We start from the raw sequence: 57,671 nt of genomic DNA, 5'->3' as shown, positions 1-57,671 counted from the left end.
CCACCCCCCGCAAACCCGCCAACACATTCACCACACCACCCTGCGACACCACCACACCCTTCGGCCGCCCCGTCGACCCCGACGTATACACCACATACGCCGCCTCATCCCGACCAGAAACCACCCCCAAAGAACCCGAAGAAACCTCAGCAAGCCCGGACACCACCACCAAGTCATCCAACAAAACCAACGGCACCCTCACCCGACAACCCCAGCCCCGACACGAAATCACCGCCGCCGGCGCACAATCCCCCACCACAAAAGCAACCCGCTCCGCCGGATACGACAAATCCACCGGAACATAAACACCCCCCGCCTTCAACACACCCAAAAACGCCACCACCGCATCCACCGAACGCGGCAACGCCACCACCACACGCGACTCCCCACCCACCCCCAACAACCTCAAATACCACGCCAACCGATTCGCCCGACCATCCAACTCCCCATACGACACCACACCACCCTCGAACTCCACCGCCACAGCCCCCGGCGCCCGCACCACCTGCTCCTCGAACAACCCCGACAGTGAAACCTCCGGCAAGGCCACACCCGTCGCATTCCACCCCTCCAAAACCCGATGCCGCTCCTCAGGCACCAACACATCAATCCCACCCACCGGAACATCCGGCGAACCCACAACCACACCCAACAACCACACCAAACGCCCCACCAACAACTCAGCAGAACACCGATCAAACACATCCAAAGCAAACGTCAACCCACCCCGCAAACCATTCTCTGGATCCATCTGAGCGAATTCGAAGGTCAGGTCGAAGCGGGCTGCGTCATGCGTCGCACGGATTTCACTCACGTCGAGGTGCGGGGCATGCGATTCGGCCCCGGTGGACATCTGGTTGTTAAGAATGAGCATGACCTGGAAGAGGGGATGGCGGGACAGCGACCGCTCGGGGTTGAGGACCTCCACCAGCCGCTCGAACGGCAGATCCTGATGCGCGTACGCCTCCAGATCCGACTCCCGCACCCGCGCCACCAACTCACGGAACGTCGGATCACCCGACACATCCGTACGCAACACCAGACTGTTGATGAACAACCCCACCAAGTCATCCACCGCATCATCACCACGCCCGGCGACAGGGGTCCCGATCGGTATGTCCTCACCCGCACCCGACCGCGACAACAACACACCCAACGCCGCCTGCAACACCATGAACACACTCGCACCCGACTCCCGCGCGAACCCCGCCACCCGCTGCATCACATCCGCGGACACCACGAAATCCACCCGGTCACCCCGGTAACTCGCCACCGCCGGACGCGAACGATCCACCGGCAACTCAATCTCCGCCGGCAACCCCGCCAACCGCCCCCGCCAATACGCGACCTGCGCCGAAACCACACTGTCCGGGTCATCCTCCGAACCCAGCAACTCCCGCTGCCACACGGCGAAATCCGCATACTGCACCGGCAACGCCGGCCACTGCGGCCCACGTCCAGCGACGCGCGCCTCATATGCGCTCGTCAGGTCACGAACCATGGGCCTCAGCGACCAGCCATCAGTCGCAATGTGATGCACCAACAGCAGCAGGACATGGTCGTCGGGTGCGATCTCAAACAGGGCTGCGCTGACCGGGATCTCGGCGGAGAGATCGAAAACATGCAGGGCAGCAGTCGCCAACCGCTCCGGCAGCTCCCCCTCCGTCACCTGGGCGACGGTCCACGGAACCTCGACTCCCGCGTCAAGTACAACCTGGTACGCGCCCTGGGCATCCTCGGCGAACACCGTACGCAGACTCTCGTGCCGCGCCACGACATCCCCGAGCGCCAACCGCAGCGCCTCCTGGTCCAGCTCACCGGCCAGCCGGACCGCCGAAGGAACGTTGTAGGCCGCACCCGGACCCTCCAGCTGATGCAGGAACCACAACCGCTCCTGGCCGAACGACAAAGGCAACCGCCCCGGACGCACCTGTGCCCTGACCGCCGGCGCACGTCCCCGATCGGCCCCGTCCAACACCCCATCCAGCCCCGCGACCGTCGGAGCCTCGAACAACTGCCGCACCGACAACTCAGCGTCCAGAACAGCGCGCACCCGACCCACCAGACGCGTCGCCAACAACGAATGCCCACCCAGAGCAAAGAAATCATCATCAATACCGACCGCCGGCACACCCAGCACCTCGGCAAACAGACCACACAAGATGTCCTCGCGCGGCGACCGCGGCCCGCGCCCCCTGACCACTCGCGCCCCGTGCTCGGGCAGAGCACCGCGGTCCACCTTTCCGTGGGGAGTCAGCGGCAGCCCTTCCAGCACCACGACCGCGGACGGAACCATGTACTCCGGAAGGCTCCGGGCACACTGCGCGCGCAGCGCCGCCCCGTCCACCACCGCGCCCGGCTCCGCCGTCACGTAACCGACCAGTCGGCGGTCGGCCTCATCGTTCACTCGCACCGTCGCGACCGCGCGGGCCACACCTGCACAGCCCGCCAACGCCGCCTCGACCTCGCCCAGTTCGATGCGGAAGCCCCGCACCTTCACCTGGTCGTCGACCCGGCCCACGTACTCCAGAACCCCGATGTCACGCCACCGCACCACATCACCGGTGCGGTACATACGCTCTCCCGTGCCGCCGAAGGGGCACGCCACGAACCGCTCCGCCGTGACGTCGCTCCGGCCCCAGTAGCCGCGGGCGAGCGGCGCACCCGCCACGTACAGCTCGCCGGGCATCCCGACCGGCGCCGGCCGCAGGAACGAGTCCAGCACGAAGACCCGTGTGTTCGGGAACGGCGTGCCGATCGGTACTGCGCCCCGCGGCGTCGTCCCGCCCGGGTCCAGACGCCACTCCATGCAGTTCACCGTGGCCTCGGTGGGACCGTACGCGTTGTAGACGGTGACGTCGGGGTGTCGGCGGCGCCAGGCGTCCAGCACCTCGCCCGTCAGCGCCTCGCCGCCGACCACCAGGGTGCCGGCCGGAGCGACCATGTCCTCGTGGTCCGCCATCAGAGCCAAGTGGCTCGGGGTGACCTTCAGCAACGTCGCTCCGGCACCGTCCTCCAGGTCGCCCAGGCGCACCCTGCCACCGCACACCAGCGGCGTGAACAGAGCCGTCACCGTCAGGTCGAAGGAGAGCGACGTGTGGAGCACGGAGTTCCCGGTGGTCCCGGCGTACGTCTGCCGGTTCCGCAGCAGGTAGGCGCCGAGCGAACGGTGCTCCACCACGACGCCCTTCGGCCGTCCGGTCGAACCCGACGTGTACACCACGTACGCCGCCTGGTCCGGGCGCCGCTCCAGCGCGTCGGGCGGGGTCGAGGGGAGTCCGGCGAGTCGAGCCGCCAGTTCGGGGGCGTCGAGCAGGACCAGCGGTATGTCGTCGGGTCCGGCGGGGTCGGTTCCCTCGGTAGCTCCTGCGCCCGGGACCGGGCCGCCCGGGGCCACGCCGGTGTCCGAGAACGAGATCACCGCCGCCGGCTCGCAGTCCTCCAGCATGAAAGCGATCCGCTCCGCCGGGTACGACGGATCCACCGGAACGTACGCGGCCCCTGCCTTGGAGACGGCCAGCAGCGCCGCCACCGCGTCCACCGATCGCGGCAGTGCCACCACGACGCGCGACTCCGCTGCCACCCCCAACGAGCCCAGGTGGCGCGCCAGACGATTCGCCCGCGCGTCCAGCTCGCCGTACGACACGGCTTCCCCTTCGAACTCCACCGCCACGGCTTCGGGGGCACGTGCCACCTGCTCCTCGAACAGGGTGGGGAGGGAGGCCCACGGCACGTCGGCCGCCGTGTCGTTCCACTCTTCCAGCAGTAGCCGTTCGCCGGGCAGCGACACGTCCACACCGCCGACGAGGCGTTCCGGAGCGTGGGCCATGGTCCGCAGGACGCGCGTCAGGATCTCGGCGATCTTCTGGACGCGGTCGGACGCGAAGAGGTCGGGACGGTGCACGAGCCGGCCGCCGATCCGCTCGCCCGTGCCGGAGATCAGCGTGAGGGGGTAGTGCGTGGCGTTGCGGGACCGGACGTCCCGCACACGCAGGGCGGCCTCGTCCGCGTCGTCGGTGTGGCGGGGAAAGTTCTCGAACACCATGCCCGCGTCGAACAGTTCGTCCACGCCCGCGGCGCGCTGGATCTCCGTGAGGCCCAGGTGGTGGTGGTCGAGCATGCGGGCCTGCTCCTGCTGCACCCGGACGAGGAGACCGGAGAGGGACTCTTCGGGCCTCAGCCGGACACGGAGCGGAACGGTGTTGATGAACAGGCCGACCATGTGCTCGGCGCCGTCCAGCTCGGCGGGGCGACCGGAGACGGTCATGCCGAACACGATGTCGGCACGGCCGGTGAGGCCGCCGAGCACCAGCGCCCAGGCGCACTGGAGCGCGGTGTTGAGGGTGATGCCGCGGGCCCGGGCCACGTTCACCAGGGCCGCGCCGGTCTCCTCGTCCAGAGCGAAGTCGAGGCGTTCGGGCAGCCCGGTGGCGGGAGAGGCCCCGGGCGCCAGGAGGCAGGGGCCGGGGAGCTCAGCCAGGGCCTCGCCCCAGGCCCGCTCGGCGGCGGCCCGGTCGCGGGTGCGGAGCCATGCGAGGTGGTCGCGGTGGGGACGAACGGCGGGCAGCTCACCGGAGTCGGCGCCGTTGCGGTAGAGCACGAGCAGTTCGCGCAGCAGCACCGCCATGGACCAGCCGTCCACCACGACGTGGTGCGCGGTGAGCACGAAGCGGAAGCTCTCCTGCCCGAGGCACAGCAGGGTGAAGCGGATCAGAGGGGCGGCACCGAGGTCGAAGCGCCGCAGGCGGTCGGCCGACACCTCGGCCTCCAGGGCCTCCTGCCGCTCGGCTGCGGGGACCTGGCTCAGGTCGTGCTGGTGCCACGGCAGGCGCACCCGGCGGCGCAGGATCCGCACCCATTCACCCGTGCGACGCTGCCGGAAGGAGGAGCGCAGGTTGGCGTGGCGCCGCAGAAGTTCCGCCGCGGCGGCGCGGAGGGCCGCTTCGTCCAGGGCGCCGTCCAGGTCGAAGGCGACCTGAGCGACGTAGGAGTCCGGTGCGCTGTTGTCGTAGACATGGTGGAAGATCATGCCCTCTTGCAGCGCGGTCACCGGCAGGATGTCCTCGATCGACTGTGCGCGCGCGTTCACCACGGACGTCCCTTCACTCCACGACACGATGCGATGCGTCAAATGCGATGCGTCAAGAGAGGAGCGGGGCAGGGGCACGTGAACTGGCGGCTCCCCCGGTTCCTCGATGCTTTCCCGTACACGGGAAATTTGAAGCTAGTTGCCCTTTGAAGAGCGCGTCAAGACTTTCAGGAAGCGCCGAAATCAATGGTTTTACGGGAATGGATCGGGCCCGCCGGAGGCACGGCGGAGGAATCCCGGGGGGATATTCGGTGCGCTGCACTCAGCCGTTCGCCGCAGCTGCGCCGCCGATGATGTCCGCGGTCTCCTGCGGCCGGGTGCTGGTGAAGTAGTGGCCGCCTTCCGCAATTTCGTGGAGCTCGACCTGGTCGGCGACGGCCTTCCAGTCCCGGTAGCGATCCGGACCCCGCTCGGTGGACGGGTCGTCCGCCGCGAGGACCACGTGGACGGGGGTGTTGAGGCGGTGCGCCTGCGGGTCCTCGTGCAGGGCCAGCAGGTGGGCGTTGGTGGTGCACACGTCGTGGCGGTACGCCGTGCCGACGAGGTCGGCGCGTTCGGGCTTCAGCCCGTCCAGTTCCACGTAGGCGCTCTCCGCCAGCAGCCGCTGGGTGATCTCGGCCGCGCTGAGTGCGCTGACCTCGGCCGTCTCCGCCTCCAGGACAGCCACCGGGTCAAGGAGCATCGCCCCCAGGAACACCCGGGTCAGCTCGGCTCCGCTCGCCTCCAGCAGTCGTGCGGTCGCCAGTGCGGGGGCGCTACCGCCGCAATGCCCCCAGAGCATGACGGGTCCGGTGACGTCGCGTCTCACCTCGTCGTGGACGCGGTGCGCGATCTGCGCGACGTCCTGGGGAAGTTCGGTGGTTCCGGTGAAGTCGCGGGCAGGTGGTTCCACGCCGAGGACCGTGATACGACGCGCGGAGAGCCGCTTGGCCAGCAGCTGGAAGTTCACGGCGTTGCCGCCCGCGTACGGGAAGCAGATCAAAGTGGCCACCGCATTCGACACCGGGTCCGCCAGCCGCTGGAGCAGATCGTGTCCGGGTTCTTCCGCCGCCGCGCCGGAGTCGATGAGCCGGGCGAGGTCAGCCAGCACCGGCGTGGTGATGAGCTGCTTGAGCGAGATGGCCCGGTCCAGCTTGACGACGAGGCGTACGGCGGTGAGCGAGGTGGCGCCCAGAGTGAAGAAGTGGTCGCGGCGGCCGATCCGTTCGACCGGGATGCCGAGCGCCTCGGCCCATTCCGTGGCGAGCCACCGTTCGGTGGGGGTCTCGGGGGTGGCCTGCGAGCCCTGGGCGTGCCCCAGGGTCTGCGCGAGCGCCGCGAGCGCCTTCTTGTCCACCTTGCCGTTCTCGTTCAGCGGCAGTGCGTCCAGGCGGTGGATGGGCGAGGGGAGCATGTACGCGGGCAGCAGCGCCGTCAGATGGCGGTGCAGTGCCTCCTCCTCGACCTGCTCCCCGGCCGCGACGAACGCGACCAGGCTCTTCTCCGTGCCGGTCGTGTGCTCGACGAGGACGACGCTGTCCCGCACGCCCGTCGCGGCGCGCAGTTTGTTCTCGATCTCGCCGATCTCGATCCGGTAGCCGCGGATCTTGACCTGCTGGTCGCGGCGGCCGAGGAACTCGATGGTGCCCTCTGGCAGCCAGCGGCCGAAGTCTCCGGTCCGGTACATCCGTTCGCCCGGCACGTACGGGTCGGTGACGAACGCCTGCCGGGTGCGCTCCGCGTCGTTGATGTAGCCGCGTCCGACGGACACGCCGGCGAAGACGATCTCGCCGGGTGTGCCCAGGGGCGCCAGCCGTCCGTGCTCGTCGAGCACGTAGGTGCGGACGTTGCGCAGGGAGCGGCCGACCGAGACGAAGTCGCGGACCGGCGGCGCGGTGAGGACTTCGTGCATGGTGTCGTCACTGACTTCGGTGGCCCCGTAGGCGTTGACCAGCTGCACGTGCGGCTGGACCGCGAACCAGCGGCGGACCGGGTCCAGCTTGAGTGCCTCGCCGGTGATGGAGATCGAGCGCAGCACCCCAAGGTCGCGGGGCCGGCGTTCCAGCTCACCGAGCAGGATCTCGAAGTACGAGGGCACCAGCTGCGCGACGGATACCCGGCTCCGGTCCAGTTCGGCGAGGAAGTGCTCGGGGTCGAGCTGCGTCTCGGTGTCCACGATGCGCGCCGACGCGCCGACCAGGAGCGGTGCGACGAGCTGCCACAGGGAGATGTCGAAGCACTGGGAGGCGGTCTGCGACACCACGTCGCCCTCGTGCAGGTCGACGGAGTCGATCTTGGCATAGAGGTGGTTGACCATTCCGGCGTGTTCGCACTGCGCGCCCTTGGGTGCGCCGGTGGACCCGGAGGTGAAGTAGACGTAGGCCAGCTGGTCGGGGCGGATCTCGACGCCGGGGTCCTGGGCGTCGGCGCCGTCCTGGAGGAGGTCGTCCACGAGGAGGCAGGTCCTGGCACGGCCCGACACCTCGGCGGTGTCCGCGAGGAGCGTCCGCGCGGACCTCTGGCCGAGGACGAACCGGCACGCGCTGCGGTCGAGCTGGGTCGCGACGCGGCGCGCCGGGAAGTCGGGGCGTACGGGCAGATAGGCTCCGCCCGCCTTGAGGATGCCCAGGACGGCAGCCGCCCACGGCAGCGTGCGGTCCATCACCACGGCCACCACGTCCTCGGACCGCAGCCCCTGCGCCAGCAGTGCGGCGGCGATGCGGTTCGCCGCGGCGTTGAGCCTGGCGTAGTCCCATGTGGTCTCGCCGTGGGAGACGGCGGCTGCGCGCGGATGGGAGCGCACCCGGGCCTCGAAGAGCTGGGGGAACATGGCATCGGGCAGGGACAGCACGGGACCGGCCAGGCCGGTGAGGTGGTGCTCCCGCTCCTCGTCCGACAGCAGGTCCTGCAGGTGGTGCGCGGCGTCCGGGGCGGTGGTCAGCTGTCCGAGAGCCGTGCGGACGTAGGCGCCGAGCCGAGCCGCGTAGGTCGCGTCGATGACGTCCGTGCGGTACTGGAGGTGTAGTCGGGGCCGGGGGGCGTGCGCCGCCCACGTCACGCGGAGCGCGGTGTCCGGCGCGAGCGGGGCTGCCCCCTCCCGGTCCTCCGACGCGGCCTGGGGGCGCATGTCGAGCACGATGTCGTGCTGGGTTCCTCCGGGGTCCGCTCGGCGATCGTCGGGCACCTGCTCCCGCTCCGCGGCCACCGCCGCCACCACGTCGTGCCAGGGTCCGTCCGGTATCCGGACCGTCAGGGTGTCCGGCCTCGTCGCCCCACCCGGCGCGGCAGCGGGGAAGTACCCGACCGTGACGGTCTTCTCGGCGGTGACCGCGCTGAGCACCTTCGTCAAGACGGCGAGGCGCAGGGTCTCCGCTTCGGCCGTCGGCCCCGTGGCCGCGGCGGCGTCGGCCGGGGTCCGGCCGACGGGCAACCGCACCTCCAGCTCGCGCACCGCAGCCGGTGCTCCGCCACCGGGGGCGACCCACCGGGGAATCCGTGTCGGCGCAGGACAATGAACTCTGGACATGTCTCAACCCCCGTCTCCGGGCGGATGCGCCCGTGGCCGGACAGAACGTGCGGACGGTGACTCGCCATCTGGCGTCGTGCTGCTGCGGCCTTCAGCCGCCCATGGCCTCGATGAGGCTCTTGGGGCGCATGTCGGTCCAGGTTTCGTTGACGTAGTCGAGTGCCGACTGGCGGTCCGTCGACTCTAGGGCCACCGTCCAACCGGCGGGCACTTCGGCGAACGTCGGCCAAAGGGAGTGCTGCCCTTCGTCGTTCACCAGCACCAGGTAGGTGCCATCGGGGTCTTCGAACGGATTTACGCTCATGGTCCGGCTCCTTCATTCCTTCTCCACGCGTGGGTTCGCGCGGCGCACAGGACCGAAGTGTACGAATCCCGGTGTGCCGGACCACCGGCCGACGGGAATTCCGGCTGGGATTCAGGAACGGCTTAATGACGGCGGAGAAGGCGAGTCGGAGCGGTCGCCTCAGTCATTCACCACCGGTGAAAATCCGTGACAGTGGTGGGCGCCCTTGCCACAGTGAACCGACACCCCGGGAGAGCCCGGGCCCGCGGAAAGGCGGCGCGAACGTGGACACCGCGCACCCCACCACAGCGACGAGCGGTGATTTCCGTTCCTTCATGACGTGTTTCCCATCGGGGGTCGCCGTCCTCACCACAGCCCTGCCCGACGGAACGCCCCTGGGCATGACGTGCACGTCGCTGTGCAGCGTTTCCCTCTCACCACCGGTTCTGCTGGTGTGCATCAGGAACGCGAGCCCGACGTTGAAGGCCGTTCTGGAGCGGGGCGTCTTCGCGGCGAACCTGCTGCACCAGGACGCCCGGGAAGTCTCCGAGCTGTTCAGTTCCGGGGACCCCGACCGGTTCGACCGGGTGACCTGGGCATCCGGTCCGGGCAGTGGTGTCCCGCATCTGATCGACGCGGCCCACGCGATCGCAGACTGCACGGTGCGGCAGTACGACAGCATGGGCGACCACCAGGTGGTCTTCGCCGAAGTCACCGGGGTGCGGATCGCGTCCGGCTCGCCCCGGCCTCTGCTGTACGGCCTGCGCCAGTACGCGGGGTGGCCGTCCGACTGACGGCCGCCCCGCGGGGCGGGTCGCGCCGCTCAGGCGCGGGCGCCGGGCCCCGGCCCGCACGGGGAGCGCGCGGGCTCGGCCGTGCCGGTGTCGAGGGCGGGGCCGCCGACCATGGCGAGGGCCGAACCGAGCGCCGTGAGGGAGTGCAGCATCGTGTTCGACCGTCTTCGGCTGGTCACCAGGCCGGCCTCCCGCAGCACGGTCGCGTGCTGGCTGGCCGCAGCGGGCGAGATGCCGAGCCTGCGCCCCAGTTCGCTGGTGTTGCACGTCTCGGTCAGCGCCTGGAGCACCTTGGCCCTGGTGCGGCCGACGAGGGCGGCCAGTGCGCGGTCCCCGGCCCCCACGGTGCTCCACAGGCTGTCCGCCGTGTCGAGGTCCAGCGGTGCCGGGTAGACCAGCACAGGTGCACGGTCCGTTCCCTCGGGGTCCGCGAACACCATCGGCTGGGCGAGGAAGAGCGACGGCACGATGACGAGGCCGTTGCCCCGCAGCTCGATCTCCTGCGTCCGGCCCGACGCCACGGTGAGCACGGGCGGGGACCAGTCGATCCAGGCGTGCAAGGTGCTGAGCAGGTGCTCTATCCCGCCACTGACCAGGAGTTGGCAGCGCCGGTCCCGGTCGAGCTGGAGGTGGGTGCGGGCCTGTGCCCAGTACGGGGCGACGCCCAGGTGGTGGACCCGCTCTATCACGGGATCGGGGCATTCGACGTCGTCAGCCGGTCCTTCCGACGACACCAGGTCGAACAGCCAGCTGCCCCGGGCGCGCTGCTGCAACTCCTCGGATTCCGGAGCGGGTCGAGGCCGCGGCCCGCCCGGCCCCGTCAGTACGTCGGCTGACGAACGGGTCCGGCGCATCTTGAGACCGACCGCCTTGCGCCATTTGGTGAAGGGCGCTCCTCCCGCTCCTCGTCGCAGGAGATCGACCGCGAAGACCGACTCGGCAACGGGACCCACCGTCGGCACGATCTTCAGCTTCGCGAGGTCATCAATGGTTAAGTGCACGTTCTGCATGGATCGATCCCTCCGATGCGTGCGTCCGCCGCTGGGCCGGCGGACGCGCACGCGAACGTCTTGCGGACAGGATCGGCGCGATCCGCGAGGGACGCGCCGGGAGATGATGCTCGACACGTCAGCCGCATCCGATGCATGACGGCACGTCAGGTCGACTGCGTCCGCGGAACGGCTTGACGTCGACAAGCTGAGGTGCGGGGAATCCGTCGGTGGTCCGGCGGCCACGCCGCTCGAGCGGTCCCACATCGCCATGGAGCACTACGGGAGCGGGATGCGAGGAACTCAAACGACATCCACCCCCATGAAGAAGTGCTTCGACTGTCCACACTCTAAGGGCTCAATGCAGTAACGTCACCACTATTTTCAGGGCTGGTTACTTACTTCGTACGGCGTAGGGAGTGCAGTAGACGCCATGGAAGGACGGCCCGGAGCCGGGACCTGGCAGTGCGTCGGAATGCGGTCAGGCATCCCGTCGACGTAGTACGGCCAGGCCGATCAGGTGGGCCGCGACAGCCCAGGACAGGACGATCAGGAGGCCGACCAGCGAGGGGTACGGGTCACCGTCCCCCGCCATGAAGTGGCCGCCCGCGCTCTGCGGGAGAGCGTCGTTGATCTTCCGGAGCACCTCGCTGCCTGGTCCGAGCAGGACGAACGGCAGCCCGGCCAGCAGGAAGAAGAGGGAGGCCAGCGCGCCGACAGCGGACCTGCACACGAAGGCGACACCGACCGAGAGCACCGCGACCAACGCCAGGTAGACGCCGATCGCCAGTAGTTGACGCACCGCCTCCCCCGTCTCGAACGACGCGTGGCCGCGGAAGGGGACCCACGCCACGGCCATGCCCAGCGCGCCGAGCAACACTCCGCCGACGAACGAGACGGCTCCGGTGACGGCCGCCTTCGCCAGCTGAACCCGGTGCCTGACAGGAACCCACTGCAGCGAGGTGCGGATGCTGCCCGTGGCGTACTCGCTCGTCACGGTCGTCATGGCCAGGACGACGACGATGAACTGCAGCAGGATGACGGAGGCGATCGGCGCCTTGCCGACCGCCTGCACCGGCTCGTCGTTGATCCGCGCGATGGACCCGTAGTAGAAGGCGAACACCGCCGTCAGTCCCACGCCCGCCGCCATGCAGACGTACGGCGTACGGGTCGTCCACAGTTTGCCCCACTCAGCGGCGATGGCCCCGAGGAGCCCGCCGCCGGTGTGCTCCGTGCGGGACCGCTCGGGAGCGTCCACAGGCGTCGTACGTGTCGTGGTCGCCATGTCCCTCACGCCTCCGTCTTCCGCTGGGCGGCCGGTACGCCGAAGACCGTGCGCGCCGTGCCGTATTCCACGCTTTCCGCTGTCAGTTCCATGTACGCCTGTTCCAGTGATGCGGACACCGCGTTCAAGCCATGCAGCCGTACGCCGAGTCGGTGCGCCAGGTCGCCGACTTCCTCCACCGTCCAGCCGCTGACCACGACCTCGTCGTCGCCGGCCGGCTCCACCCGCGCGCCCTCGGAGGCGAGCAGCTGCTCGGTCAGCGCCCGCAGTCCGTCGGTGTGGGGGCTACGCACGCGCACGCCGGCCCGGGAGCTGCTCGCCAGCAGTTCCGCGATGGGGGCGTCGGCCAGCAGCTTCCCCCTTCCGATGACGACGAGCTGGTCCGCGGTCAGCTGCATCTCGCTCATCAGGTGGCTGGAGAGAAAGACGGTCCGGCCCTCGGCGGCCTGGGTCCGCACGAGTTCACGGACCCACCGCACGCCGTCGGGGTCCAGGCCGTTGACCGGCTCGTCGAAGATGAGGACCTGGGGGTCGCCGAGCAGGGCGCCCGCGACACCGAGCCGCTGGTACATGCCGAGCGAGAACGAACCGGCTCGCCTGCGCGCCACCTTCGTGAGGCCCACCGTCTCCAGCACCTCGTCCACGCGGCGCGCCGGGATGCCGTTGCTGCGCGCCATGGTGAGCAGGTGGTTGCGGGCCGAACGGGCGGGGTGCAGCGCCTTCGCCTCCAGTAGGGCGCCGACCTCGCGCACGGGGTGGCGCAGCGAGGAGTAGGGCTTGCCGTCGATGAGGGCCTCGCCCTCGGTGGGGTTGTCGAGGCCGAGGATCATGCGCATGGTCGTCGACTTGCCGGCACCGTTGGGGCCGAGGAAACCCGTAACCTGCCCTTCCTTGATGTCCAGCGTCAAGCCGTCGACGGCGAGTGTGTCGCCGTACCGCTTGGTCAGCCCTCGCAGGGTGATCACGTGTGTCCCTCGTTCGATGCTCGGAATCGTCGTTCTCGGATCAACCGTAGAAAGCCCGCGGCCTGGGCGCATCAGCCGTTCGACAGCAGTTGCCCTTACCAACGGCAGAGCCACCCATGACTTTCGTCAGGGGTTCACCGCTGGGCCGCGAGCAGGCTTCTTCTGACGAGTCCCCGGAGGAGGACTTCCGTATACTGCAGCGGTGATCCAGGTGCTACTGGCAGACGACGAGGCCATGATCCGCGCGGGTGTCCGGGCGATCCTTTCGAAGGACCCCGGCATCGAGGTCGTCGCCGAGGCGGCCGACGGGCACGAGGCTGTCCAGGGGGTGCGTCTGCACCGGCCCGACGTGGCGCTGCTCGACATCCAGATGCCGCGGCTCGACGGCATCGCGGCGGCCGCGCAGATCCACCGCGAACTGACGGGCACAGCCGTACTCATGCTGACCACCTTCGGCGAGGACGACTTCATAGCCCGTGCGCTGAAGGAGGGCGCGAGCGGCTTTCTGCTCAAGGCGGGGGATCCTCGCGAGCTGATCGCGGGGGTACATGCGGTCGCCGCGGGCGGCGCGTATCTGTCGCGGAAGGTGGCGGATCGGGTGGTCGCCGGGCTCCGTAGGGGGCATATGGCGAACGAGGCGTCCCGTTTCCCCGTCGGGCACCTCACGGAACGGGAGCATGAGGTCCTGGCGCTGCTGGGCACGGGCCTGTCCAACGCCGAGATCGGAGCGCGCCTGCATCTGGTGGAAGGCACCGTGAAGGCCCATGTCAGCGCGATTCTCGGCAAACTCCGGGTACGCAATCGAGTGGAAGCTGCGATCGCGGCCCACGAGGCGGGCCTGACCGGCCCCCGCCCCTGAAGGGTGACAACTCGCGGCGCTATTGAAGCGGCTGATGGGTGGCCGGCCTGCGAGTGCGGGCGGTACGGCCGCGGTGGTGGTCGCAGATGTGCTGGAAGTCTGCCAGGGTCTCAGTCCGCTCGTCGTTGCTGGTGTGGGGCCGCTGGTAGGCCCTCGGGGCCGAAGAACGCGACCCACTGGTCGACGCGCTCGATGGCGAAGGAAGCGGGAAAGCCCTCAGGTCGCGGACGAGACCCTCGAACGCCTCGCCTCATGTCTGAACATGATTGCTGACTCGGGAGACTAGGCCCTGTCGTCGAACTGCCGCCTGCCGGGCGGGCGATGGCGGGTGGTCGGCGTGAATCCGAAGTCCATGGCGAGGCCGGTGACGCTCGGAGGGGGGCCGAGGCAGCTACTGATCACCGCTGATTCGACGGCGCGCAGGGATTGGCGGGCCAGGTCGGCCGACATGACGTCGATGTCGGTGAGCAGGGTGATCCAGACGTCCGACTCGCCGCCGCGCACCCGCAAGGTCTGCTCGGTGCCGTGCGCCTGGAAGGGCTCGGAGCAGGTCACCTCCGACCGGAACGGCTCCAGGTCGGCCCGGGTAGGGGCCGTGTCGAGCACGGTGCCCGGCTGCTTGTCGAGGCAGTCGAAGAGCCGCTCCAGGCGCACCGGTCCGTGCTCGGCCGCAACCTCGGCGAACAGCCGCTCGACGCTTGTGATGTCGTACTTGGCGTGGTGGTAGGCCATCAGCAGATCATGCTGGCAGCGGCGGGCCGCCTCCATGACGGTCTCGGTGGGCGAGGTCCGCAGAACCGCCAGGCCGGGCTGGCACATGCACGCGACGCTGCTACCGGTGCCCGGTTCGAACCGGTTGGTGACCATCACCTTGAACGGGACCCTCTCCTGGCCGGTGTGCGCCGCGAACAGTGAGCAGAACGGCGCAAGGACCAGCGCCCCCAGGGAGACCCCCTCGGCGCTCCTGAGCCACCGCGACGCCGTGCGCAGGGCGGTGGAGTTCAGGTCGACGCGGACCATGGTCCGCAACCGCTTGCCCGTGATGCCCTCGGCGCCGTCCGGAAGGTGGGCGCTCACCGGTGCTTCGAGGTACTTGGCGCGCAGATACGTCAGAGTGCGCTGGTGTCTGCGCTGCCCCGAGGGGGAGTTCTCGGAGGCGGCGATGTCACACGGCTGGGCGCGGTGCTCGTCCTGCCGCCGCTCCCCTGGCGGTGTGGCGAGCAGCTGGTGGAACTCGCTCCTGAGCAGAGCGTGGGCGAACGCGTCGGAGGCGCAGTGGTTGACCACGCACAGGACCAGCCAGACGAGCCCGTCGCCGCCGAGCACCAGACCGAACCGCACGGGCAGATCCCCGCTCAGGTCGAAGGACGACCGGGAGACCTGCCTTACCAGGGGATGCTCCAGCATGTTCGTGTCGCGGTCCTCGACGGTGTCGACGGGAACGTCCAGCGGCCGCACCGCATGCACCCGTTGCACCAGCCCGCCCGCACCGTCCTCCACCAGCGTCGTCCGCAGGCCCTCGTGCCGACGCACCAGTTCGGCGAGGGCTGCCCGGACCGCCGCCTCCCCGGCCGGAACGTCCAGCTTCCACCACTGGCACAGGTTGAACAGGTAGCGCCGCTCCGGTGACGCCGCCGTCTGTTCGTACCACTGCCCCTGCTGCCCGAAAGTGGCGGGCCCCGTGCGCACCACTGGTGCCTCAGCCGCGGTCAACGGGGCGCCTCCGGGCCGTCACCTGCGCGGGCACAACCGTGCCGCGCCGTACCTCGGCGAGTGTGGCCGCGATCGTATCGAGGACGGCCGCTTGCTGTCTGGCGCCATAGACCTCCACCAGCTTCTCGCGGTTGACCCGCATGGACATCCAACGCATGCGCAGTATGGAGACCGCCCAGTCGCCCAAGTGCCGTACGGATACGTCGACGAAACCCGCCGCGTGCAGTTGTGCGCGGCGCTCATCGGCCGTTGCCCGGTGGAAGACGGTACCGGGATGTGCCGCGCGGAAGGCGTCGGAGAGCGCGGCGGGGTCGGGAACGAGGCTGACCTCTTCGGTGAAGGTCAGCAAGCCACCGGGCCGCAGCAGCCGGTGTGCCTCGTGCAGCACCGCGGCGACATCGGAGAAGTGGGACACCGATCCTGAGGCGAATACCGCGTCGAACGATCCGTCCGGTAGGCCGGTGTCCTCAGCTGCCGCGCAAACGGTGGTGACGGGGACCCCGAGGGGCGATGCCGCGCAGATCTCGTCGGTGAGCCTGGCGTGCTCTTCGACGACATCGATCCCTACCGCGCCGGTCACCTCGGTACGGCCCGCCAACGCCGTGAGGATGTGGCGCAGTGCGCCACCGATGCCGCAACCCAGTTCGGCGATGGCCAACGGCCCGGACGGGGCGTATTCCACGAGTGTATCGGCCACCAGATCACATCCGGAGCTGCCGAAGTGGCCGAGCTGGTCGAGTCCGCTGAGCCCGGACTCGGCGATGGCGTGCCGAGCGCGCGACCAGTCCCACAGCTCTCCGAACAGTTGCTGATGGTAGGCGTGCTGGGCACTCGCGGTGGTGCGGGAGCCGTCGCCGCTTGCGGTGTCGTCAAGGGAAGTGATGGCGGTCAGCCTTCCGTCGGGGCAGGTTGCGCGGTGGTGTCGGTCATGCCGTGGTGTAGGCGTCGGCCTGCAGCGCGTACATGTCCGCGTAGCGGCCTCCGCTCGCCATGAGTTCGGCGTGCGTGCCCTGTTCCACGATGCGGCCCTCGTGCAGGACGACGATGCGTTCGGCCCTGCGGACGTTGACCAGGCGGTGGGTGACCAGGATCGTGGTCCGTGATCCGCTGCCCTCGCCGTCCAGGGCGCTGGCCCGGCGCAGGCCCTCGAAGACGACGGCCTCCGCCTTGGCGTCCAGTGCGGCCGTTGGTTCGTCGGCGAGGAGGACGGCGGCGTCGCGGTAGACGCCGCGGGCGACTCCGATCCGCTGCCACTGGCCTCCCGAGAGGTCCCGGCCGCCGACGAATTCCTTGGACAGGATGGTGTCCTCGCCCTCGGGCAGGGACCGCACCACCTCGTCCGCGCCCGATGCGGACACCGCTCGGCGCCAGCGCTTCTTGGACGTGTCGTCGTGCTCCAGGCGCCCCATGCGGATGTTATTGCCCGCAGTCATCGGCCAGCGGGCCGGTTCCTGGGAGATCAGCGCCACCTGGTCCAGGACCGACCCCTCGGTCGTGGTGGCGATGTCCACCCCGTCCCACAGCACCGCGCCCGACGTGGGCCGGTACAGACCGGCGATGATCTTGCTGAGAGTGGTCTTGCCCGACCCGTTCTCGCCGACCAGTGCCACCACCTCGCCTCGCCTGATGGACAGGTTGATGTCGCGCAGGGCGTGCTGGGTGCTGCCGGGATAGCCGAAATCGACGTTCTCGATGCGGATCTCGGTGGGGTTGTGCGGGGCCAGGGCGGCGCACGGGGGGTGGTGGCGGCCCGCGGCGTCGCTCAGCAGGCCGTGGTAGAGGTCGATGTAGTGCGACAGTTCGTACACCCGGTTGAGCGAGCGCATCGTGGCCGCGAGCCCGGTGTTGGCGTTGCGCATCGCCAGCACGGCCGTGCCCGCCAGGGCGAGGGGCATCACTCCCTGGTGCAGCAGGAGGCCCAGCAGGACGTAGGCGAGTCCGGTGCTCAGGCCGCTGAGGGTGCGGCCCATGAGCTGGACGAACCCCTTCTTGGTCTCCAGCCGCACCGTCTCCTCGGTCAGCTGGGAGGCGACGCGGCGGTGCTCGGCCATGAGCTGGTCCTGGAGGCGGTAGGCACGCACTTCCGCCGCCAACTCGCGCTTGACGATGAGGTCCTGGACAACGCCGATGCGCAGCTGGCGGGTGGCGTTGCTCAGGAAGCTGAGAAAGTCCAGTTTCCCGACCTGGGTCGCCGACCACATCTCCGCCAGTGCGGCAAGCAGCATGACCGGCAGCAGCCACAGGCTCAGCACAGCGGTGGCGACGAGCGCGGACGCCATCGTGACCACCGATCTGAGCGCTTCGGCGAGGAGCCGGATGCTCTGGTCGATCGACGGCAGGCCCCGTCGTATGCCCTGCCGGATCAGCTCGCGGAAGCTGGGGTCGTCGAACGCCTTGAGTTCGACCGCGACGACCGCGCGGTTCATCGCGTCCTGGGCCTCTTCCATGATGCGGGGCCGCAGCCGGCCTTGCAGGACGGAGGCCGCGCTGTCCATCAGGGCGCGCGTGGCGTATGAGGCGACGACGGCGAGGACCGAGGGCAGGGATTCCACCACGCGGTCCGGTGTGGGCCCTTCGGACAACAGGACGGTCAGGACGTTCGCGGTGGCGAGCAGGCCGACCGCGGCCACGGCACCGGCGAGCAGCTGGGCCACGCCCACGACGACGGTGAGTGTGGGCGAGGCGCGCCAGGACAGCCGCACGATGGCCGTGACGGCGGCGGGGACGGCACGCAGGGTCGCGGCAACGCTGCGTCGGGCGGCCGTCTCGCCCGGGGTGGCCCAGGTGGGCTTCGCGAAATCCTCCGTGCCGATGAGGGAGGGCGTTTGCTGCACCGGTCCGTTGTCCACTGCTCTCCTCAGCCTCTCGGCGGGATCGGTGTGCGGGTGAGATCGGCAGCGATGCGGTCCAGTCCGGTGCGCAGCTCGGCCCGGTCGCGTACGAGCGCGATCCTGACCCAGCCGTGCCCGGCCTCCGGCGGCGCGAAGAAGGACGCGCCGGGGGCGACGAGGACCCCGGCGTCCTCGACCAGCCGCCGGGCCAGCTCCCCCGAGTCATCGGCCAGCGCGGCCGTGCCGGCCAGGACGAACCAGCCGCCCTGCGGGACCCGCACCGTGCAGCCGGTCCTGCGCAACTCCTCGCACACCAGGTCGCGGCGGTCCTGGAACATCGCGCAAGCGGCGGCGACCGACGCCTCGTCGGTGGGCCCGAGCGCCACCGCGCCGCGCTGCAGCGGGTGGGGCGCGCCGAGCGTGGTGCGCTCGTGCACCCGGCACATGGCCGCGGTGAGGTCGGGTGGTGCGAGGCAGTAGCCGAGCCGCCAGCCGCTCATCGCCCTGGTCTTTGAGAGGCTCCCGACGACGACCGAGCGGTGGCGCAGGGCCGGCAGGTCGCCCACGGGGGACAGGTGCCGGTGCCCGTCGTAGACGAACCGGTCGTAGACCTCATCGGTGATCAGCGTCAGATCGTGCCGTTCGCACACGTCGGTGAGCGCGTCGAACTCGACCCGGTCGAAGACGCGACCGGTCGGGTTGTGCGGGTTGTTGAGGAGCACCGCCCGGGTCCGGGGCGTGACGGCGGCTTCCAGTGCGTCCGCTTCGATGCGCCAGGCGCCTTCGGTCAGCGGCACGAAACGCGGCACCGCACCGGCCAGTTCCACGACTCCGGGGTGGTTCTCGAAGAACGGCTGCGGAACGAGCACCTCGTCGCCGGGGTCAGTGGCCGCGATGAGCGCGACCAGCACGCCTTCGGTGGCTCCGGCGCTGATCATGATCTCGTGCTCGGCGTCGACCGGCACGCCGCGCACAGCGGCGAGTTCCGCGGCCAGGGCACGCCTGAGCTCCGGCAGCCCGGCGGGGTCGGCGTACTGGTTGCCCCCGGAGCGCAGGGCCTCGACGGCCGCTTCGACGGCGGACTCGGCCGGTCTGCCCTGGGGGATGCCGAGGGCGAGGTCGATGGCCCCGCCCGCTCGCGCGGCGGGCAGCAGCGCGGCGAGCGCCATCGGGGTGACCCGCGCCGCGCGCCGGGACAGCCGCGTCATGCTGGGCCTCCGGCGGGGCGGTCCGCCGCGCTCACAGTTCGCAGTCCGCTCGGTCGACCGGGTCGCCCATCGCCACCAGGACCTCGCGCTCGCCCGTGAAGGGTTCGCGGCCGTGAGCGAGCCGGATGTTGTCGACGACCATGAGGTCCCCGCGCTGCCAGCGCTCCGCGGTCCTCACCATTTCGTGGGCGTCGTTGAGCAGTTCGATGGCGGCCCGGCTCACCGGTTCGCCGTTGCCGTGGAAGGTGCGGAAGGGCAGGTCGTCGCCGCACTCGTCGCGCAGCAGCTCGCGTACCTCGTCCTGGAGGCTCCACTCGCTCCAGAAGGCAACGTGATTGAACCAGGAGGTGGCACCGCTCTCCGGATGGCGAATGAGCGCGGACCGGTGCTGCGTGGTGGTGAGCCGGTCGCCGTGCCAGCTCGTGGTGAGCCCCTGCGCCGCCGCGTACTCCTCCACCTGGTCGCGGTCGTCGGTGGCGAACGCCTCCTGCCAGGTCAGCCCGAAGTGCCCCCAGTAGTTGCGCACCAACGTCCATCCCTCGTCGGCGAAGCGCCCAAGCAGGCCGTCGGGGAGGAGATCGGGAACGGCGCTCATATTCCCGAGGAAGGTCTCCCCGCCCGCTGTGGGCGGGGTCAGGCAGCCGAACACCAGGAGCCGGGGAAAGCTCAGCGCGTAGCTGTTCTCGTTGTGCAGCCTGATGCGCCGCCTGGCGGGTACGTCGGTCGCGGTGAACACTCCCTTTCCGTACGCGCTGCGGGGCGTCGCCTTCTCCACGTAGTCGGCCGGGCGCCCCACGATCCGGTCGCGCAGCACGGCGAACTCGTCCGCCGTGGTGAACGGCAGGCCACGCAGCAGCACTGCCCCGTGCTCCCGGCGCAGGGCGTGCAGCTCGTCGTGGTGCGCCGTGATCCAGTCGGCCGCGGCGCCCACCGTGCGGTGGCTCCGCGTACCGAGGACGAACGGGGCCCGCTGCGGGTCATGCATGGGTGCTCCTCCCGGGTCGGTGGGTCAGCGTCCGGAGCTGACGGGCAGGTTCAGCAGGCCGCGCAGCGCGGCCGTCGGCCGGCGCCGCAGCCGCCCGGCACGCCGCAGATCGGGGAGCCGCTCGGCGAGGACGCTCAGCGCCACATCGGACTCCATCCGGGCCAGCGGGGCGCCGACGCAGTAGTGGGCGCCGCTGAGGAACGCCAGGTGCTGGCCCGCGTCGGACCGGGTGATGTCGAAGCGGTGCGGGTCGGGGAAGACGTCGGGGTCGCGGTTGGCTGCGCCGAGGACGAGCATGAGCACGGCGCCCGACGGCAGCGGCACTCCGCCGAGGTCCATGGCGTCGCGTACGACGCGGATCGAATACTGGACCGGCGGGTCGTAGCGCAGCGACTCCTCGGCGACCGCCGGCGCCAGCTTCGGGTCGGCGACGAGGGCCTCCCACTGCTCGCGGTCGGACAGCAGGCGCAGGACGGCATTGGACACCAGGTTCGTCGTGGTCTCGAACCCGGCGGTGAGAAGGAGCTGGCAGGTACCGATGATCTCCTGTTCCGGCAGCCGCTCGTCGCCCTGCGGCCTCAGCAGGTCACTGACGAGGTCGTCGCCGGGTTCGTCGCGACGCCTGCGGACGAGGGCGGTGAAAATGGCGTCGAGCTCGCCGGCCGCCTCGCGGAACTCCGTGGCCTGCCGTACCGAGCGGACCCCGTCGATGGCCCGGCCCGTCACAAGGCCGTAGTGGGCGAAGCGGTCCACGTCGACGTCGGTGATGCCGAGCAGTTCGCTGATCACAGTGATCGGCAGGGGGGAAGCGAAGTCTGTCACGAGGTCGAAGTCGCCGCCCCTGTCCAGCGCGGCGTCGAGCAGGCGGTGGGCGACCTCCTCGGTGCGGTGCCGGTATTCGGCGATCTTGCGGGTGCGGAACGCGGGGGCGACGAGCCGCCGCCACTGCATGTGGTCAGCCACCTCACCGTCCAGGAAGGAGGCGTTGCCGCCCCCGGCCGGGGCGTCGGCTGCGGCCGGGGGGCCGTCCGCCGCGGGCTCCGCCGTGCCCGCGTCCTCGTTGCGGCGCCCGAACGCCGAGTCCCGCAGGACCTGGCCGCACAGCTCGTGCGCCGTCACGGCCCGGACTCCGGCCCTGCTCCGGTACACCGGCCCCTCGGCCCGGATGCCCTCGTACAGCGGATAGGGGTCGGCCAGGTGCTCGTGCAGCATCAGCCGACAGACGAGGTCGCCCCTCCTCGCGTGGCTCCAGAGCACGGCACGCTTGTACTGGAGCCTGGCAGCGCTGCGGAGCTTCTCCGCGTTCGGCATGTTGGTACCCCCGGGTCGGTGGATGCCGCTGACTCTTCCAGGGCGACGGCGGTCGGACCAGATCGTTTAGATGGGGTGAAAAGACCCTCTCCCGGCACCTCACCCGGCCCGCTCGTCGAAGCCGTCCGGTTCATCGAGGTCGTCGAGCTCCAGGGCGAACTCGTCGATCTCGTCCTGGCTCATGCGCTCCACGGCCACGTCGGCGGGGGTGAGCCCGCCGTGAGCGCCGGAGTTGCGGGCGAGCACCTCGAGCGCGGCGGTCCACAGATCAGCCAGCTCGTCGATCCGCTCGCGGGACAGCGCGGTCGACGGCCAGGTCCATGTGGCCGACAGCTCGGGCCCCTCCTCGCCGTCCGCGACCAGGGCGGTCAGCTCAAGGAGTTGGGGCAGGGGCGCGGCCGGGTCCTGGTCGCCACCCGTGTCGTGGCCGGCCACGGGAGCGAAGGCGTCCGTGCCCGCGGCAAGGCTCCGGGTGATCCGGCCCAGATAGTTGAAGGCCAGCTCGGGCGCGGGCAGCTCCGCCAGGAGCGGGTGCGCGTGGGCACCGGTGTGGCGCAACAGCCCGTACCCCGCAGTGCGTTGGGGTAGTTCGGCCAACTGCTCGCGGACACCGCTGAGGAGTCGGCCCGCCGCGCCCGGGTCGGACCAGGCCCGTGCGCGGTCCGCGGCGGGCAGTTCGAGGCGCGTGGGATGGGTGGTGGTGAACCAGCCGACCGTGCGGGACAGATCGGTGCCGGGCAGCAGGTCCTCGTCGCGGCCGTGCCCCTCGACCTCCACGACGACGGCCGCGGCGCCGTCGGCGTCCCGCCAGTCGGCCACCGCCCAGGCGAGGGCAGCGAGGAGGATGTCCTTGGTCTCGCACCTGTGGGCGGCGGGAGCGTCGGTCAGCAGGAGCACTGTCGTCTCCGGCGACAGCCGTACGGTGTGCCGTCGCGCCGTGGTGACCAGGTCCACGGTGGAGTCCAGCGGGCGGTCGGCCAGTGCGACTCTCGGCCGGCGCAGCGTACGGGCCCAGCGGGTCTCGTCCGCGGCCAGTGCGGGGTCCTGCGCCAGTTCGGTGAGGCGCCGCGCCCAGGTGCGCAGCGACGTGCCCACCGGCTGGAGGGCGGGGCGCCGTCCGTCCCGCGCCGCCCGGCACGCCTCGGCGAGGTCGGGCAGCAGAATCCGCCAGGAGACGGCGTCCACCGCGAGGTGGTGGACGACCAGCAGCAGCATCCCGTCCCGGTCGGGTCCCCGGTCGAACAGGACCGCCTGCAGGACGGCTCCGCGCGTCGGGTCGAGCCGGGCGCGTGCCGCCTCTCCTTCCCGGGCCAGTACGCGCCGCAGCTCGGCGTCGTCCGCGGCGCGGACGTCCACGTACCGCAGGCGGTCCGCGGCGCCGGTCGGGCCCGCCTCGCGCACGTGCAGCTCCCAAGGGCCGTCCTCCTCGGCGGCAAGGGTCAGCCGGAGGGCGTCGTGGTGGTCGGCCAGCGCGGCAAGCGCGGTCGCCGTATGGTCGGCGGTCAGACCGGGCGGGGTGCGGACGAGCGTGGACTGGCAGAAGCGGGCGACGGGCGTCCCGCTGTCGCGCAGCCACGAGATGATAGGGGTGAGCGGCACCTGGCCCACCCCGCTGCCCACCGGTTCCCCGACCGTCAGGGCGGCGTCGGTCGCGACGGACGCGAGCCCGGCCGGGGTGGCGTGTTCGAAGACCTGGCGCGGCGTCAGTACGAGGCCGGCCCGGCGCGCCCGACCGACCAGGTCGATGGCGAGGATGCTGTCACCGCCGAGGTCGAAGAAGCCGTCGTCGACACCGACCCCCGGCACGCCCAGGACGTCCACGAACAGGCCGATCAGTGTCTCCTCGCGCGCCCCCCCGGCCGCGCGGGACCCGGCCCCCGGGGTGAAGTCGGGTGCGGGCAGCGCGGCGCGGTCGACCTTGCCGTGGACGGTCACCGGAAGGGACGGGAGCACGAGGACCGCGGCGGGCACCAGTTGGCGCGGCAGCACGCGGACGGCGTGCGCGCGGACCGCGGCGGGGTCGGGGGACGCGCCCGGCTCGGGCGCGACGTGGGCGACCAGCCGCGGCACGCCTCCAGCCGTGTGCAGCGTGACGACCGCGGCGGCCACTCCGTCGGCGGCGGCCACCGCGGCCTCCACCTCGCCCGTTTCGACGCGGACACCTCGCAGTTGGACCTGGTCGTCGCCGCGTCCCAGGAAGTCCAGGCGGCCGTCCCGGCGGCGACGGACGATGTCACCGGTGCGGTAGGCGCGCTCACCCGGCGTCCCGTACGGGAGTGCCACGAAGCGCTCGGCCGTGAGCCCGGGGCGCCCGAGGTAGCCGCGGGCCACCCCGTCGCCACAGACGTAGAGCTCGCCGGGGACCCCGACCGGAACCGGTCGCAGAGCGGCGTCGAGTACGTACACGCGGGTGTGGCGGACCGGTCGGCCGATCGGCACACCGTCGTCGCCGTCGAGCGGGTCGGACGCGCAGACCATCACGGTGGACTCGGTGGGCCCGTAGGCGTTGACCACGCGGCGGCCGGGGGCCCAGGCCCTGACGAGTTCGGGCCCGCACGCCTCGCCGCCCACCACAAGCGTCGCGAGGGAGGTCAGCCGGTGCCGGGGCACGGTCGCGAGCGCGGCGGGCGGCACCAGGGCGTGCGTGACCCGGTGGGCGTCAACGGTGTCGGCCAGCAGGTCGCCCGCCAGTGGCCCCGGCTCCGGTACGACGAGGGTGGCACCAGCGGTGAACGTCATGGTCAGTTCGAGCACCAGCGCGTCGAAGCCCGGCGCGGACAGTTGCAGCACCCTGCTGTCGGGCCGCACCGCGAACCGCTCCCGCTCCTCGGCGGCCAGGGCGGCCAGGCCGGTGTGCGGAACGACGACCCCCTTGGGGGTGCCGGTGGAACCCGACGTGTGCAGCACGTACGCGGCGTTGTGGTGGCGCAGCGGCCGCACCCGTTCGCGGTCCGTGGGCGCGTGCCGGGGCCCGGCACTCGGGTCGAGGTCCCGCACGGCGACCGCGGGCACGTCCCCGGCACGTGTGGCGCCGGACCGGTCGGTGAGGACCAGGGCTGCGGCACAGTTGGCGAGCAGGGCCGTGACGCGGGCGTCGGGCAGGGAGGGGTCGACGGGGGTCCAGGCCGCGCCCGCCTTGCCGACCGCCAGAACGCACTCGATCAGAGCCGCCGACTTCGGCAGGAGGAGGGCGACGATGTCCTCGGGGCCGATGCCGCGGGCGATCAGCTCGTGGGCGAGTCCGTTGGCCCGGGCGTCGAGTTCGGCGTAGCTCAGCTCGCACGCGCCCGCGACGAGCGCCGGCGCGTCCGGGGTGCGCCGCACCTGGCTCTCGAACAGCTCGGGGAGGGTGGCGCTCCCGGTGGAGTCGGCGGTGTCGTTCCACTCGGTCAGCATCAGGTGGCGTTCGCCGGACGGCAGCAGTTCGAGGCCGCCGATGCTCCGGTCGGGTTCGGCCACTGCGGAGGCCAGGAGCCGTACCAGGCGGGCCACGATCAGCTCGGCGCTCTCCCGGTCGAACAGTTCGGCGCTGTACTGGAGTGACCCCGTGCACCCGCCCTCGGGGCGCTCACCGAGGCCGAAGGACAGGTCGAACTTGACGGATCCGGTGCCCACGGGGATGGATTCCGCCGTCAGCCCGGGGACGCTCGGCACCGGGGGCGCGCTGTCCGCGTCGCCCGGTTCCACGGTGAGCGACACCTGGAACAGCGGGTGGCGGGCCGCGGAGCGCTCCGGGTTGACGGCCTCGACCAGCCGCTCGAAGGGCAGGTCCTGGTGGGCGAACGCACGCAGGTCCGCGCGCCGCACACGGTCCACCAGTTCGCGGAAGGTGGGGTCGCCCGACACGTCGGTGCGCAGCACCAGCGTGTTCACGAAGAACCCGACCAAACCCTCAAGCGCCGCGTCACCGCGACCCGCGACGGGCGCACCGACCGGTATGTCGTCCCCCGCGCCGAGCCGCGACAGCAGCAGGGCCAGCGCGGACTGCACCACCATGAACACCGTCGCACCGGACTCGCGGGCCAGTCGCACCGCACCCGCGTGCACGTCCGCGGGCACCGTGAACTCCACCCGGTCCCCGTGCTGGACGGCCACGGCCGGCCTCGGCCGGTCCACCGGCAGGTCCAGCTCCACCGGCAGGTCCACCAGCTCCGTACGCCAGAAGTCGAGCTGACGCGCAAGGGTGCTCTGCGCGTCGTCTTCGCTGCCCAGCGCCGCTCGCTGCCACAGGGCGTAGTCCGCGTACTGCACCGCGAGCGTGGGCAGGTCGGCCGCCGTGCCCGCGCACCGGGCCGCGAACGCCGCCGCGAAGTCCCGGGCGAGCGGGCCGACGGACCAGCCGTCGCCCGCGATGTGGTGCATCACGACCAGCAGCACGCAGGTGTCGGGGGCCGTGCGGTACAGGAAGGCCCGCAGGGGGATTTCCCCGGACAGGTCGAAGGGGCTGCCCGCGGCCCGCTCCAAGCGCTCGGCCAGCTTCTCGTCCGGCACGTCCTCGATGTGCCAGGGGACGTCCGTGCCCGCGGCGAGTACCCTCTGGTACGGTCCTTCGGCGTCCTCCGCGAAGACGGTGCGCAGGCTCTCGTGCCGCGCCACGACGTCACGCAGGGCGGCCCGCAGAGCCTCCCGGTCCAGACGTCCGCGCAGCCGCAGCGCCATGGGGACGTTGTACGCCGCCCCCGGGCCGTCCAGCCGGTGCAGGAGCCACAGCCGGCGCTGGGCGTACGACAGCGGCAGCCGCTGCGGGCGCGGGCCCGCGCGCAGCACGGCTGCGCCGGCACCCGCCGGACGGTCGCCGCCGAGCAGTGCGGCCGTGCCCGCCGGGGTCGGGTGCTCGAAGAAGCCGGCGATGGTGAGGTCGGCGCCGAACGTGGCGCGGACCTGGTTGACCAGCCGGATCGCGGCCAGGGAGTGCCCGCCGTGGTCGAAGAACGAGTCGTGGGGACCCACCGCTGCCACGTCCAGGAAGTCGGCGAAGAGGCCGCACAGGATCTCCTCCTGCGGGGTCCGCGGCGCCGTCGGGCGCGACGGGTCAGCCGCGCCCGCGCCCCGCCGAGCGGTTCCGCTCCCGCCGCCGGCGCCTCCCGCGTCGCGTCCGTCGGGCTCGCCGTGGCGCAGGAGTTCGCCGTCGGCGGCCCAACGGCCCCGCTCCCCCGTCGCCCTGAGCCACCGGCCGCGCGGGCCGAACGGGTCGGCGAGCAACCCGTCACCGGGCTCGTCGGTCAGCTCGTGGATGTCGCCGGTCAGGCCCATGGGGAGCGGACGCAGTCGCCCGTCCAGGACGTACGTACCGGCCTGCTGTCCGTGGCTCAACACCTGTTCCCGCTCGGCGGCGTCCATCAGCGGAAGGTCGGCCGCCTTCGCGTCGGGGTCGGCCGCGGCAGCCGCGACGAGGTGCAGCAGCCGGTCGACGAGGGCGCGCGCGGTGTCCTGCTCGAACCGGTCGACGCTGTAGGCGAGGGTGCCGGTCATGCCCGCCGGGGTGCCGTCGGCGAGGATCTCCCCGAACTCGAAGTCCAGGTCGAACTTGGCTGCGCCGGTGTCGACGGGGACGGGCTCGGTGCTCAGACCCGGCAGGTCGCCCGCGGCGTCGAGCGCGGCGATGTCGTCGGCGGTGTGGCAGGTCAGCACGGTCTGGACGAGGGGGTGGCGGGCGGTGGAGCGTTCGGGGTTGAGGATCTCCACCAGTCGTTCGAAGGGCAGGTCCTGATGCGCGTACGCTTCCAGGTCCCGCTCCCGCACCCGCGTCACCAGTTCGCGGAAGGTGGGGTCGCCCGACACGTCGGTGCGCAGCACCAGCGTGTTCACGAAGAACCCGACCAAACCCTCAAGCGCCGCGTCACCGCGGCCCGCGACGGGCGCACCGATGGGCACGTCCTCGCCCGCACCCGAGCGCGAGAGCAGCACGCCGAGCGCGGCCTGCATCACCATGAACACCGTCGCACCCGACGCGCGGGCCAGGCGCACCACGCCGCCGTGGACGTCCGAGGGCACGGTGAACTCCACACGCTCGCCTCGCCCGGATGCGGTGGCGGGGCGGGGGCGGTCCGCGGGCAGATCGATCTCGGCGGGAAGGTCGGCGAGCCGCTCCCGCCAGTACGCGATCTGCGCCGCGAGCACGCTGTCCGGGTCGTCCTCCGAGCAGAGCGCCGCCCGCTGTCGGACGGCGAAGTCCGCGTACTGCACGGGCAGCTCGCGCCACTGCGGTTCACTCCCTCCCAGCCGCGCGTCGAAAGCGGCCTTCAGGTCGCCCGCCAGAGGACGGACGGACCAGCCGTCGCTCGCGATGTGGTGCACCAGCACGAGCAGTACGTGCTCGTCCGCGCCCAGTTCGAACAGCACCGCCCGCAGCGGCAGTTCCCCCCTGAGGTCGAAGGCGTGCCGTGCGGCTGCGGCCAGTTCCGCCGCCAGCTCCGTCTCCGGGCACCGGACGACCGCCAGCTCGGGTTCGGCGTCGGCCACGTCCCGTACGACCTGGTACGGGCCCTGGGCGTCCTCGGCGAACACGGTCCGCAGGCTCTCGTGCCGCGCCACCACGTCGCCGAGCGCCAACCGCAGCGCCTCCCGGTCCAGCGCACCGCTCAGCCGCAGGGCCAACGGCACGTTGTACGCCGCGCCCGCGCCCTCCAACTGATGCAGGAACCACAGCCGCCGCTGCCCGAACGACAGCGGCAACCTCTCGGGGCGCTCCCCCGCCCGCAGCGCCGGACCTGCTGTCCCGGCCTGCGCCACCCGGACGGCGAGCCGGGCGGCCGAGGGCGCCTGGAAGACGTCGCGCACCGAAAGCTCGGCGCCCAGTGCGTCGCGGATGCGGGCGACCAGGCGGGCCGCGGTGAGCGAGTGGCCGCCCCGGTCGAAGAAGCTCTCCTCGACGCCGACCACGTCGAGGCCGAGCACGTCGGCGAACAGGCCGCACAGGATTTCCTCGTGCGGGGTGCGCGGAGCGCGTGCGGGGTGCGCGGCCCCGGCACGGGGGACGGTCAGCGCTGCGCGGTCGAGTTTGCCGTTGCGGTTCAGCGGCAGGTCGTCCACGAGCAGTATGGAGGAGGGGACGAGGTGGGCGGGCAGCCGCCGGGCGAGCGCGGCCCGCAGCGCCGCCGGGTCCTGGTCGGTGGCCGGTTCGGCGACGACCAGGGCGACGAGGCTCTCGCCGTCCGCCATAATGGCGCAGCGGGCGCCCCCGGCCTCCTGGCTCAGGCATTCCTCGACCTCGGCCGGTTCGACGCGGAATCCGCGCACCTTCACCTGGTCGTCGGAGCGGCCCACGAAGTCGAGGGTGCCGTCGGCCCGTCGGCGCACGAGGTCGCCGGTCCGGTACATGCGACTGCCGCCGGGGGCGGCGACGAACCGCTGGGCGGTGAGAGCGGGGTTGTTCAGGTAGCCCCGGGCGAGAGCGGGTCCTGCGAGGTACAGCTCGCCGGTGACGCCCGGCGGCACGGGCCGCAGCGCGAAGTCCAGGACGTGGACCGCGGCTCCGCCGATGGGGCGGCCGATCGGCGGCGCCCCCGCTTCGGGCGCCAGCGGCTCGGTCATCGTGGCGCAGACGGTGAACTCGGTGGGGCCGTAGGCGTTCACCAGGCGGCGGCCCGGTGCCCAGCGGCGTACGACGTCGGCGGTGCAGGCGTCACCGGCCACGGTGACGGTGACGCCCGGAGGGACGGCGCCGTCGGGCAGGACTGCGAGCACCGCCGGGGGCAGGGTGACGTGGGTGATCCGCGCCTCCGTGAGGAGGGCGGTCAGGCCGGGGCCCGGCAGCAGCCGGTCGGCGGACGCGAACACTGCCGTGCCGCCGGACAGAAGGCCGAGCAGGAGTTCGGAGACGGAGGCGTCGAAGGTGCTGGACGCGAATTGCAGGACGCGGCTGTCCGCGTGCACCGCGAACCGTGCGATCTGCCCCGCGGCGAGCGCGGCCAGACCCTGATGCGTGACGACCACAGCCTTGGGCCTGCCTGTGGAGCCGGAGGTGTGCACGGCGTAGGCGGCGTGGATCGGATGGAGGGGCCGGCCGAGTTCCCCCTCCCGTATGTCGTCCGCGGGCAGCGCCTCGAGGTCGCGTCGGGTGTCGGGCGCGTCGAGCACCACCGTGGGCACGGCGTGAGCGGCGAGGTCGACCTCGCCGGTGGTGACTAGGAGTACGGGCGCGGTGTCGTCGAGCACCAGCCTGGTGCGCTCGTCGGGGTGCGCGGGGTCGACGGGCACCTGGGCGGCGCCCGCCTTGGCGACGGCGAGGAGGGTGACGGCGAGTTCGGCCGAGCGGGGCACGGCCACGGCGACGAAGCGCTCGGGTCCGGCGCCGCGGGCGATCAGCAGCCGCGCGAGCCGGTTGGCCCGCTCGTTGAGCTCGGCCGCGGTGAGCGAGGTCCGCTCGTCCGCCACCGCGGTGCTCCCGGGGCTGCGGGCGGCGCGCTGCTCGACCAGCCGGTGCCAGAACGTGTGCGGCGGCGCACCGGGGCCCCGGCTCCAGGCTGCGTCCAGGTGGGCGGACTCGCCGGGGGTGAGCAGCTCGGTGCCCACCACCCGCCGGTCCGGGGTGTGGCAGATCTGGCGAAGCACGTGGGTGAAGCGGTCCGCCACCAAGGCCAGTTCGCGGTCGTCGAAGAGGTCGGGGGCGCAGTCGAGGCGCAGCCGCAGCACGTCGTCGGGTTGTACGGCGAGGGCGAGGGGGAAGTGCGTGGCGTCGTAGCCGTCGACGGCGGTGACCGTGAGGCCGGGGACGACTTCGGCGGCCTCGGCTCCCGCGGGGTAGTTCTCCACCACGAGCGCGGTGTCGAAGAGTTCGCCGTGCCCGGCCACCCGCTGGATCTCGGCAAGCCCCAGATGCTCGTGCGCCAACAACCGCGCACGCTCACCCTGCACCCGCACCACCAGATCCCCCAGACACTCCGAAGGATCCAACCGCACCCGCAACGGCACCGTATTGATGAACAACCCCACCATCGACGCCGCACCGTCCAACTCCGCCGAACGCCCCGACACCGTCACACCGAACACCACATCCCCACACCCCACCAGACCACCCAGCAACACACCCCACGCCGCCTGCACCACCGCACCCACCGTCACCCCACGCCCCCGCGCAAACCCCACCACCGCAGCGGAGGTGGTCGCGTCGACGGCGGTCTCCAGGCGGCGGGGTCGCTCGGCCGTGCCCTTGGGTGCGGGGGCGAGCAGCGTGGGCGCGTCGATGCCGGTGAGCGCGTCGCGCCAGGCACGCACCGCCGCCTCCCGGTCCTGCCCCGCCAACCACGCCAGATGATCACGGAACGGACGCACATCCGGAAGCCCGCACAACTCCCCCGCCCGGTAGAACTCCAACAGATCACGGAAGAGGATCGGCTGCGACCAGCCGTCCCACAGGACGTGGTGGTTGGTGATGACGAGCCGGTGCCTGTCGTCGGCGAGGCGCAGCAACAGGCAGCGCAGCAGCGGCCCGTTCGCCGGGTCGAACCGCTGGTTGCGCGCGTCGTCCGCGAGGCGCGCGGCTTCTGCCGCGGGGTCCTGCCGCCCCCGCAGGTCCGCCTCTGCCCAGGGCACGTGGGCTTCCCGAGGGACGACCTGGACGGGCGTACGCACACCGTCGAACCGGAAGTTGACCTTCAGGTTCGGGTGGCGGGCCAGCAGCAGGTCCAGGGCGGTGCGCAGGCGGGCCGGGTCGAGCGCGCCCGTCAGGTCGGCGCTCGCCTGGGCGTTGTAGACGTCCGGCGCGTCCGCCCCGAGGGCGTGGTGGAACAGCAGCCCTTCCTGCAGCGGGGTCAGCGGCAGCACGGCCTCCAGCCGGGGGCCCGTGGCCACGAGACGATCGTGCTCGGCCGGTGTGAGCGGTGACAGGTCCACGTCGGCGGGGGCGAGGCGCGCGGGTCCGGACCCTGGCGCCGACGGGCCGCCGGAACCGGGTCCGCCGCCACCGCCGCCGGTGTCACCGTCGTCGGGGCCGTCGCCCGGGTCGCGTGTCAAGGTGCGCAGGGCCTCGGTCCACAGCGCCTCCAGATCCGCGACGTCGTCCTCGCCGAGCAGTTCGCCGGCCCATGACCAGGTGGCGGTCAGGCGGGGGCCCGACCCGTCGTCCACTGAGACCGCGTCGAGGCCGAGCACGTGGCCGGGCGCCGTTCCTGTGTCGTCCGCGGCGTCGAACCCCTCCGCCAGCACGGACCATCCGCTCTCCTGCGGCGCGGCCACCCGGCCCAGGTAGTTGAACATGATCTGCGGGGCCTGCATGCGCGCCAGCACGGGCGCGGTACGGGGGTTGAGGTGGCGCAGCATGCCGAATCCGACGCCGCCGTCCGGAACGGCAGCCAGGCTTGCGGCGGTCTCGCGCAGCGCGTTGTGCGCCGCGTCGTCCGTGTCCGGTCCGCCGGTCGCGATCCGCAGCGGGTGGACGCTGGTGAACCAGCCCACCGTGCGCGACAGGTCGGCCCCCGCCACCAGGTGCTCGGCGCGGCCGTGTCCCTCGATGTCCACGAGCAGGCCGGGGTCGTGCCGGTGGCCCCGTGCGACGCGCCAGCCGCGCACGGCCGTGGCGAGCGCGGCGAGCAGCAGATGGTCGGTGCGGGAGCCGTCGGCGAGCACCGCCCGGCCGAGCGCGTCGGGGAGGGTGACCGTCTTGCGGCGCAGGGTGCCCGGTCCGTCGAACTCGGGATCCAGGGGACGTGCGCCGATGAGCGGGTCGGGAGCCTCCAGGATGCCCTTCCACAGCCCAAGCTCGGTGCGCCGGGACGCGGACTGCTCGGTGAGCTGATCAGCCCAGGTTCGCAACGACGTTGTCACCAGCGGCAGTTGCGCCCGCTGTCCGGCCGCCCGGGCGCGCACGGCCTCGGCGAGGTCGGAGAGCAGAATCCGCCAGGACACCCCGTCCACGGCCAGATGGTGCACGGCGAGCACGAGCAGGTCGGGCCCGTAGCCTCCGACGGCGTGCACCGCCTGCACGACGGAGCCGGTGCCGGGCGCCAGTCGTGCCGTGGCCCGCGCGGTCAGGCCGCGCACGTCGTGACCGGCGTCCACCGCTTCGGCTGCGGTCAGGCGCTCGACGCAGGACGCCGCGTCGACCGCGCCGCGCGGCCGTACCCGGAGCATCCAGCCCGCGTCGTCGGACTCCAGGACCAGGCGGAGCGCGTCGTGGTGGTCGACCAGATCCTGGAGGGCTTCAATGAGGTGCTGGTGGGCGATCCCCGCGGGCAGCCGGACAGCGGCGGTCTGGGCGTAGTCGTCGACGCGGGCGCCGGACTCGGCGAAGCGGACCATGACGGGGGTGAGCTGTACCTCGCCCACCCCGTCGTCCGCGAGGGCGGCGCGCTCCGTGTCCGGCTCACGGACCGAGGCGGCGGCGAGCCGGGCGGCGGTCCGGTGTTCGAACACATCCCGTGTCGAGAAGGCCAACCCGGCCTTGCGGGCGCGGCTGACCAGCTGCATGGACAGGATACTGTCACCGCCGAGGCCGAAGAAGTCGTCGTCGATCCCGGCCCCTTCGAGGCCGAGTACCTCGGCGAACAGCTGCCGCAGCACGGCCTCCGGCTCGGACGCCGGAGCGCGGCCGGGGGCTACAGTGGCCGGTTCGGGCGCGGGCAGCGCCCGCCGGTCCAGCTTGCCGTGGGCGGTCAGCGGCAGCTCGGACAGCACGTGGACGGCGGCCGGAACCATGTGGTCGGGCAGTTTCGACGCCGCGAAGGCCCGCAGGTCCGGAAGATCGCCCCCGGTGCGCGTGGCGGACGGCACCACGTAGGCGATCAGCCGCCGGTCGCCGGGCCGGTCCTCGCGGACCGTCACGGCGGCGGCAGCCACCCTGGGGTGGCTCTCCAGAGTGGCCGCCACTTCGCCGGGCTCGATCCGGAAGCCGCGCAGCTTCACCTGGTCGTCAGCGCGCCCCGCGAACTCCAGGGCGCCGTCCGGCCGCCAACGGGCCAGGTCGCCGGTTCGGTAGAGCCGATCCCCCGGGGCGCCGAACGGGTCGGCGACGAACCGCTCCGCCGTCAGGTCGGGCCGCCCCAGGTAGCCGCGGGCCAGGCCTTCGCCCGCGACGTGGAGTTCGCCGACGACTCCGGGGGCCACCGGGCGCAGGGCGTCATCGAGCACGTGGACCCGGGCGTTGGGCAGAGGGCTGCCGATGTGCGGGGTGTCCCTCGCGCCCACGGTCGCGGCCGTGACGTCGACGGCGCACTCGGTGGGGCCGTACAGGTTCCAGGCCGTCGTGGGCGCGTCGGCCAGCCGGTCCCAGGCGGCGGGGCCGACCTCCTCCCCGCCCAGGGCGAGGACGGCGGGGACGCGCTCGCCGCGCAGCAGGCCCGCGTCCACGAGCCGGTCGAAGTACGTGGGTGTGGCCTGCAGGAAGTCCAGGTGCCGGGTGCGGATGCGGGCGACCACCGCGTCCGGGTCGAGCCGGGTCGCCTCGTCGAGGATGTGCAGCTCGTGTCCGTCGACCATCCACAGCAGCGGGTTCCACGCCGCGTCGAAAGAGGCGGGACTCAGGTGAGCCACCCTCAGGGTCCTGGCCCGGCCGGGCCGGAACATCCGGGCGCGGTGGCCGGCGTACAGGTTGGCGAGTGCCCTGTGCGGGACGACGACGCCCTTCGGCTCGCCGGTCGAGCCCGAGGTATGCACGACATAGGCCGGGTGCTCGGGCAGCACGCCCCGTTCGCCCGGGTCGTCGTCGCGGTGGCGTGCCAGTGTCTGTTCGGTCTCGACGCCATCGAGCACGAACAGCTCAGCCTTCACCGCCGAGCAGGCGGAGGCGTGCCCGGCGGTGGTGACGACGGCGACGGGGCCCGTGGCGTCCAGCAGTCGTCCGACGCGTTCGGCGGGCTGCTCAGGGTCGAGCGGCACGTAGGCGGCACCCGCCTTGAGTACCGCGAGGAGCGCGACGGTCCACTGAGTGGTGCGGGGCAGCAGGACGACCACGTACGTCTCGGGTCCCGCCCCTGCCCCGATGAGCGCGTGTGCCAGGCGGTTGGCCCTGGCGTCCAGCTCGGCGAAGGTCAGGGAGGCGTCGTCCGCGACCACGGCGACGGCGTCGGGCCTGCGGGCGACGGTGGCTCGGAAGTGCTCGGCGACGGTGCCCCGAGGCACCTCGCCCGTCGTGCCGTTCCACTGCTCCACGGTCGTTCGCCTCTCGTTCTGCCCGGGGATCTCGGCCAATGCCACCGGTGTGCGGGGCTCGACGGCCGTCAGCCGTACGAGCCTGGCAAGCCGCTGGACGGACGCCCGTGCGGTGGCCTCGTCGAAGGCGCCGCCGGGGTAGCGCAGTTGGAAGCGCAGCCGCGCTCCCGGAACGACGGTCACGGTGACGGGGTAGTGCCCGGCGTTGCTGATGTCCGCCGTACCGAGGCGCAGTCCGGCCGCCGCGGCGGTCCGCTCCAGCGCCTGCCCGTCCACCGGGTAGTTCTCGAAGACCGTGGTGGTGTCGAAGAGTTCGCCGTGCCCGGCCACCCGCTGGATCTCGGCAAGCCCCAGATGCTCGTGCGCCAACAACCGCGCACGCTCACCCTGCACCCGCACCACCAGATCCCCCAGACACTCCGAAGGATCCAACCGCACCCGCAACGGCACCGTATTGATGAACAACCCCACCATCGACGCCGCACCGTCCAACTCCGCCGAACGCCCCGACACCGTCACACCGAACACCACATCCCCACACCCCACCAGACCACCCAGCAACACACCCCACGCCGCCTGCACCACCGCACCCACCGTCACCCCACGCCCCCGCGCAAACCCCACCACCGCAGCGGTGTCGTCGACGGAGAGCTCGGCAACTGTCTGGGCGGGGTCGGCGGAGGTCCAGCCGGGCACCAGTCGCGTGGGCGCGTCGATGCCGGCGAGCGCGTCGCGCCAGGCACGCACGGCCGCCTCCCGGTCCTGCCCCGCCAACCACGCCAGATGATCACGGAACGGACGCACATCCGGAAGCCCGCACGACTCCCCCGCCCGGTAGAACTCCAACAGATCACGGAAGAGGACCGGCAGCGACCAGCCGTCGAGCAGGATGTGGTGGAGCGTGATGAGCAGGCGGTGCTCCTCGCGCGCGGTCCGCTCCACGGTGAACCGGAGCAGGGGCGGCCGGGTCAGGTCGAAGCCCGCCGCGCGCTCGGCGCGAGCGGTGGCGTCGAGCGTGGTGCGCAGCTCGTCGGGGGACAGACCGGTCAGGTCGGCGTACCGCCAGGGCACCGGGGCCGGTTCGGAGACGACCTGCACGGGCCGGTCGAGTCCTTCGTGGCGGAAGGCGGCGCGCAGGTTGGCGTGCCGTCGCAGCAAGTGGTCGGCCGCCCTGCGCAGCCGCTCGGGGTCGAGGGACCCGCCGAGGTCCACCGCGCACTGCACCACGTAGTCGTCGGGCGCGCCCTCCGCCGTGCCGTGGTGCACATGGTGGAAGAGCAGCCCCTGCTGCAGGGGCGACAGCGGCAGCACGTCGTCGATGCGGGGGTGCAGCTCGGCGAGCGCGGCGAGCTCGGCCGCCGCGAGACCGGGCGCTGTGACGTCAGGGGGCGTCAGCGCTGCTTCCTGGCCGGCGAGTTCGCCCAGTGCGGTGAACCAGAGGTCGGCCAGGCGCCGCGCCCGCTCGTCGGAGACCAGCCCGCGCGCCCAGGTCCACGACGCGGTCAGCGTCGGCCCGGCCGGGCCGTCGACGGTGACGACGTCGAGGGCGACAGGGTGCAGGAGGGGGGTGGCCGGGTCCTGCTCGTCGAGGTCGGCGCCGTCGTCGGCCGCCGTCCAGGGCTGCGCGCCGTCGGCCTGGACGCGGCCGAGGTAGTTGAAGCCGAAGTCGGGGCTCGGCGCGGCGGCGAGCCGTGGGCCGGTGGCGGGGTTGAAGTGGCGGAGCAGGCCGTGGGTGATGCCGTCGTCGGGCACCGCGCGCAGGCGTTCCTTGACGTCGGTGAGGGCAGCGACGGGTCCCGTGCCCGGTCGCAGCAGCAGCGGGTGGAGCGAGGTGAACCAGCCGACGGTCCTCGCCAGGTCCGCTCCCGGCACGGCACGCTCCGTGCGGCCGTGTCCCTCCACCTCGACCAGTACGTCGGTGCGCCGCGGGTCCCAGCGGGTCACGGCGAGCGCCAGTCCCGCGAGGAGCAGTTCCCGTGCGTCGCAGCGCAGGGCCGCGGTGGAGTCCAGGACGCGCGCGGTGGCCTCGGGCGGCAGCGCCAGGGTCACCCGGCCCGCCGTCGCGGCCACGTCCTCGGCGGGGTCGAGCGGCCGTCCGCCGACGGGGAGCGACCGGCGGGCGTGCCGCTCCAGCCACGCGTCCAGTTCCGCTTCCCGCGCCGGGTGCACGGCCAGGGCCCGGAGTTCCCGCGCCCAAGCCCGCAGGGGCGTGCCCACCGGCTGGAGGCCGACCGGCAGGCCGTCACGGCGGGCCTGCCACGCCTCGGCGATGTCGGGCAGCAGGATGCGCCAGGACACGCCGTCGACGGCCACGTGGTGGGCCACGAGCAGCAGCCGGCCGGGTTCGTCGCCGCGGTCGAACCAGACGGCGTCGAGCACCTCGCCGCGCTCAGGGGCGAGACGCGCGCGTGCGGTCGCGGCCTCGTCCCGCAGCAGTCGCGGCAGCGCTACGCCGTGGGCCGCCACGCGGCGCACGTGGCCCCGCACGTCGACCGCGCCTGGCGGCAGCACCCGCAGCCGCCAGGCAGGTCCGGTCGTCAAGGCCAGGCGCAGCGCGTCGTGGTGGTCGACCACGGCCGCGATGGCTTCGGTCAGTTCGCCCAGACCGATGCGCGGCGGCACGGACACGACCACCGACTGGTGGAACGAGCGCACCGGGCCGCCCAGTTCGCGCAGCCGGTGGACGACGGGAGTCAGCGGCACGTCGCCGGTGTCGGAGCCCGGTTCGCCGACGGCCGCCGCCGGGGCGAGCGCGGCGAGACCGGCAGGCGTGGGGTGCTCGAACAGGTCCCGCGTGCCGACGGCGAACCCGGCGGCGCGTGCCCGGTTCACCAGCTGGATGGAGAGGATGCTGTCGCCGCCGAGGTCGAAGAACCCGTCGTCGGGGCGGACCGTGTCGACCGACAGGGCGTGGGCGAAGAGCTGGCACAGGAGGCGCTCGCGCGCGTCGCGGGGCTCCCGCCCCCGAGGTCGGGTGGTGTCGGGCCTGGGCAGTGCGCGCCGGTCGATCTTGTCGTTGACGGTCAGGGGCAGCGCGTCGAGCAGGACGTACGCCGAGGGCAGCAGGTAGGCGGGGAGCCGCAGGCCGAGCCACTCGCGCAGCTCGGCGATGTCGGGGCGGCGGCCGGGGACGGGCACCGCGTACGCCGTCAGGCGCCGGTCGCCCGGCGTGTCCTCGCGGACGACGGCGACGCTCTGGGCGACCAGGGGGTGCGCGGTCAGTGCCGCCTCGACCTCGCCGGGCTCGACACGGAAGCCGCGCAGCTTCACCTGGTCGTCGACCCGGCCGAGGAACTCCACCGCACCCGCCCGGTTCCATCGCACGCGGTCCCCGGTGCGGTACATGCGTTCGCCCGGCCCGCCGTGGGGGCAGGCGACGAAGCGTTCGGCGGTGAGCGGGGCGCGCCGGTGGTAGCCGCGGGCCAGGCCGCCCGCGATGTACAGCTCTCCGGCGACGCCGGGGGGCACGGGGAGCAGCCGCTCGTCCAGGACGTACAGACGCTTGCCGTCGAACGGGGTGCCGATCGGGACCGCCCCGGTGGCCGGGGCGGCCCTGTCGGCCCGTAGGGTCCCGTCGGTCCGCAGGGGTGCGCAGTCCCAGATCGCGGCTCCGACGGTCGCCTCCGTGGGGCCGTAGCCGTTGAGTATCCTGCGGCCGGGCAGCCAGCGGCGCACCAGGTCGGGTGGGCACACGTCCCCGTTGAGGGTGAGGGTGACGCCTTCGGGGAGGCTGCCTTCGGGCAGGTTGGCGACGACTGCGGGCTGCACCGCGAGGTGGGTCACGCCGGCCTCGCGCACGAAGTCGGCCAGGTCCTGGCCGAGCGGCGTGTCCTGGGGTGCGAGAACGAGCGTCGCGCCGGAGAGCAGGGCGCAGAAGGAGTCCCACAGCGAGGTGTCGAAACTGGTGGAGACCAGTTGCAGGACGCGGCTGCCCGCGCCGAGCCCGAGCAGCCCGGTCTGGAGCGAGGAGAGCGCGGCGATCCCGGTGTGCGGGGTGACCACTCCCTTCGGCACGCCCGTGGAACCCGAGGTGTAGATGACGTACGCGGCGTGCTCGTGACGCAGGGCCGCCGTCCGGTCCGTGTCTTCGAGGTCACCCGCGGGTCTGCGGCGCAGCGACGCGGCGACCTCGGGGCCGTCGAACAGCAGGCAGTGGGCGCCCGCCGTACGCAGCCCGCCGTGGAGGGCCCGGGTCGTCAGGACCGTCCGGGGCGCGGCGTCCCGGAGCATGAGGCGGATGCGCTCGGGCGGATAGCCGGGGTCGACGGGCAGGAAGGCGGCGCCCGCCTTGGCGACGGCGATCCAGGCCACCACCCAGTCGACCGAGCGCGGCAGGGCGACGCCCACGAACGTGTCCGGCCCTACGCCGAGTTCCACCAGGTGCCGGGCCAACCGGTTCGCCCGCTCGTTCAGTTCGCGATAGGTGAGCGCCTCTCCCGCGACGCCCTCCCGTACGGCGACGGCGTCCGGCGTCCTGGCCGCCTGGGTCTCGAACAGAGCGGGCAGCGTACGTGGTTCGGCCCCGGGGGCGCCGCCGGCCCACTCCGTGAGCAGGGTGTCCCGCTCGCGCTCCCCGAGGACGTCGAGGTCCCCGACGGGCGCGTCGGGGTCGGTGACGAGGGCGGTGAGCAGGCGCACGAGCCGTGCGGCGATCGACCGCCCGGTCTCCTCGTCGAACAGGTCGGACCGGTACTCCAGCTCGCCCAGGAGTCCGCCTTCCTGGCCGTCGTTCGCGGTGAAGGTGACGCCGATGTCGAACTTGACCAGTCCGGTGTGGATGTCCCCGACACTCACGTCGAGGCCGGGGAACCTGGCTCCGGGCGCGTCGACGACCGCCTGGGCCGGAGCGTCGTCGAAGGTCAGCATGACCTGGAACAGCGGGTGGCGCGCGAGCGAGCGGGCCGTGCCCAGTTCTTCGACGATCCGCTCGAAGGGCACGTCCTGGTGCGCCTGCGCCCGCAGGTTCGTCTCACGCCCGGCGGCCAGCAGGTCGCGGAAGGTCGGCGTTCCCGAGAGATCGCAGCGGAGCACCACGGTGTTGACGAACGCGCCGACCGCCTCGTGGAAAGCCGCGTCCGTACGGCCGGACACGGGGCAGCCCACGGGGATGTCCCGCCCCCCGCCGAGCCGCGAGAGCAGCACGGACAGCGCGGCATGGAGGCCGACGAACGGGGTGGTGCGGGCCGCACCGGCCAGACCGAGCAGCGCACGGTACACGGCGTCCGGCACCCGGAACGGCACCCGTCCGCCCTGGTCGGACAGCGCGGCGGCGCGCGGCCGATCCAGCGGGAGCGGGATCTCCTCCGGCAGCCCGGCCAACGCCTCGCGCCAGTAGTCCAGTTGGCGGGAGCCGAGGCTGTCCGGGTCATCGGGCGAGCCGAGCCGGGCGGCCAGGCTCAGGGTGTGGTCGGCGTACTGCGCGGCAGGCTCGGGCCAGTCGGCCGCCGCGCCCTCGCGCCGTGCCGCGTAGGCGTACGCCAGGTCGCGCACGAGTGGAGCGACGGACCAGCCGTCGCCCGCGATGTGGTGGGCGACGAGCAACAGGACGTGCTCGTCGGCGCCGGGCCGGAAGAGTGTCGCCCGGAACGGCGGGGCCTGCGTCAGGTCGAACGGCCGCAGCGCTTCCCGCCGCAGCAGCTCGTCCGGTTCGTCGGCGGCCGTCGCCACGGGGGTGAGCGGGTACGGCACGGCGGGCGGCGGCTGCACGAGCTGGTGCGGCCCCTCGGCGTCCTGGGCGAAGAGCGTGCGCAGGATCTCGTGGCGGGTGATGACGTCGGCGAGGGCGGCGGCGAGCGCGTCGGCGTCCAGAGCGCCCGTCAACCGCAGCGCCATGGGCATGTTGTACGTGGTGCGGGAGGATTCGAGCTGGTGCAGGAACCACAGGCGGCGCTGCGCGGGGGACATCGGGACGCGCGCGGGCCGTGACGCCGCCCGTCCGGCGGCTCCTTCGGAAGCCGCCGGCGCCGCCGACCGGTCCAGCACGACGGCCAGTTCGGCGGGCGTGGGCGCGTCGAAGACCTGCCGCACCGACACCTGCGTCCCCAGCGCGGCGCGGATGCGGCCGGTCAGCCGCGTGGCCATCAGGGAGTGGCCGCCCAGGTCGAAGAAGTTGTCCTCGGGCCCGACCTCCGCCACCCCGAAGACACCGGCGAACAGCTCGCACAGCGTCTCCTCCCGGTGGCCGCGCGGGGGCCGCCCGACCGACCGGTCCGCCACCGGGTCGGGCAGCGCCGACAGGTCGAGCTTGCCGTTGGGGGACAGCGGCAGTTCGGGCACGACGCGGAAGGACTGCGGCACCGCGTGTCTCGGCAGTTGCCGACGCGCGTGCTCGCGGAGCTCGGCCGGCGTCACGGCGGCGCCATCGCGCAGCACCACGTACGCCGCGAGACGCTCGTCGCGCACTACCACCCCTGCCCGTACGACGCAGGGGTGGCCGCCCAGGACGGCCTCGACCTCGCCGGGCTCCACCCGGAAGCCGCGTATGTTGACCTGGTCGTCGGCACGGCCGAGGTACTCCACCTGGCCGTCCGCGAGTCGGCGCACGAGGTCGGCGGTGCGGTAGGCCCGGGTGCCGGGTGGGCCGTAAGGGCAGGCCACGAACCGCTCCGCGCTCAGGTCGGGCCGCCTCAGGTACCCCCGGGCGAGTCCGGGCCCGGCCAGGTACAGCTCCCCGGGCACGCCCACCGGCACCGGACGCAGCGCACTGTCCAGAATCAGGGCGCTGGTGCCGCGCACCGGCCTGCCGATCACCGGAACGGACGCGTCGGCCAGGTCGGCGGCCAAGGCGTCGACAGTGAACTCGGTGGGCCCGTAGAGGTTGTGGGCGACGACGCCCGGTGCCGAGCGCAGGCGGTTCCACAGCCGCTCCCCCGCCGCCTCACCGCCGAGCAGCACGACCGACGGGCGTTCGGCGCCGTCGAGCAGGCCCTCCTCCAGCAGGATCTCGGCGTACGACGGCGTGACGTCGAGGATGTCCGCGCGAGTACGCCGGAGGTGGTCGACGACGGCGGCGGCGTCGCGCCGCGTGGCGTCCCCGAGCAGGTGCAGCTCGTGGCCGCCCAGCATCCAGATCAGCGCCTCCCACGACGTGTCGAAGGACAGCGAGGCGGTGAGCGCGAACCGCAGGCGGCGGCCCTCGGCCCGCCGGGTCTCTGGGCCGACCAGGGCCTCGTGGTGGTGCCTGATGAGGTTGACCACCCCTCGCTGTTCGATGATCACGCCCTTGGGGAGGCCGGTCGAGCCCGAGGTGTACATCACATACGCGGCGTCGGCCGCGGAGAGCGGCCGGGTGCGCTCGCCGTCGTCGACGGGTCCGGCCGTGCGCCGGGCCACGGCCGCCTTGGTGGCCGCGTCGGTCAGGTCCACCCGTCGGGCGTCACCGACGGGGCGCCGCACACCCGCCGTGACGACGAGGGCGGGGCGGGCGCTCCGCAGGAGGCGTTCGATCCGCAGCTCCGGCAGGTCGTCCTCGATGGGCATATAGGCGGAGCCCGACTTGAGGACGGCGAGCAGGGCCACGACGAGGTCGGCTGAGCGTGGCAGGAGCAGTGCGACGACGGTGCCGGGGCCGGCGCCCAGACCGATCAGGTGCCGTGCAAAGCGGTTCGCGCGGGCTTCCAGCTCCGCGAAGGTCAGGGGTGCCTCACCCTCACACACCAGCGCGGTGGCGGCGGCCGGGGCGGCCAGCATCTGTCGGTGCACGAGGTCGGGGACCGTCAGGGGCGACGGCTCCCGGTCGGCGGGAGCCGTGTCCGCATCCGCGTCGGCCAGGATCTGACGGCGTTCCGCGGGCGCCAGCAGGTCGAGCCTGCCGAGCGGCAGCCGCGGCTGCGCCACGAGGGCTTCGAGCACCCGCGCCACGCGGTCGGCGACGGCCGCCGCGCTGTCCGGTGCGCCGGGCGCCGGGCGGCGTTCCACCTGGAGGACCAGTTCGTCGCCGAGCGTCGCCGTCAGGGCCAGCGGGTAGTGCGTGGTGTCGTGGAAGCCGGTGCTGGTGATCCGGAGCCCGGCCGCGTCGGCCGCCGACGCCAGTTCGGCGCGGCCGGGTGGCTGGTTCTGCACGGACAACAGGGTGTCGAAAAGCTGCTCCACTCCTGCGGCCCGCTGTACGTCGGCGAGCCCGAGATGCTGGTGCGGCAGCAGTGCCGTCTGTTCGCCCTGAAGACGGACGAGCATATCGAGCAGCGGCTCGCCCGGACGCCAGGCCACCCGCACGGGCACGGTGTTGACGAACAGACCCACCATCTCGGCATGCCCGTCGAGTTCAGCGGGCCGGCCGGCGACGGTGTTGCCGAAGACAACGTCGGTGCGGCCCGTCAACACGCCCAGCACTTGGGCCCACGCGCCCTGGAGGACCGTCGCGAGCGTAAGTCCCGCTGCCCGTGCCCGGCGTTCCAGCAGCAGGGTGGCGCGGCGCGGGATCCGCACCAGGGCCACATCCGACGCCTCGGATTCGACGGGGCCATCCGGTGCCACGAGGGTCGGCTCGACAGGTCCCGCGAGTGCCGTGCGCCACGCCTCGCTCGCCGCCTGCAGGTCGCGGGCGGCGAGCAGCCGCAGGTGCTCGGTGAACGGCACCGGCACGGGGAGATCGGGTGCGCCGTCGGCCCCGGCCGCGTACAGGTGCAACAGCTCGCGCAGCAGCACCGGCAGCGACCAGCCGTCGAGCAACAGGTGGTGGTAGGTGAGCACCAGGCGGTGCCGGTCGTCGCCGAGGGAGATCAGCCGTGCCCTGAGCAGCGGGGCGCGGGACAGGTCGAACCTCGCCCCGCGGTCGGCGTCGGCCGCCCGCCGCGCGGCCTGCTCCCGGTCGGCCTCCGGAAGCGGGGACACGTCGGTGCGCTCCCACGGGGTGGGCGCCTGCGCCGGGCAGAACACCACTGGCGTGCTCAACGCCTCGTGCAGGAAGGCGGACCGGAGAGTGGCGTGGCGGTCGATGAGACGTCCGACGGCGTCCCGCATCCGTGCCGGGTCCACCGTGCCCGTCAGGTCCAGCTCGCACTGCACCACGTAGCGGTCGGGCCGGTCGGGGTCGTCCAGCAGCCCGAGGAAGAGCAGGCCCTCCTGCAGCGGGGTGACCGGAAGGACCTCACCCAGTCCATGTGCGGCAGCGACGGCCGCAAGTTCGTCGGGCGGCAGCGGCGCGGGGAGCGGTCCTGCCGGGGCCCGTTCGGGGCCCACGGGTTCCGCCAGGGCCGCGAGGGCCGCCGGAGTGCGGTGTTCCAGCACATCGCGGGCGGTCAGGACGAGCCCGGCCCGCCGGGCCCTGCCCACCAGCGCCAGCGCCTTGATGCTGTCGCCGCCCAGGTCGGTGAAGCCGTCGTCGGCCGACACCCCGCCGACGTCGAGCAGTTCCTCGAAGAGGATGCACAGCGCGGTCTCCCGCCGTCCCGACGGGCGGCGCCCGGTGCCCGCGGCGGTGTCGGGCACGGGCAGCGCGCGCCGGTCGACCTTGCCGTTCGGGGTCAGCGGGAGGGCGGGGAGTACGACGACGTGGGAGGGCGCCGCGGGCCCGGGCAGCACGGCGGCCAGGTGGCGGCGGACCCCGGCGGCGACGTCGGTGTCCGAGACCCCGGCCCCGGCGGCCGAGCTGTCGGCGGCGCGGGTCACGTATCCGGTCAGGCGGCGGTCGGCGGGGCGCTCGCCGTGCACGGCCGCGGCGGCGCCGCCGACCCCGGGCGCGCCGAGCAGGGCCGCCTCGACCTCGGCGAGCTCGACCCGGTGGCCACGCAGCTTGACCTGAGCGTCGGTGCGGCCGACGAACTCCACGCCGCCGCTCCCGCGCACCCGTACGCGGTCGCCGGTCCGGTACATCCGTTCGCGCGGGGAGCCGAAAGGGTTGGCGACGAACCGCTCGGCCGTCAGATCCGGGCTGCCCAGGTAGCCCCGGGCAAGACCCGCGCCCGACAGGTACAGTTCGCCCGTCTCCCCGGCCCGTACCGGCCGCAGCTGGTCGTCGAGCACATGGGCCGTGGTATTCCAGATCGGTGTGCCGAGGGCGACGTCAGGCCCTTCGCAGGTGGCGAACAGGCTGTCGCCGGTGGCCTCCGACGAGCCGTACAGGTTCAGGAGCGTGGCGTCCGGCAGGGCCCGTGCGAAGCGCTCGGCGTCCTGCCCCGTCAGGGCTTCTCCGCTGCTGACCCACAGACGGCATGCGCCCAGCCGGTGGGCGTCGGGGCCGTCGAGCAGCGCGCCGAGCAGACTGGGGACGACGGTGACCCGGCCGATGCCGTGCCGTTCGACCAGGTCGGTGAGATCGTTCGCCGCCGCCACCGCTCCGGCCGGGGCGAGGACCAGTGGCAGGCCGTTCAGCAGGGCGCCGAAGAACTCGGTCGTGCCGTCGATGAAGCTCAGGGACGTCTTGCCGAGCACAGCCTCCCCCTCGCGGTGGGGAAAGGCCCCGCCGAACCAGCGCACGCGGTTCAGCACCCCCGCGTGCACGCCGACGACGCCCTTGGGCCGCCCGGTCGAACCGGAGGTGTGGATGATGTAGGCGGCCGATTCCGGGCATGCGGCGGGCCGTTCGACGCAGGTCAGGTCGTCCTGTGCCACAGCTGCCAGCTCGCGCAGCACGTCCGCGTCGTCCAGCGCGACGACCTGCGCCGAGGTCTGCGGCAGCGCGGAGGCGAGCGCGGTCGTGGTGACCACGACGGCCGGGGCGGTGTCGGACAGGACGAACTCGATGCGACCGGCCGGGTAGTCGGGGTCGAGCGGCACGTAGGCACCGCCCGCCTTGGTCACGGCGAGCACCGCGGTCACCTGGGCGAGGGAGCGGGGCAGGTGCAGGCCCACCGGTGACTCGGGCCCCACTCCCCGGGTGAGCAGCAGTCGGGCCAGCCGGTTGGCACCGGCGTTCAGTTCGCCCGCCGTCATGCGTGTGGTCCCTTCGACGACGGCCGGCGCGGTCGGCTCGTGGGCCACGCGCCGCTCGAAGGCCGCGGCGAGGTTCGGGCCGAAGGGGGCCCGCGGGACGTCGGCGCCCCGGAGCGACTCGTCAGGCGCGGCGTCGCGGTGAGCCGTGCGCGGGAGCATCGCGCCCACCGGGCGTCCGGGGTCGGCGGACGCCCGCAGCAGGTGGCCGATGAGGTCGTCGCGGATCGCGGCCAGCTCGGCCTCGGAGTGCTCGTCGGCGTGGGCGTGCAGGTCGAGCGCGAGGCCGCCGCTGCCGTCGGGCGCGCCGTGGACGTTGAGGGTGAGCCCGTGCACGGGCCCGGTGGACAGCTGGTCGGTGACGGCCTCGACGGAACCGAAGCGCAGCGTACGGTCGAAGGCCATCACGTTGAGCATCAGGGCGCCGAACCCGGCGCCGGTCCAGCCCAGTTCGCGCCGCAGCTCCTCGCCGCGGTAGCGCTGGTGGCGCAGCGCGGGGCCGAGCACCCCGCGCACGCGGCCCACGACGTCGGCGACGGTGTCCCAGCGGGCGACCGTGAGGCGCAGCGGCAGTTCGTTGGCGAGCATGCCGGGGGTGGTCAGCGCGGCGCGGCCGACCCGAGTGGTCAGCGGCAGTCCGAACAGCACCTCGTCCTGGTCGCCGGCCGCCCTGCGGTGGGCGGCGACTAGCGCGATCACAAGGACCGTCCAGGGCACTCCGGCCGCGCGGGCCGCCTCGACGATGGGTCTGGTCTGCTCCTCGGTCAGTCGGCCCCTGCTGCGCACCCGCGGGCCGGCGCCCCGGTAGCGGCTCGACCCCGGCGTGTCGGCCCCGGCCAGCCGCTCCAGCCAGTACGCCCGGTCGTCCTCGCGCCTGACGGACTCCTCGTACGCGCGGTCCTGTGCGACCAGTGCGGCGAGGCTGCCCGCAGTGGACTCCGGTACAGCGCGGCCCGCCGTGAGGGCGGTGTAGACCTCGGCGATCCGGGCGGTGTGCAGACTCTGGCCGTAGCCGTCCAGGACAGCGTGGTGGTACGTCAGTACGAGGCGATGCCTGGAGGGGGAGAGCCGCAGCAGCGCGTGCGCCACGAGAGGGTCGTCGCCGACCAGGGCCGGGGCCGTCGCGAGCCGGTCGGCCGCCCAGGCATCGGCCGCGGCGGCCGGGTCCCGGGCTCCGCTGAGGTCGACTTCCGCGAGAGCGGCCTCGGCCTGCGCCGCGGCGGGCGCCAGGACGTGCTGCAGCAGCCGGTCGTCACGCTCGGCGAAGCGCACCCGCAGCGCCTCGGCGTCGGCGACGGCTCGTGCGACGGCACGCCGGAGCTGGTCGGTTTCGACGTGTCCGGTCAGTTCGAGCACGGCCCCGCAGTGGAACGCCCCGGCGTCCCCGTCGAGCTTCTCGGCGATCTGGACGCCGCGTTGCGCGGCCGTCGCGGGCAGCGGGTCGTGGCCCGCCCGGCGGATGTTCACAGGGCATGCTCCTGGTCTGCGTGGACGGGTGGGGTGGACGCGCTGGTCAGAACGGGATCAAGGGGCCTGCGGTCCGGTGAGGAACGCGGCGAGCTCATCGATGCTGGGGTGGTCCCAGACGACGGCCGGATCGACCTCGATGCCGAAGCGGTCCTCGATGGCGGCGGCCAGAGTCAGGCCGGCGATGGAGTCCAGGCCGTACTCGCCCATGGACGCCGCGCGGTCGACCGTCCCGGTCGGGTCGCCCAGCAGCGCGGCGACCTCGCCGGCCAGCCAGTCGCTCAGTTCTTCACGTGTGCGGTCCACTCGGACTTCTGTCATGGCCGGCTCTCCTCTGCGACATGGGTCGGGGCGTGCGGTACGGGTCATGGCGTCGCTCCTCGCGTGCGGTCCGGGAGCTGCCGGCCGGTGAGGTCGAAGGAGCGCCCGGAGCCGAGGCGGTCGAGCAGATCGGTGACGAGAGGCTCCGCCAGTTCGTCGGGCAGTGCCGTGGGGCGGCCGGTCAGCCGCCCGTGGAGCCGGGTGAGTACGGCCTGGAGCCATCGCGGGTCGCTCTGCGGGCCGCCGCGGTGGCGGTGGTTGTGCTGCCAGATGCCGAGGCAGGCTGAGGCGGCGAGCAGGTGCCCGGTACGGGTCACGAGTTCGGAGGCGTGCGGCCCTGTGGTGACGCCCAGTTCGGACAGGGGAAGGGCGCGGCAGTCACGTGCGAGCGCGTCGTGTTCGGCGAGGAACAGCGCGCCCAGCTCGGCGGAGCGCCCGCTCAGCTCCGGCACCGAGGCGCGCAGCGTTCCGGTGAGGTGGTCGTTCCCCGACCCACTGAGCTTGAGCCGGTCGAACGACAGGGGCGGCAGCGGTACGTCGAGCCGGAACAGCTCCTCCGGAGCTCGCTGAGGTTGCGGCGAGGCCCAGGAGCGCCGGGCGAGGACGGGGAGCTGCGGCAGGACGTTCGACTCGCAGGCCCCGCGCGCCGCGTGCCCGAAGCTCACGACCCGCACGTCCCGCAGCAGTTTCTGGAAGATCGCCGACGGCCCACGGCGCAGGTAGAAGTGAGCGCCCATCAGCTCGGAGAGGGTGTACATGACGTCCAGCAGCAGCGCGGAGCCGAAGTGTTTGAACACCGATGCAAGCACGCTGACTTCGGCGGGGACCACGTGGACGGCCCGCAGCACGGTCGCGCTCAGGAACTCCACGGCGAGCAGATCGGCGTACGCACCGGCGAGAGTGGAGCGCAGATGTGGCAGGTCGAGCGCCGACCGCCCGTACAGCGATCGATCGAGCAAGTGGCGCAAGGTCACCCGCAGCCCCGTCTCCACCGGTCCGCACATCACGGCCGGCAGGACGGTGCGGGTGATCTGGAAGGACCGCAGCGCGGTCTCCAGGCCGCCGCCCGTGCGCCCGAGCACGCTGCCGGGCGGCAGCGGACAGTCGTCGAACTCGATGCCGTGCAACTGCACCCCGCGCATGCCCGAGCTGGGGAAGCGCGGCAGGTCGTGCACGCGCGCGAGGTCGAGGTCGCGCTTGTCGACCAGCACCTGCGAGTGGCTGCGGCTGCCGCGGCGGTCGTCGGTGCGGGCGAACACGACCAGAGCGTCGGCGCGCCTGATGTTCGTCACGACCTCCTTGCGCCCCCGCAGCACGGGCCCCGCGCCGGTCTCGGCCACAGCGCACTCCACGCCCGCCATGTCGTTGCCGTGGGCCAGTTCGTGGTAAGCCGCCGCGATCCTGCGGTCGGACAGCAGGAGGCGGGCGGTGGCACGCTGCTGCCGCTCGTCCCCGGCCAGCCAGACGTTGACCGCCGCGATGAACGAGCTCATGCCGTAGCCGAGCCCCAGGCAGGGGTCACGCCGGTACACCGCGCGCAGGGCGGCCACCAGCTCGTCGATGCGGGACAGCCGCCCGCCGAGTGCGGTCGGCACGAAGTCGGCGTTGAGCCCGTGCTCGTCCAGGGCCCGCTCGCCGGCGGCGGACATCTCGCCGCGCTCGTCGGCCCGGAGCAGGGCGGCGAAGCCGAGGGGGTTGGCGTCGTCGAAGGGGTCGCCCAGCCGGTTCTCCAGCCTGTCCACCAGGGTGAGCGCATCGAGGGCCGGGCCGGTACCGCGGCTGTCAGCGGTCATGACCTCTCCGTCCCGGACAGCAGCGAGAGGCCGTCCGCATCGGGGTCGGCGTGGAGCAGTGCGGCGGCGAGCAGGTCGCGGGCGTCGTGCCCAGCGGGGGGCTCCTGGCCGAGGCGGGCGAGCACGGTCGCCAGGCAGGCCCGTATCCAGAGCGCGTCTTGCCACCAACGGGCGTCGCACGAGGACGAGTTGTGGAGCCACAGGGCCAGACAGGCCGCCCCCGCGAAGCACCATTCGTACCGTTGGACGAGGTCGAACGCGGCGGACGGCACGCCCCCCGCCGTGCGGCAGGCGGCGATCTCCTCGTGCAGCCGCTCCGACTCGGCGGCCAGGGCTCGGGCCGCGTGCGCGACGTCCGGAGGTCCGCCTTCTCCGGCGAGGCCGGCCGCCAGTGGCAGCCACTGGACGACGCTGCACCCGGCGCTGGTCAGGGCCAGGCGTGCGAAGTCGAGAGGGGGGCGGCGCGCGCCGTGCGCGGCGGCATCGACGACACCGGCGATATCACGGGAGCCGGTCCTGCGGGCGCGGGCGAGCAGCGGGAAGGAGGTGGCGAGCGCGTGGCGGTTGACCGCTGTGCTGCCGTCGAAGATCCCCACGACCCGGTGGTCCCGGTCCAGTTTGGCGAAAGCGCCGTGTTCGAAGACCGTGGTGACGAAGCCGCGCACGCCCAGCAGGTCACCGAGCTGGTCGAGCGCCCGCTGCACGGTCGTGGGCACGAACGCCTTGGTGACGGCGGAGACCACGCCGAGTTCGCCCGGCAGGGTCTGCGCCGCGCGTCCGGCGAACACCGCGACCGCCTCGGCGGTCAGGATCGACGCCGCCGCGTCGCCCAGTACGCGGCGTACGCGGGGCAGGTCGGCCAGTCGTTGCCCGTAGAGGTCGCGGTCGGCGAGGAAGCGCAGGGTGAGTGGCAGCGCGTGGTCGGCCGCGCCGAGCGAGAGCGCGGTGGCGAAGATCCGGGTGACCTGTAGCGACTTGAGGGCCGACTCGAACCCGGAGCCCTCCGGCCCGATGAGGGACGATCCGGGCGCCGGTGCGCCGTGCAGGGCGAACCCGCTGATGTCGGCCCCGCGGACGCCGTGGGTCGGCTCCTTGGGCAGCGTCCGCCAGGTGCCGTTCGGCAGCGTCGGCCTGTCCAGCAGAAAGAAGCTGAGGCCCCGGGGTCCGCCCTCGTCGCGGGTGCGTGCGAGTACGCAGGCGTACCGCGCCCGGGTGCCGTTGTTGATCAGCCACTTCTCGCCGTCGAGCCGCCAGTCGCGGCCATGTGGGCGTGCGGTGAGTCGGCTCGCGAGCAGATCGCTGCCGTGGCCGCGTTCGGTCATCCCCCAGCACACCTCGGCGCCGGAGGTGATCGCGTCGGCCAGCTCCGCCGCCTGCCGGTCGGTGCCGGCCACCCAGGTGGGCATCGCGCCCAGGAAGGTCTTGCCGTGCGCGACCGCGAGGGTGAGGTCGTGCCGGGCGACGACGCGCAGGACGGACCAGAGCCCGTCGAGGCCGTCCAGCAGGCCGCCGAGGCGGCTGGGCACGTAGTGGGCGGCCACCCCTGCCTCGCCGAGCAGGCGGTGCGCGGCCTCCGGGAACGCCTCGGCCTCGTCCCACGCGGCGAGCGCAGCGGGGTCGAGGGCTCCGCCGGGCCGTGCCGCCCGGTGAAGCAGTTCCCTGAGCCGGCCGGCGGTGACCGCTGCCGGGGCCGTACTGGTCATGCCGGACGCCTCTCCCCTGTCGATGCCCCTGCTCCTGCCCCTGCTTCTGCCACGGCCGCGCCGAGGCGGGGGTCGTACTCGGCGAACAGCGGTTCCACCTCACCGGACAGAAACAGGTCACGCATCGCGGAGCGCTGCACCTTGCCGCTCGTCGTGCGCCGTACGGCAGCCCTGCGCAGCAGCGCCACCCCGGCGGCGCGCACCCCGAACTCCCGGGACACGGTGTCGCGCATCGTGCGGGCGAGCAGCCGTGCGCTGTCCTGCGAGGGCCTGCCGCGCACTTCCTGGAGCACGACGAGCGCCTCCTGGCCCGGCTCGTCCTCGTGCGCCAAGGACACCGTGAAGACCGCCCCCGGCAGTCCTGCCAGGTCGGTGTGGTCCTCGCGCAGGGCGTGCTCGACGTCCTGCGGGTGCAGGTTGCGACCGTTGATGATCATCACGTCCTTGCGCCTGCCGGTGACGTAGAGCTCGTCGTCGAGCAGCGCGCCCAGATCTCCGGTGCGCAGGAACGGGCCGTCGCCTTCGGCGATGCGCGCGCCGAACGTCTCGGCCGTGGCGTCGGGCCGGCCCCAGTAGCCCCGGGCGACGCTGGCGCCGCGCAGCCAGATCTCGCCGACGTGCCCCGGGGCCACCTCGGTGCGGCTGTCCGGGTCGACGACGCGCACATCGAAGTCGCGAACCAAGCCGTTGCTCGGCAGCTCGCGCCCCGGTTCCGTGGGCGCCACCCGCCGCAGCTCGCCGCGTTCCAGCAGGTCGGGGTCCACACGGGCCACGACGAGCCCCCTGCCGGACGCGCCCGAGACGAAGACCGTGCCCTCGGCGAGGCCGTAGCAGGGGCTGAAGGCGTCGTCCCGCAGCCCCGCCGCGGCGAAGCGCCGGGTGAAGCGCCGGGCCGTGGCGACCTGGACAGGTTCGGCGCCGCTGAGCGCATGACGCCACCGGGACAGGTCGAGCGCGGCGAGCTGCTCGTCGGTGACCTTCTCGACACACAGGGCGTGGGCGAAGTCGGGGGCGGCGGAGCACGTCACGTCGAAGTCGTCGATCACCTTCAGCCACAGGTGGGGGCGCTTCACGAACGTCACCGCCGACATGAGCACCGTCGTGGCGGCAAGCACCAGCGGCGCGAGCGTCTGCAGGATGAGCCCCATGTCGTGGTAGAGCGGGGCCCACCCCCCCAGCCGCATCGGGGCGTCGGGCGAGATGGCATCGGTGAACGCGAGGACGTTGTGCAGCAGATTGCCATGCGTGACCTCGACGCCCTTGGGGTCGCTGGTGGACCCGGATGTGTACTGGAGCAGCGCGAGCGTCGCGCGGTCCGCCGGTACGGGAGCCAGTCCTTCGCCCTCGGTGATCAGGTCCGTGGCCACCGTGCGCGGCCCGGACCGGTCGGCGGCCTGTGCCCATGCGCGCACCCCTGCGAGGTTCGCCGCGTCGGTGAGCACCGCGCCGATACCCGCGTCGGTGGCGATGGAGGAGAGCCTGAGGCGGTCCTGCCGGTAGTTGCCCGGCAGCGGTGCCACGACCGCGACCATGCCCGCGTACAGGCATCCGAAGAACGCCGCGACGCACTCGGTGCCCTGCGGGTAGAGCAGCAGCACCCGGTCACCGCGCTCCAGAGTCACCGTCAGTTCCTCGGCGATCAGGGCGGCACGGCGGTCCAGCTGGGCGTAGGTGAGAGTGTGCGCCCGCGCTTCGGCGGCGTCGTGGACGAAGATGACGGCGTCCCGCTCCGCGTGGTCGCGCGCGTGCTCGCGCAGCAGGGTGCTGAGCGCATCGGCGCGTACGACGTTCTCGGTCATGGTGTGGCCCACTGAGGTCTCCCTGGCGGTGGCCGTCTGTTGAGGTTGGTGCCCGCTCCGGCGGGGCCGCTCGTCCCCGTACGGTGGTGGGTGACGTGCGCGCCGCAGCACGGACCTGTCGGCGGCTCCCTGGCGCCGCCCGTGCGTGCGCGCGGTGCCGTCGCGCCGTGTGCTCGACCGATCCGTGCGGGCGGTCAGGACACGCCGCTGCGCTCCAGCAGCGTCTCCCCGCGCGCCTTGCCGTCGTTCAGCAGGGTCGAGCCCAGCGGGGTCAGCGAGTGCAGCACCGTGTTGAGGTTGCGGCTGCTGGTGACGAGCCCCGCCGCGCGCAGCACCGTGGTGTGCTGGCTGGCGGCGGCGACGGAGATGCCGAGCCTGCGCCCGAGCTGGGTGGTGGTACAGCTCTCGGTCAGCGCGTGCAGAATGCCGGCCCGAGTGCGGCCCATCAGCGCGCCCAGCGCCTTGCCCTGGTGCGCCGGCCCGTCCCACAGGGTCGCGGCGGTGACCGTGTCCAGCGGTACGGGGTAGACCAGGACGCGTGCCGCGCCCTGGGCGGCGGGGCCGGTACGCATGACCGGCCTGCCGTGCAGGAACAGCGACGGCATGAGGGTCAGACCCGCGCCCTCCGGATAGATGTCCTCGTCGAGCCCGTTGTCCAGCTCCAGGACCGGGGGACGCCACCCGGCGCGGGTGTGCAGGGTTCCGAAGAGACCCTCGACGCCGCTGCCGAGGAAGATGCGCCCGCGGTGTGCGGCGTCGGCCTTGAGGTAGGCGTTGACGCGCCGCCAGTAGGGTGCGACGGCCCTGTCGCGGAAGTCTGCGGCTCCTTCCCCGCCGAGGCCCGGGGAGCGCCAGGCGCCGGGGGGCAGCCCCGTGGTGGGGGAGCTGGAGCGGGCGGGTCTGGACGGGCCCGGGCGGCGCGCGGGATGTCGTACCGCCGCCGACTGGCCCACCAGGTCTCGCCAGCGGGCGAAGACAGCGCCGCCGCCCCGGCGCAGTAACAGATCGGCCGCGAAAGCTGTTTCCATCACGGGGTCCCCGCTGGGCGCGATGACGATTCGCGTCAGGTCTTGCACAGAGAGATGGATTCGCTGCACTGGTTCCCCCCTGATCTGTGGATTAAAACCCGGGCCGAGTCACCTAGTTCGGTAAAGCCCCGGAAGTATTACCGGCCACGAACAGCACCGCAATAGGTTTCAGATGGCAGCGAAAATGCCCACCGCCCGCTTACGGAGAACGACCTGGACGGGGCATACTCCGCGAGCGGACCACCGGACCGGGCGCACGCGGTGCCCCGCACGCGGCGTCCGGCGCCCGAAACGCGGCTTCACACCGCATGCCGTGCCACGATGTCGGCCACGAGGTCCAGCCGTCGCCGGTCCCTGCGCCTCAGCAGCCGCTCGATCCGCTGCCCGTGCGAGCGGCTCAGGCACGGCACGGGGTGGACGATGTCGGCCCCGTCGACGACGAGTTCGTCGACCAACGGCTGAGACCCGTCGGGCCGCGGTCCCGCATGGAGCGTGTCCCACTCGCCGAGCGCCTCCCGGGACGTCACGCCGGGCGGCAGCGCGGCCCGTTCGGCCGATAGGATCTCGGCCAGCCAGTCCCTGGTCGACGAGCGGTGCAGCTCGTGGAACCGCTCGCGCAGCGGCGCCGAGCGCAGTTCGTCGAGGGCCGCCCGCGCCGCGTCGGCGGACCCGGCGCGGCCCAGCACGATCGGGTGGGCGTCGGCGGCGTAGGCGTCGGTGTGCCGCATCGTCGTCAGACCGGCCCTGATCCGCACCGTGGCCTCGCCCGAGATGGCGACGCACTGGCCGTCGTCGGCGAACCGCAGCCACAGCTCCCAGTCGTCCCGGTTGATCCCCTGGCCCTCGGACCAGCCGCCGAGCCGGTCGAGCAGGGCACGGCGGTGCGCGACCCTGGAGGGCTCGAAGAGGGAGGCGACCAGCTGGAGTTCCGGGTGCCACACGCTGCCCAGTATGTGGGCGGGCACCTTCACGTCCCCCTGGTCGTCGACGTAGGTACCGGCCGCCACCACCCAGGACTCCCCGGCGTCGAAGCGGGCCAGCACCTGCGCGAGGTGGGTGGGGCTCCAGCGGTCGTCGTCGTCCAGGTAGGCGACCAGCGGAGCGGACGAGGCGGCGAACCCCACGTTCCGCGGCCCGCCGGGGCGCCTGCGCGGGGTGCACTCCAGGAAGGTGATGCGCGGGTCGTCGTACTCGGCGACCACGTCCGCCGTGTCGTCGGTCGAGGCGTCGGAGACGATCACGAGGTGCCAGTCCCGGACCGTCTGGGCCAGTACGCTCTCGATGGCTCCGCGAAGCAGCGCAGAACGGTTGTATGTGGCACAGAGGACATCGATTCGGGAATCATCGGGAGACATACGTTTTCCACACTCCTGCACACTGAGTCGCGAGTCGGCCGAGTAACGCTAGCGCGGAAAACCGTCGGCGACGCAGGCCACATTTCACGGATATCAGGGTCTTTCAAGCGAGCATGAAAAACTATTCGCGAGCTGTCCCGGACGTTTAGCATTCCCCCATGCCGACGCCCGACGGGCAGCCGCCAACGAGCGCACCCGTCCGAAGAGGAACGGCACTTGCCACGGTCAGGGGGCCAGCACGTGACCACAGAAAGCGCATCCCATCTCCGCCGTATCTCGGTCTTCGACGCCACGCTGCGTGACGGCGAGCAGGCGCCCGGCAACGCCATGTCTGCGCGGAGCAAAGTCACGCTGGCCCTGGCTGCCGAGGCGTACGGCGCCGACGTGGTGGAGGCCGGTTTCCCCGGCTCCTCCCCCGAGGACGCCGAAGCGACCCGGCTGATCGCCGAGGCGCTGACCACAGCGAAGTTCGCCACGTTCAACCGAGCCTCGACCTCCGACGTTCGGCAGTCCATGCTGGCCGGCGGCGCCCGCCCCAACCATCAGGTGCAGATCTGCGGCACCGGCAGCGACATCCACCTTGAGCACAAGCGCGGCATCACGCGCGCGGAGTCGGTCCAGGAGGTACGCGACTCGATCAGGCTCGCCGTGGAGATGGGCGCGACCGACATCTCGTTCGGCGTGGAGGACGCGAGCCGCAGCGCCAAGAGCCATGTCAGGGCGCTGGTCACCACCGCCGTCGAGTGCGGCGCGAGCACAGTCATACTCGCCGACACGACGGGCTGCGCTACACCCCGCGAGTACGGCGCCCTGTGCGCCGCCGTGCGGTCGTGGATACCCGACGAGGTGGTCCTGTCCACCCACTGCCACGACGACATGGGGCTGTCGCTGGCCAACGCCCTGGCCGGCATCGAAGCCGGCGCCGACCAGATCCAGGCGACCCTCGGCGGCATCGGGGAGCGGGCGGGAAACACCGCCCTTGAGGAGCTGGCCGCCGTGCTCGCCCACAAGGGCGAGCAGTTCGGCGTCACCATCGACCTACGGCTCGACCAGCTCTACCCCGCCTACCAGCTGCTCGCCGAGACCATCGCGCTGCCGCCGTACCGCAACAAGGCCGTGGTCGGCGTCAACTCCTTCGCGACGGAGGCCGGCATCCACCAGGACGGCATCCTCAAGAACCCCGTCAACTACGAGTACCTGAACCCGCACCGGTTCGGCCGTGAGCGGTCCCTGCTCGTGGGCCGGCACTCCGGCCGGGCGGTGCTGCGCTACCTCCTCACCCGCACCGGCATCGCCCAGGACGAGGCCCTCGTCGACGCGTTGTACGAGGAGTTCATCGCGTCGTCGCCCATGGGCGGGTGCGAGGAACTGGACGACCTGGCCAAGCGGCTCGCCGACCGCACCACCGCGCGGGCCGACACATGAGCCGTCCCACCACGCTGATCGACAAGGTGTGGGACGCGCACGTCGTCCAGCACCAGGACGGCGCCGACCTGCTCTACGTGGACCTGCACCTCATCCACGAGGCCACCTCGGCGCAGGCGTTCGCCGGGCTGGCGCAGGCGGGGCGCCAGGTGCGCCGCCCCGACCTGACGCTGGCGGTCGAGGACCACAACGTACCGACCGACTCGCTCACCATCGACGACCCGGTGGCGTCCCTCCAGGTGCGCACGCTGCGGCGCAACTGCGCGGAGTACGGCATCCGGCTGTTCCGCCACGGTGACGCGCGCCAGGGCGTGGTCCACGTGGTAGGCCCCGAACTGGGCGTCGTCCTGCCCGGGACGACCGTCAGCTGCGGCGACAGCCACACCTCGACCCATGGCGCGTTCGGGGCGCTGGCGTTCGGCGTGGGCACGAGCGACGTCGAGCACGTACTCGCCACCCAGACGGTCGCGCTGCGGCGGCCGGGAACGATGGCCGTCGAGTTCACCGGCCTGCCTCCCGACGACGTGACGGCCAAGGACCTGGCGCTCGCCCTGCTGGCACGGCTCGGCGCCAACGGCGCGCACGGGCACGTGCTGGAGTACCTCGGCGACGCCGTACGGGCGCTGTCGGTCGAAGGCCGGATGACCTTGTGCAACATGAGCGTAGAGGCGGGCGCGCGGGCGGGACTCGTCGCACCGGACGAGACGACGCTCGACTATCTGCGGCAGCGGCCCGAGAGCCCGCGGGGCGCCGCCTGGGAGCGGGCTACGGCCCACTGGAGCGGGCTGCGCACCGACGCGGGGGCCGTGTTCGACCGCACGGTGCGCATCGACGCGACCGCCCTGACGCCGCACGTCACCTGGGGGACGAACCCCGGGCAGGCCGTGGGCATCGGCGACCGCGTCCCCGACCCCGGCCGGTTCACCGGCGCCGAGCGGGCCGCGGCCCTGCGAGCACTCGAGTACATGGCACTGGCGCCCGGCACCGCGATGCGGGCCATCACGGTCG

The 57,671-nt window shown here is 72.5% G+C and carries 23 protein-coding genes (2 of these 23 running past the window's edge); 4 read left to right on the top strand and 19 right to left on the bottom strand.

What is annotated here, in order from left to right:
• The 3 genes from KV381_RS32860 to KV381_RS32850 all read right to left on the bottom strand — a co-directional run.
• Positions 1 to 5,092, bottom strand: partial view of a non-ribosomal peptide synthetase gene (locus KV381_RS32860; protein ID WP_256995201.1) — the start only. The gene continues 6,422 nt to the left of window position 1, outside the view; only the first 5,092 of its 11,514 coding nucleotides appear in the window; the start codon lies at positions 5,090 to 5,092; its stop codon lies beyond the left edge, outside the window.
• Between the two features lie 259 nt (positions 5,093 to 5,351).
• The gene (locus KV381_RS32855) at positions 5,352 to 8,519 is read right to left on the bottom strand and encodes an amino acid adenylation domain-containing protein (protein WP_181007974.1); all 3,168 of its coding nucleotides are present in this window, start codon (positions 8,517 to 8,519) and stop codon (positions 5,352 to 5,354) included.
• 166 nt (positions 8,520 to 8,685) lie between these two features.
• On the bottom strand, positions 8,686 to 8,898 hold the full coding sequence (locus KV381_RS32850) for an MbtH family protein (RefSeq protein ID WP_103538195.1): 213 nt from the start codon (positions 8,896 to 8,898) through the stop codon (positions 8,686 to 8,688).
• A 314-nt stretch (positions 8,899 to 9,212) separates the two neighbouring features.
• On the opposite strand from KV381_RS32850, the gene KV381_RS32845 reads away from it, so the two are divergent.
• Positions 9,213 to 9,671, top strand: coding sequence for a flavin reductase family protein (locus tag KV381_RS32845; protein ID WP_103546903.1), 459 nt, complete (start codon positions 9,213 to 9,215; stop codon positions 9,669 to 9,671).
• Between the two features lie 29 nt (positions 9,672 to 9,700).
• Here the strand turns inward: KV381_RS32845 and KV381_RS32840 are convergent, their stop codons facing one another.
• From KV381_RS32840 to KV381_RS32830, 3 genes are all read right to left on the bottom strand, one after another.
• On the bottom strand, positions 9,701 to 10,681 hold the full coding sequence (locus KV381_RS32840; protein WP_218786940.1) for a helix-turn-helix transcriptional regulator: 981 nt from the start codon (positions 10,679 to 10,681) through the stop codon (positions 9,701 to 9,703).
• Positions 10,682 to 11,141: 460 nt separating this feature from the next.
• Positions 11,142 to 11,945, bottom strand: coding sequence for an ABC transporter permease (locus KV381_RS32835; RefSeq protein ID WP_103537807.1), 804 nt, complete (start codon positions 11,943 to 11,945; stop codon positions 11,142 to 11,144).
• A gap of 5 nt (positions 11,946 to 11,950) precedes the next feature.
• On the bottom strand, positions 11,951 to 12,910 hold the full coding sequence (locus KV381_RS32830) for an ABC transporter ATP-binding protein (RefSeq protein WP_103537806.1): 960 nt from the start codon (positions 12,908 to 12,910) through the stop codon (positions 11,951 to 11,953).
• Between the two features lie 211 nt (positions 12,911 to 13,121).
• Here KV381_RS32830 and KV381_RS32825 point away from each other — a divergent pair, with 211 nt between their 5' ends.
• The gene (locus KV381_RS32825) at positions 13,122 to 13,769 is read left to right on the top strand and encodes a response regulator transcription factor (protein WP_306438625.1); all 648 of its coding nucleotides are present in this window, start codon (positions 13,122 to 13,124) and stop codon (positions 13,767 to 13,769) included.
• Between the two features lie 282 nt (positions 13,770 to 14,051).
• Here the strand turns inward: KV381_RS32825 and KV381_RS32820 are convergent, their stop codons facing one another.
• The 13 genes from KV381_RS32820 to KV381_RS32760 all read right to left on the bottom strand — a co-directional run bounded on the left by KV381_RS32820 (position 14,052) and on the right by KV381_RS32760 (position 55,238).
• Positions 14,052 to 15,458: a condensation domain-containing protein gene (locus tag KV381_RS32820; RefSeq protein WP_181007817.1), complete on the bottom strand. Its 1,407-nt coding sequence runs from the start codon at positions 15,456 to 15,458 to the stop codon at positions 14,052 to 14,054.
• Between the two features lie 10 nt (positions 15,459 to 15,468).
• Positions 15,469 to 16,179, bottom strand: a complete 711-nt coding sequence (locus KV381_RS32815; protein WP_181007819.1) for a class I SAM-dependent methyltransferase — start codon at positions 16,177 to 16,179, stop codon at positions 15,469 to 15,471.
• Positions 16,180 to 16,408: 229 nt separating this feature from the next.
• Positions 16,409 to 18,316, bottom strand: coding sequence for an ABC transporter ATP-binding protein (locus tag KV381_RS32810; protein WP_256995200.1), 1,908 nt, complete (start codon positions 18,314 to 18,316; stop codon positions 16,409 to 16,411).
• 23 nt (positions 18,317 to 18,339) lie between these two features.
• A complete protein-coding gene (locus KV381_RS32805) occupies positions 18,340 to 19,521 on the bottom strand; it encodes a pyridoxal phosphate-dependent aminotransferase (protein ID WP_218786939.1) in 1,182 nt (393 codons plus the stop codon).
• Between the two features lie 31 nt (positions 19,522 to 19,552).
• Positions 19,553 to 20,506 (bottom strand): TauD/TfdA family dioxygenase, encoded by a 954-nt coding sequence (locus tag KV381_RS32800; RefSeq protein ID WP_103537800.1) that lies wholly within the window; start codon positions 20,504 to 20,506, stop codon positions 19,553 to 19,555.
• 24 nt (positions 20,507 to 20,530) lie between these two features.
• Positions 20,531 to 21,817, bottom strand: coding sequence for a cytochrome P450 (locus KV381_RS32795; protein ID WP_103537799.1), 1,287 nt, complete (start codon positions 21,815 to 21,817; stop codon positions 20,531 to 20,533).
• Between the two features lie 99 nt (positions 21,818 to 21,916).
• Entirely contained in the window at positions 21,917 to 47,239 is a 25,323-nt protein-coding gene (locus KV381_RS32790; RefSeq protein WP_218786938.1) for a non-ribosomal peptide synthase/polyketide synthase, read from the bottom strand.
• 57 nt (positions 47,240 to 47,296) lie between these two features.
• Positions 47,297 to 47,560 (bottom strand): acyl carrier protein, encoded by a 264-nt coding sequence (locus KV381_RS32785; protein WP_103537986.1) that lies wholly within the window; start codon positions 47,558 to 47,560, stop codon positions 47,297 to 47,299.
• Between the two features lie 44 nt (positions 47,561 to 47,604).
• Entirely contained in the window at positions 47,605 to 49,353 is a 1,749-nt protein-coding gene (locus KV381_RS32780; protein WP_103537987.1) for an acyl-CoA dehydrogenase, read from the bottom strand.
• A complete protein-coding gene (locus tag KV381_RS32775; protein WP_103537988.1) occupies positions 49,350 to 51,056 on the bottom strand; it encodes an acyl-CoA dehydrogenase family protein in 1,707 nt (568 codons plus the stop codon). Before KV381_RS32775 ends, KV381_RS32780 begins: the two co-directional genes overlap by 4 nt.
• A complete protein-coding gene (locus KV381_RS32770; protein ID WP_256995199.1) occupies positions 51,053 to 52,867 on the bottom strand; it encodes a fatty acyl-AMP ligase in 1,815 nt (604 codons plus the stop codon). Before KV381_RS32770 ends, KV381_RS32775 begins: the two co-directional genes overlap by 4 nt.
• Positions 52,868 to 53,049: 182 nt before the next feature.
• The gene (locus tag KV381_RS32765; RefSeq protein WP_146065466.1) at positions 53,050 to 53,883 is read right to left on the bottom strand and encodes a helix-turn-helix transcriptional regulator; all 834 of its coding nucleotides are present in this window, start codon (positions 53,881 to 53,883) and stop codon (positions 53,050 to 53,052) included.
• A 299-nt stretch (positions 53,884 to 54,182) separates the two neighbouring features.
• Positions 54,183 to 55,238, bottom strand: coding sequence for a glycosyltransferase family A protein (locus KV381_RS32760; protein ID WP_218786937.1), 1,056 nt, complete (start codon positions 55,236 to 55,238; stop codon positions 54,183 to 54,185).
• 240 nt (positions 55,239 to 55,478) lie between these two features.
• On the opposite strand from KV381_RS32760, the gene KV381_RS32755 reads away from it, so the two are divergent.
• Both KV381_RS32755 and leuC read left to right on the top strand, forming a co-directional pair.
• Positions 55,479 to 56,663, top strand: a complete 1,185-nt coding sequence (locus KV381_RS32755) for a LeuA family protein (RefSeq protein WP_103537991.1) — start codon at positions 55,479 to 55,481, stop codon at positions 56,661 to 56,663.
• On the top strand, positions 56,660 to 57,671 hold the 5' portion of the coding sequence (gene leuC / locus KV381_RS32750; protein WP_103537992.1) for a 3-isopropylmalate dehydratase large subunit. It continues 383 nt past the right edge of the window; only the first 1,012 of its 1,395 coding nucleotides appear in the window; the start codon lies at positions 56,660 to 56,662; its stop codon lies off the right edge, out of view. The genes KV381_RS32755 and leuC overlap by 4 nt, the downstream gene beginning before the upstream one ends.

The organism is Streptomyces sp. WY228 (assembly GCF_019287315.1).
GTDB classification, from domain to species: Bacteria; Actinomycetota; Actinomycetes; order Streptomycetales; family Streptomycetaceae; genus Streptomyces; species Streptomyces caviscabies.
Note: the sequence above shows the minus strand (reverse complement) of the source record. Positions and strands in the feature narration are given on the sequence as shown.

Bases quoted from the DNA above. Each gene is read 5' to 3' on its own strand.
- KV381_RS32850 (WP_103538195.1), bottom strand. From the start codon at position 8,898: ATGAGCGTAAATCCGTTCGAAGACCCCGATGGCACCTACCTGGTGCTG.
- KV381_RS32780 (WP_103537987.1), bottom strand. From the start codon at position 49,353: ATGACCGCTGACAGCCGCGGTACCGGCCCGGCCCTCGATGCGCTCACC.
- KV381_RS32785 (WP_103537986.1), bottom strand. From the start codon at position 47,560: ATGACAGAAGTCCGAGTGGACCGCACACGTGAAGAACTGAGCGACTGG.
- KV381_RS32765 (WP_146065466.1), bottom strand. From the start codon at position 53,883: ATGGAAACAGCTTTCGCGGCCGATCTGTTACTGCGCCGGGGCGGCGGC.
- KV381_RS32835 (WP_103537807.1), bottom strand. From the start codon at position 11,945: ATGGCGACCACGACACGTACGACGCCTGTGGACGCTCCCGAGCGGTCC.
- KV381_RS32775 (WP_103537988.1), bottom strand. From the start codon at position 51,056: ATGACCAGTACGGCCCCGGCAGCGGTCACCGCCGGCCGGCTCAGGGAA.
- KV381_RS32845 (WP_103546903.1), top strand. From the start codon at position 9,213: ATGACGTGTTTCCCATCGGGGGTCGCCGTCCTCACCACAGCCCTGCCC.
- KV381_RS32760 (WP_218786937.1), bottom strand. From the start codon at position 55,238: ATGTCTCCCGATGATTCCCGAATCGATGTCCTCTGTGCCACATACAAC.
- KV381_RS32805 (WP_218786939.1), bottom strand. From the start codon at position 19,521: ATGACGCGGCTGTCCCGGCGCGCGGCGCGGGTCACCCCGATGGCGCTC.
- KV381_RS32795 (WP_103537799.1), bottom strand. From the start codon at position 21,817: ATGCCGAACGCGGAGAAGCTCCGCAGCGCTGCCAGGCTCCAGTACAAG.
- KV381_RS32840 (WP_218786940.1), bottom strand. From the start codon at position 10,681: ATGCAGAACGTGCACTTAACCATTGATGACCTCGCGAAGCTGAAGATC.
- KV381_RS32800 (WP_103537800.1), bottom strand. From the start codon at position 20,506: ATGCATGACCCGCAGCGGGCCCCGTTCGTCCTCGGTACGCGGAGCCAC.